This is a genomic window from Micromonospora sp. NPDC049836 (genome assembly GCF_044465125.1).
Taxonomy (GTDB): domain Bacteria; phylum Actinomycetota; class Actinomycetes; order Mycobacteriales; family Micromonosporaceae; genus Micromonospora.
This window is the reverse complement of sequence record NZ_JBITLH010000002.1, coordinates 859,080-913,872: the sequence shown is the minus strand read 5'-3', so window position 1 is coordinate 913,872 and position 54,793 is coordinate 859,080. Positions and strand designations below refer to the sequence as shown.

General features: G+C 69.0%; 52 protein-coding genes, 4 pseudogenes and 1 riboswitch (1 of these 57 running past the window's edge). Of the genes and pseudogenes, 28 read left to right on the top strand and 28 right to left on the bottom strand.

All coding sequences use genetic code 11. The features are described 5' to 3' along the window. Window positions 1–129 precede the first annotated feature (129 nt). Window positions 130–1,173 carry a LysR family transcriptional regulator gene (locus ACIBPB_RS07940; RefSeq protein ID WP_396838815.1) on the top strand — a complete coding sequence of 348 codons (1,044 nt, stop codon included), beginning with the start codon at window positions 130–132 and terminating at the stop codon, window positions 1,171–1,173. Here ACIBPB_RS07940 and ACIBPB_RS07935 read toward each other — a convergent pair. Together ACIBPB_RS07935 and ACIBPB_RS07930 are read right to left on the bottom strand one after the other, a co-directional pair. Further along, on the bottom strand, window positions 1,145–2,128 hold the full coding sequence (locus tag ACIBPB_RS07935; RefSeq protein WP_396838813.1) for an acetamidase/formamidase family protein: 984 nt from the start codon (window positions 2,126–2,128) through the stop codon (window positions 1,145–1,147). The genes ACIBPB_RS07940 and ACIBPB_RS07935 overlap by 29 nt on opposite strands. 101 nt (window positions 2,129–2,229) lie before the next feature. Further along, a complete protein-coding gene (locus ACIBPB_RS07930; RefSeq protein WP_396838812.1) occupies window positions 2,230–2,967 on the bottom strand; it encodes a response regulator transcription factor in 738 nt (245 codons plus the stop codon). Window positions 2,968–3,242: 275 nt separating this feature from the next. On the opposite strand from ACIBPB_RS07930, the gene ACIBPB_RS07925 reads away from it, so the two are divergent. The 7 genes and pseudogenes from ACIBPB_RS07925 to ACIBPB_RS07895 form a co-directional block, all read left to right on the top strand. Further along, a complete protein-coding gene (locus ACIBPB_RS07925; protein ID WP_396838811.1) occupies window positions 3,243–5,822 on the top strand; it encodes a collagenase in 2,580 nt (859 codons plus the stop codon). A gap of 108 nt (window positions 5,823–5,930) precedes the next feature. Further along, window positions 5,931–6,893 carry a LysR substrate-binding domain-containing protein gene (locus ACIBPB_RS07920; protein ID WP_135240905.1) on the top strand — a complete coding sequence of 321 codons (963 nt, stop codon included), beginning with the start codon at window positions 5,931–5,933 and terminating at the stop codon, window positions 6,891–6,893. A gap of 105 nt (window positions 6,894–6,998) precedes the next feature. Beyond that, a riboswitch (glycine riboswitch) is annotated at window positions 6,999–7,088 on the top strand. Between the two features lie 138 nt (window positions 7,089–7,226). Beyond that, on the top strand, window positions 7,227–8,354 hold the full coding sequence (gcvT, locus tag ACIBPB_RS07915) for a glycine cleavage system aminomethyltransferase GcvT (RefSeq protein WP_318332092.1): 1,128 nt from the start codon (window positions 7,227–7,229) through the stop codon (window positions 8,352–8,354). A 31-nt stretch (window positions 8,355–8,385) separates the two neighbouring features. After that, window positions 8,386–8,763, top strand: a complete 378-nt coding sequence (gene gcvH, locus ACIBPB_RS07910) for a glycine cleavage system protein GcvH (protein ID WP_128138908.1) — start codon at window positions 8,386–8,388, stop codon at window positions 8,761–8,763. A gap of 6 nt (window positions 8,764–8,769) precedes the next feature. Next, entirely contained in the window at window positions 8,770–10,038 is a 1,269-nt protein-coding gene (glyA, locus tag ACIBPB_RS07905; protein ID WP_318332093.1) for a serine hydroxymethyltransferase, read from the top strand. 92 nt (window positions 10,039–10,130) lie between these two features. Beyond that, window positions 10,131–11,057: a proline dehydrogenase family protein gene (locus ACIBPB_RS07900; RefSeq protein WP_151012858.1), complete on the top strand. Its 927-nt coding sequence runs from the start codon at window positions 10,131–10,133 to the stop codon at window positions 11,055–11,057. Window positions 11,058–11,162: 105 nt separating this feature from the next. Beyond that, window positions 11,163–11,432, top strand: a pseudogene (locus ACIBPB_RS07895) (serine dehydratase beta chain); the annotation flags it as partial. A gap of 62 nt (window positions 11,433–11,494) precedes the next feature. Here ACIBPB_RS07895 and ACIBPB_RS07890 read toward each other — a convergent pair. Both ACIBPB_RS07890 and ACIBPB_RS07885 read right to left on the bottom strand, forming a co-directional pair. Continuing rightward, complete coding sequence (locus ACIBPB_RS07890; RefSeq protein WP_396838809.1) at window positions 11,495–11,932, bottom strand: STAS domain-containing protein; 438 nt, start codon at window positions 11,930–11,932, stop codon at window positions 11,495–11,497. A gap of 383 nt (window positions 11,933–12,315) precedes the next feature. Beyond that, the gene (locus tag ACIBPB_RS07885; RefSeq protein WP_396838808.1) at window positions 12,316–12,759 is read right to left on the bottom strand and encodes an OsmC family peroxiredoxin; all 444 of its coding nucleotides are present in this window, start codon (window positions 12,757–12,759) and stop codon (window positions 12,316–12,318) included. Between the two features lie 722 nt (window positions 12,760–13,481). On the opposite strand from ACIBPB_RS07885, the gene ACIBPB_RS07880 reads away from it, so the two are divergent. Then, window positions 13,482–13,898, top strand: a complete 417-nt coding sequence (locus tag ACIBPB_RS07880) for a DUF488 domain-containing protein (protein ID WP_396838807.1) — start codon at window positions 13,482–13,484, stop codon at window positions 13,896–13,898. A gap of 453 nt (window positions 13,899–14,351) precedes the next feature. Here the strand turns inward: ACIBPB_RS07880 and ACIBPB_RS07875 are convergent. Continuing rightward, window positions 14,352–14,606, bottom strand: a pseudogene (locus ACIBPB_RS07875) (hypothetical protein); the annotation flags it as partial. Window positions 14,607–14,924: 318 nt separating this feature from the next. Here ACIBPB_RS07875 and ACIBPB_RS07870 point away from each other — a divergent pair. The 4 genes and pseudogenes from ACIBPB_RS07870 (at window position 14,925) to ACIBPB_RS07855 (ending at window position 17,577) form a co-directional block, all read left to right on the top strand. Next, on the top strand, window positions 14,925–15,218 hold the full coding sequence (locus ACIBPB_RS07870; RefSeq protein WP_396838806.1) for a DUF3040 domain-containing protein: 294 nt from the start codon (window positions 14,925–14,927) through the stop codon (window positions 15,216–15,218). A gap of 339 nt (window positions 15,219–15,557) precedes the next feature. Next, window positions 15,558–16,015, top strand: a pseudogene (gene folE / locus ACIBPB_RS07865) (GTP cyclohydrolase I). A 247-nt stretch (window positions 16,016–16,262) separates the two neighbouring features. Continuing rightward, a complete protein-coding gene (locus ACIBPB_RS07860) occupies window positions 16,263–16,676 on the top strand; it encodes a TraR/DksA family transcriptional regulator (protein ID WP_396838805.1) in 414 nt (137 codons plus the stop codon). A 94-nt stretch (window positions 16,677–16,770) separates the two neighbouring features. Then, window positions 16,771–17,577: a rod shape-determining protein gene (locus ACIBPB_RS07855; RefSeq protein ID WP_396838804.1), complete on the top strand. Its 807-nt coding sequence runs from the start codon at window positions 16,771–16,773 to the stop codon at window positions 17,575–17,577. Window positions 17,578–17,780: 203 nt separating this feature from the next. Here ACIBPB_RS07855 and ACIBPB_RS07850 read toward each other — a convergent pair whose 3' ends face one another. After that, window positions 17,781–18,167 carry a hypothetical protein gene (locus tag ACIBPB_RS07850; protein WP_396838803.1) on the bottom strand — a complete coding sequence of 129 codons (387 nt, stop codon included), beginning with the start codon at window positions 18,165–18,167 and terminating at the stop codon, window positions 17,781–17,783. Window positions 18,168–18,298: 131 nt separating this feature from the next. Here ACIBPB_RS07850 and tal point away from each other — a divergent pair, with 131 nt between their 5' ends. From tal to ACIBPB_RS07830, 4 genes are read left to right on the top strand one after another with little or no spacing between them, the layout of a single operon-like run. Continuing rightward, window positions 18,299–19,405, top strand: a complete 1,107-nt coding sequence (gene tal / locus ACIBPB_RS07845) for a transaldolase (protein ID WP_396838802.1) — start codon at window positions 18,299–18,301, stop codon at window positions 19,403–19,405. Between the two features lies 1 nt (window position 19,406). Further along, entirely contained in the window at window positions 19,407–19,901 is a 495-nt protein-coding gene (locus ACIBPB_RS07840) for a hypothetical protein (RefSeq protein WP_396838801.1), read from the top strand. After that, window positions 19,898–20,479 carry a trehalase-like domain-containing protein gene (locus tag ACIBPB_RS07835; RefSeq protein ID WP_396838799.1) on the top strand — a complete coding sequence of 194 codons (582 nt, stop codon included), beginning with the start codon at window positions 19,898–19,900 and terminating at the stop codon, window positions 20,477–20,479. The genes ACIBPB_RS07840 and ACIBPB_RS07835 overlap by 4 nt, the downstream gene beginning before the upstream one ends. After that, the gene (locus ACIBPB_RS07830; RefSeq protein ID WP_396838798.1) at window positions 20,467–21,714 is read left to right on the top strand and encodes a glycoside hydrolase family 15 protein; all 1,248 of its coding nucleotides are present in this window, start codon (window positions 20,467–20,469) and stop codon (window positions 21,712–21,714) included. The genes ACIBPB_RS07835 and ACIBPB_RS07830 overlap by 13 nt, the downstream gene beginning before the upstream one ends. A 29-nt stretch (window positions 21,715–21,743) precedes the next feature. Here ACIBPB_RS07830 and ACIBPB_RS07825 read toward each other — a convergent pair whose 3' ends face one another. From ACIBPB_RS07825 to ACIBPB_RS07780, 10 genes are all read right to left on the bottom strand, one after another. Beyond that, on the bottom strand, window positions 21,744–23,132 hold the full coding sequence (locus ACIBPB_RS07825; protein WP_396838797.1) for a V-type ATP synthase subunit B: 1,389 nt from the start codon (window positions 23,130–23,132) through the stop codon (window positions 21,744–21,746). Next, window positions 23,129–24,925 carry a V-type ATP synthase subunit A gene (locus ACIBPB_RS07820; protein WP_396838796.1) on the bottom strand — a complete coding sequence of 599 codons (1,797 nt, stop codon included), beginning with the start codon at window positions 24,923–24,925 and terminating at the stop codon, window positions 23,129–23,131. The genes ACIBPB_RS07825 and ACIBPB_RS07820 overlap by 4 nt, the downstream gene beginning before the upstream one ends. Next, on the bottom strand, window positions 24,922–25,263 hold the full coding sequence (locus tag ACIBPB_RS07815) for a V-type ATP synthase subunit F (protein WP_396838795.1): 342 nt from the start codon (window positions 25,261–25,263) through the stop codon (window positions 24,922–24,924). Before ACIBPB_RS07815 ends, ACIBPB_RS07820 begins: the two co-directional genes overlap by 4 nt. Continuing rightward, window positions 25,260–26,351 carry a V-type ATPase subunit gene (locus tag ACIBPB_RS07810; RefSeq protein ID WP_396838794.1) on the bottom strand — a complete coding sequence of 364 codons (1,092 nt, stop codon included), beginning with the start codon at window positions 26,349–26,351 and terminating at the stop codon, window positions 25,260–25,262. Before ACIBPB_RS07810 ends, ACIBPB_RS07815 begins: the two co-directional genes overlap by 4 nt. Further along, the gene (locus ACIBPB_RS07805) at window positions 26,351–26,941 is read right to left on the bottom strand and encodes a hypothetical protein (RefSeq protein ID WP_396838793.1); all 591 of its coding nucleotides are present in this window, start codon (window positions 26,939–26,941) and stop codon (window positions 26,351–26,353) included. The genes ACIBPB_RS07810 and ACIBPB_RS07805 overlap by 1 nt, the downstream gene beginning before the upstream one ends. Before the next feature lie 7 nt (window positions 26,942–26,948). Further along, on the bottom strand, window positions 26,949–27,164 hold the full coding sequence (locus tag ACIBPB_RS07800; RefSeq protein WP_396838792.1) for a hypothetical protein: 216 nt from the start codon (window positions 27,162–27,164) through the stop codon (window positions 26,949–26,951). Window positions 27,165–27,187: 23 nt separating this feature from the next. Beyond that, window positions 27,188–29,122 carry a V-type ATP synthase subunit I gene (locus ACIBPB_RS07795; RefSeq protein ID WP_396838791.1) on the bottom strand — a complete coding sequence of 645 codons (1,935 nt, stop codon included), beginning with the start codon at window positions 29,120–29,122 and terminating at the stop codon, window positions 27,188–27,190. Between the two features lie 16 nt (window positions 29,123–29,138). Further along, a complete protein-coding gene (locus ACIBPB_RS07790) occupies window positions 29,139–29,477 on the bottom strand; it encodes a hypothetical protein (RefSeq protein WP_396838790.1) in 339 nt (112 codons plus the stop codon). Beyond that, window positions 29,474–30,112, bottom strand: coding sequence for a V-type ATP synthase subunit D (locus ACIBPB_RS07785; protein WP_396838789.1), 639 nt, complete (start codon window positions 30,110–30,112; stop codon window positions 29,474–29,476). The genes ACIBPB_RS07790 and ACIBPB_RS07785 overlap by 4 nt, the downstream gene beginning before the upstream one ends. 341 nt (window positions 30,113–30,453) lie before the next feature. Beyond that, complete coding sequence (locus tag ACIBPB_RS07780) at window positions 30,454–31,086, bottom strand: DUF2249 domain-containing protein (protein ID WP_396838788.1); 633 nt, start codon at window positions 31,084–31,086, stop codon at window positions 30,454–30,456. 309 nt (window positions 31,087–31,395) lie between these two features. On the opposite strand from ACIBPB_RS07780, the gene ACIBPB_RS07775 reads away from it, so the two are divergent. Genes ACIBPB_RS07775 through ACIBPB_RS07765 form a run of 3 tightly spaced genes read left to right on the top strand, consistent with a single transcriptional unit; the run spans window position 31,396 to window position 32,980 of the window. Continuing rightward, on the top strand, window positions 31,396–32,076 hold the full coding sequence (locus ACIBPB_RS07775) for a helix-turn-helix transcriptional regulator (protein ID WP_396838787.1): 681 nt from the start codon (window positions 31,396–31,398) through the stop codon (window positions 32,074–32,076). After that, the gene (locus tag ACIBPB_RS07770) at window positions 32,076–32,414 is read left to right on the top strand and encodes a cupin domain-containing protein (RefSeq protein WP_396838786.1); all 339 of its coding nucleotides are present in this window, start codon (window positions 32,076–32,078) and stop codon (window positions 32,412–32,414) included. Before ACIBPB_RS07775 ends, ACIBPB_RS07770 begins: the two co-directional genes overlap by 1 nt. Next, window positions 32,411–32,980, top strand: a complete 570-nt coding sequence (locus tag ACIBPB_RS07765; RefSeq protein WP_396838842.1) for a hypothetical protein — start codon at window positions 32,411–32,413, stop codon at window positions 32,978–32,980. The genes ACIBPB_RS07770 and ACIBPB_RS07765 overlap by 4 nt, the downstream gene beginning before the upstream one ends. 171 nt (window positions 32,981–33,151) lie before the next feature. Here ACIBPB_RS07765 and ACIBPB_RS07760 read toward each other — a convergent pair. The 7 genes and pseudogenes from ACIBPB_RS07760 to ACIBPB_RS07730 form a co-directional block, all read right to left on the bottom strand. Further along, window positions 33,152–33,769 (bottom strand): annotated as a pseudogene (locus ACIBPB_RS07760) (pyruvate dehydrogenase (acetyl-transferring), homodimeric type); the annotation flags it as partial. 142 nt (window positions 33,770–33,911) lie between these two features. Next, a complete protein-coding gene (locus ACIBPB_RS07755) occupies window positions 33,912–34,367 on the bottom strand; it encodes a hypothetical protein (protein ID WP_396838785.1) in 456 nt (151 codons plus the stop codon). Window positions 34,368–34,993: 626 nt separating this feature from the next. Further along, window positions 34,994–35,329 (bottom strand): carboxymuconolactone decarboxylase family protein, encoded by a 336-nt coding sequence (locus tag ACIBPB_RS07750; protein WP_396838784.1) that lies wholly within the window; start codon window positions 35,327–35,329, stop codon window positions 34,994–34,996. A 56-nt stretch (window positions 35,330–35,385) separates the two neighbouring features. Further along, window positions 35,386–36,516 (bottom strand): hypothetical protein, encoded by a 1,131-nt coding sequence (locus tag ACIBPB_RS07745; protein WP_396838783.1) that lies wholly within the window; start codon window positions 36,514–36,516, stop codon window positions 35,386–35,388. Between the two features lie 174 nt (window positions 36,517–36,690). Then, a complete protein-coding gene (locus ACIBPB_RS07740) occupies window positions 36,691–36,906 on the bottom strand; it encodes a hypothetical protein (RefSeq protein ID WP_396838782.1) in 216 nt (71 codons plus the stop codon). Further along, window positions 36,903–37,709, bottom strand: a complete 807-nt coding sequence (locus tag ACIBPB_RS07735) for a CBS domain-containing protein (RefSeq protein WP_396838781.1) — start codon at window positions 37,707–37,709, stop codon at window positions 36,903–36,905. The genes ACIBPB_RS07740 and ACIBPB_RS07735 overlap by 4 nt, the downstream gene beginning before the upstream one ends. A 191-nt stretch (window positions 37,710–37,900) precedes the next feature. Beyond that, window positions 37,901–38,269, bottom strand: coding sequence for a hypothetical protein (locus ACIBPB_RS07730; protein ID WP_396838780.1), 369 nt, complete (start codon window positions 38,267–38,269; stop codon window positions 37,901–37,903). Between the two features lie 414 nt (window positions 38,270–38,683). On the opposite strand from ACIBPB_RS07730, the gene ACIBPB_RS07725 reads away from it, so the two are divergent. After that, window positions 38,684–39,814, top strand: a complete 1,131-nt coding sequence (locus ACIBPB_RS07725; protein WP_396838779.1) for a PucR family transcriptional regulator — start codon at window positions 38,684–38,686, stop codon at window positions 39,812–39,814. A gap of 268 nt (window positions 39,815–40,082) precedes the next feature. Further along, a complete protein-coding gene (locus ACIBPB_RS07720; protein ID WP_396838778.1) occupies window positions 40,083–40,283 on the top strand; it encodes a glutaminase in 201 nt (66 codons plus the stop codon). 297 nt (window positions 40,284–40,580) lie between these two features. On the opposite strand, the gene ACIBPB_RS07715 is transcribed toward ACIBPB_RS07720, so the two are convergent. From ACIBPB_RS07715 to ACIBPB_RS07695, 5 genes are all read right to left on the bottom strand, one after another. Further along, complete coding sequence (locus ACIBPB_RS07715) at window positions 40,581–42,641, bottom strand: hypothetical protein (protein ID WP_396838777.1); 2,061 nt, start codon at window positions 42,639–42,641, stop codon at window positions 40,581–40,583. Window positions 42,642–42,983: 342 nt separating this feature from the next. Next, a complete protein-coding gene (locus ACIBPB_RS07710) occupies window positions 42,984–45,074 on the bottom strand; it encodes a glycoside hydrolase family 36 protein (RefSeq protein WP_396838776.1) in 2,091 nt (696 codons plus the stop codon). 103 nt (window positions 45,075–45,177) lie between these two features. Beyond that, the gene (locus ACIBPB_RS07705; protein WP_357324710.1) at window positions 45,178–46,107 is read right to left on the bottom strand and encodes a carbohydrate ABC transporter permease; all 930 of its coding nucleotides are present in this window, start codon (window positions 46,105–46,107) and stop codon (window positions 45,178–45,180) included. Between the two features lie 2 nt (window positions 46,108–46,109). Then, the gene (locus tag ACIBPB_RS07700) at window positions 46,110–46,997 is read right to left on the bottom strand and encodes an ABC transporter permease (protein WP_396838775.1); all 888 of its coding nucleotides are present in this window, start codon (window positions 46,995–46,997) and stop codon (window positions 46,110–46,112) included. A gap of 218 nt (window positions 46,998–47,215) precedes the next feature. Then, window positions 47,216–48,886 carry an extracellular solute-binding protein gene (locus tag ACIBPB_RS07695; RefSeq protein WP_396838774.1) on the bottom strand — a complete coding sequence of 557 codons (1,671 nt, stop codon included), beginning with the start codon at window positions 48,884–48,886 and terminating at the stop codon, window positions 47,216–47,218. Window positions 48,887–49,067: 181 nt separating this feature from the next. Between ACIBPB_RS07695 and ACIBPB_RS07690 the strand changes: the two genes are divergently transcribed. The 6 genes from ACIBPB_RS07690 to ACIBPB_RS07665 form a co-directional block, all read left to right on the top strand. Continuing rightward, a complete protein-coding gene (locus ACIBPB_RS07690) occupies window positions 49,068–49,274 on the top strand; it encodes a glycoside hydrolase N-terminal domain-containing protein (RefSeq protein WP_396838773.1) in 207 nt (68 codons plus the stop codon). A gap of 97 nt (window positions 49,275–49,371) precedes the next feature. Then, window positions 49,372–49,533, top strand: a complete 162-nt coding sequence (locus tag ACIBPB_RS07685; RefSeq protein WP_396838772.1) for a hypothetical protein — start codon at window positions 49,372–49,374, stop codon at window positions 49,531–49,533. A 202-nt stretch (window positions 49,534–49,735) separates the two neighbouring features. Continuing rightward, window positions 49,736–50,731, top strand: coding sequence for a LacI family DNA-binding transcriptional regulator (locus ACIBPB_RS07680; RefSeq protein WP_357324725.1), 996 nt, complete (start codon window positions 49,736–49,738; stop codon window positions 50,729–50,731). 67 nt (window positions 50,732–50,798) lie between these two features. Then, complete coding sequence (locus tag ACIBPB_RS07675) at window positions 50,799–52,694, top strand: glycoside hydrolase family 127 protein (protein WP_396838771.1); 1,896 nt, start codon at window positions 50,799–50,801, stop codon at window positions 52,692–52,694. 38 nt (window positions 52,695–52,732) lie between these two features. Beyond that, window positions 52,733–54,259, top strand: coding sequence for an alpha-N-arabinofuranosidase (locus tag ACIBPB_RS07670; protein ID WP_396838770.1), 1,527 nt, complete (start codon window positions 52,733–52,735; stop codon window positions 54,257–54,259). Then, window positions 54,259–54,793 carry the beginning of a glycoside hydrolase 43 family protein gene (locus ACIBPB_RS07665; RefSeq protein ID WP_396838769.1) on the top strand. The gene runs 1,154 nt beyond the window's last position, so only the first 535 of its 1,689 coding nucleotides appear in the window; it begins with the start codon at window positions 54,259–54,261; its stop codon lies beyond the right edge, outside the window. The genes ACIBPB_RS07670 and ACIBPB_RS07665 overlap by 1 nt, the downstream gene beginning before the upstream one ends.

Here is a 54,793-nt window from a genome sequence, read left to right as displayed (position 1 = left end):
CGCAGCCACCAAGACCAACGACTGAACATCTACAACCAGCGAGGGGGTCAAAGTTCGGCCGGAACAGAGGGGTCAGGGTTCAACCGGTGTTGACAACCCGGCCTGAACCCGGATGGATAGGGTGCACGCATGGATCTGGAAATCCGGCATCTGAGAGTCGTTTGCGCGATCGCCGATACCGGAAGCATCTCGAAAGCAGCATCCAGACTGGGGATCTCGCAGCCCTCCGTCACGACCCTGCTTCAGCGTGTCGAACGGATGGTCGGTCATCAGATATTCCAGCGCGGGCGCGGTGGCGCTCGATCCACCACCTTCGGAGAGCAGTTCCTCCAACGAGCCCGCCTATTGGTCGCCGAAATGGCCGCGTTGAGGGGAAATATCGCCGGCCCGGCGGGCACGATCCGATTTGGATCGGTGCACATGGAGTGCGTCTCGTCTCTGTTCCATTGTCTGGAGACGAGCTTCCCGGATATCTCCTTCTCCATGTGCGTCGAGCCGTCCAGCCTGAGGCTCGCCCAGCGACTGGTGCACGGCGACCTCGATGTGGCGGTGCTGGCGATTGCGGAGTCCCATCAGATTCCACTCCCGCAGGAACTAGGTGAGCGGGTGCTCGCGTCGGCAATCCCGGTGTACGTCGCTGTCTCCAGCGCCCACCGGGCGGCGGGTCTTCGGGAGATCCCCCTGGAAGGGCTCAAAGAAGAGGCATGGATCAGGCCGCCCGGCGGAGAGGACGGTTCCCTGTCCGCCTTCTGGCAGGCGGCCCGCAAGGCAGGCTTCACCCCGCGAATCCAGTTCGACGTGCCCAGCGGCGGCGGGCGGCAGCTCGTCGGCTCCGGACGCGCCGTTCAGCTGGTGGAGCCGACCTCCCATGGCGGTCCGGGAGTCGCAGTCGTTCCCCTCGCCGGGGAACCGCTGCGCATGCACCTCACGCTCTGGTGGCATCGCCGTCGCATGAGTGCCGAACAGGCCGACCGCCTCTTCGAGGTTATCCTCGGCACCTACTCGACGTTCGCGATGGAGAGCCCCGTTTTCCAGCCGCGCTGGTCGAGGCACCCATCAGCTTGTCTGACGACGCCTCGCGACGACGAACAGCACTCTCATCGACCAGCAAGCACGCCCCGGTGCGTGGAGGGATCGACGACCGCTATCCCGCCGAGGCGGCGGTCCGCTTGAGCCGATCGTGTGCGTCGTCGTAGGCGGTAGCAGGATGGGGGAGCACGTTGCCGAGGGCCGACCGCCCTGCCTGCGAGACGAGCTGATGAGCGTCCAGCATCTCCAGCCCCGCCAAGGATCCGACCCAGCTCACCAGATCCTGGTGAGCTATTCGATAGGCGTCATCGAGAGGACGGGCGCAGCCGATCGACATGAGATCGAGGTCGGTCTCCAACCGTGGCCAACTAATTTGCCATCCCTTGATCACCTCAATGGCGACAGTGGTGACGGTAGCGATCGCCACACCGGCCGGACAGGCCTGGCCGTGCCCCTGGCGAGCGTAGCCGTCACCGAGCGCAAGCATCGCCCCGTGAACGTTGACACCCAGGTACAGGGTCGCGCCCGCACGCGCCTCGGGGATGTCGAGCTTCCCGCCGTAGAAATCAGGCACCATGGTGGACCGAGCCTCGAGTCTCCCGGGAGACACGCCTATGGTGCCGATAGTCGGCTCCAGCGGCAGGTCCACCGCATGGTCCGTTCTCGTCGGCTGGAACCGGACCGTTCCAGCCCGACGATCTATCTCATAGAACCAGACCCGCGCCTCGACCGGTGCGCCAAGCGCGAGCGCTCGCACACCGGATCCGAGCGCGCCGATGTGTGGAGGCGTGGACGACACCCCCCAGTCTCGCGCGGGAACGATCGAGACGATGTGGATGGCGAGTGTGTCACCGGGCTCGGCCTCCTCGATCAGGAAGGGTCCGGAGACCGGATTCAGATGCGGCGTCTCCAACATCCAGGACGACAGGTCGGACACACTGCGAAGCCGGCCACCGAAGCAGTCCTCGGTGTACACCTCCAGCACGTCACCGGAGCGCAGATGCGCGACTGGTATCCGACCCCCGAACGTGTAAGCGAGTTGTCGCTCGGCGGGCCGATGACCGATCTTCCCCATGACATCACACTCGTCCCTCGTCATGCTGCTTCGTCTGGTAACGGCCCGCCGGACCACGTCCCTTGCCGCAACGCATCGCGGTCCCCCATGAAGTGCGCCGCGGCGCGGCCCAGAACGATCGGCGATCAACGCGCCGCATCGCTCCCGGATGTCTGCATGATCTGCTCCCGCGCCGGAACCGGTCGCAACGAGACTCCCCGCCCCCGAGCGGTGTGCAGGTATTTCGTGCCTGTCGAGCGCTCGCCCAGCTTGCGCCGCAGACGGGACAGCAGGACGTCGAGGGACGCCGCCGACGGCAGGCCCTCCGCGCGGATCCTCGTCCGTAGCTGCGACCGTGGCACCACCCGGCCGGGGTGCTCCGCAAGATAGGCGAGAAGCTCGAACTCGGTACGCGTCAGCGCCACGGGTCGTCCATCCACTGAGACGCTGCGACCTGCCACATCGATGCGAAGAGCGCCGACCTCGGACGGCGCCGGAGGCGGTGCCGGCGGAACCCGGCGCAGCAGAGCGCGGACGGAGGCGTCAACCACCGCGGGTGGACACGGCTTCGGCAGGAATCCGTCTGCGCCGGCGCGCAGCATGCGGACGACGTCATCATCGATACTCCTGATGCTGTGTGCCAGAACCGGGCGGCGGGACGCGACACACAGCAGGCGCATCAGCAGCAGCCCGTCCACCGCCGGCACGACCGGGTCTACGATCACGACATCCGGCCTCCGGTGGGTGTGGCAGGTCAGGTCGGACAGCGTCCGCCCGCTCTCATGGAGGGCGATCTCGGTGACCAGATGACCGAAGCGCGTCAACTGATCGCCGAGTAGCCGCCGATAGCGATGGTCTTCGTCGATGAGCAAGATGGTCGCCATGGTTGCCGTCCGGTGTCTGAATCGTGAACACCTGGACGATCGCACGACCGGACCGCCCGCTTTCATGTCATCTGTCCATCACGTCGCCTGATCGATCCGACGACCCTCGACGCATCGCTCACAGGTTCCGGTAAGGCCCAGGCGGGCCACCCTGACCACCCGCTGTGGACTCGTTGTGGCCGCCGGAGCCGCCTGGCTAGCGTCCACCCCCCAAGCATCCATCGAAGTGCGTCAGCGCCTTTGCTGGATCACACCCTCGCCCATGAGGAGAGAGCATGTCTGGACACCCATTGCGGCGAAGACTAGGTCAGCTGTTCGGCGCGCTCACCGCGCTGACGCTCGCCTGCGGCATCATCGCGCCGCCGGCCGCCGCGAACACGGCGCGGCCCGTGCCACCCGGGCAGCAGGCCAGAAAGACCGATGCGGCACCGCCGGCAGCGGGCGATGCGACTGTTCGGGGCAAGGACCGGGTAGACCATGTGAGCGAGCAGGCGCTCCCCGTACACAAGCGCCCGCCGCAGCCGGCCGCGAAGGACGCCGCCCGCGTCGACTACGACCGCCCCGCAACCGCGAAGCGACGCGCTCGGCCGTCGGACGCCGGGTCTCGCGCCGCCGCTGCCGCCTGCAGCCCCGCAGACTTCACCGGCCGAACGGGATCGGCGCTGGTCAGCCAGATCAAGGGATCCACTGTCGACTGCATCAACAGCCTGTTCAGCCTCTCCGGCAGCGATGCCTACAACGCCTTCCGCGAGGCGCAGATGGCAAGCGTCGCGTACGCCGTGCGGGACGGCTCGCCCGGCTACCCGGGTAACCCCTCCACCGGCATGCCCCAGCTCGTTCTCTACCTGCGGGCCGGCTACTACGTGCAGTGGTACGACACGAGCGTCGGAACGTACGGGCCGGCACTGCAGACCGCGATCCGCTCAGCGCTCGACGCCTTCTTCGCGAACGCACGCGCCTGGGACGTGACCGACGCCAACGGTGAAACCCTGGCGGAGGCGGTGACGCTCATCGACAGCGCACAGGAGAACGCCCGATACCTGTTCGTGGTGAACCGGCTCCTGACCGGCTTCAACTCGTCGTACACCTCGTCCTGGTACATGCTCAACGCGGTCAACAACGTCTACACGGTGCTGTTCCGAGGCCACCAGGTGCCCGCGTTCGTCTCCGCCGTGCAGGGCGACCGCACCGTGCTCGACAACCTGTACAACTTCGCCAACACCCACGCCGGTCTCCTCGGCACCGACAACGGCTACCTCACGTCGAACGCGGGCCGGGAACTCGGACGATTCCTGCAGCACGCCCCGCTCAAGCCCATCGCGCGGCCGATGGCGTCGGCGCTTCTCTCGCGAAGCAACATGACCGGCCCGACCGCGCCGCTCTGGGTCGGCGTCGCCGAGATGACCCAGGCATACGACGTCGCCAACTGCTCCTACTACACCACCTGCAACCTCTCCGCCCAGCTGACCAGCTCTGTCCTGACGATCAACTACACATGCAGCCCATCGATCAAGATCGTCGCGCAGGACATGACCTCGGCTGAACTGAGCCAGTCCTGCACCAGCCTGAAGGGCCAGGACGCCTACTTCCACAGCCTGGTCGGGGACAGCGGGCCGGTGGCAGGCGATGTCAACACCGACATCGAGGTTGTCGTCTTCAACTCGAGCACCGACTACCAGACCTACGCGGGCGCCATCTACGGCATCGATACGAACAACGGTGGTATGTACCTGGAGGGCAACCCGTCGGACCCCAGCAACCAGGCAAGGTTCATCGCCTACGAAGCCGAGTGGGTCCGGCCGGCCTTCCAGATCTGGAACCTCAACCACGAGTACACCCACTACCTCGATGGCCGGTTCAACATGTACGGCGACTTCAGCGCCAACATCACCACACCTACCATCTGGTGGATCGAAGGCTTCGCCGAGTACGTCTCCTACTCCTACCGGAACGTCACCTACACCAGCGCCCAGAACCAGGCGGGCAACCACACCTATGCGCTGCGCACGCTGTTCGACACCACCTACAACAACGACCAGACGCGCATCTACAACTGGGGCTACCTGGCCGTGCGGTACATGATGCAGTCCCATCGGCCGGACATGACGACAGTGCTCGGATACTACCGATCGGGGGCATTCAACGCCGCCCGCACGTACCTCACCAGCACCATCGGCTCGCGCTACGACGCCGACTTCGACGCCTGGCTGACGCGCTGCGCGGCAGGGGATTGCGGCGGGGGCACCACGCCGCCCCCGACCAACCAGCCGCCGTCCGCCTCGTTCACCGTGGCGACCAGTGGGCTCACCGCCACCTTCACCGACCGGTCCACGGACGCCGACGGCAGCATCGCCTCACGGCAGTGGGCCTTCGGGGACGGGAGCACCTCGTCGACCGTCAACCCCAGCAAGACCTACGCTGCGGCCGGCACCTACACCGTCTCGCTGACGGTCACCGACAACCAGGGAGCGACCGCGAGATCGTCCCAGACCATCTCGGTCACGACGGGCGGCGGCACCACCATGCCGGAATGCGGCGGCACTGACACGCGTACCCTCGACCGCAACTGCCAGCGCAGCGGACGCTCCGCGACCGCGGGCAACTACGACTACCTGTACATCTACCTGCCCGCCGGCGTCAGCACCCTCACCATTGCCGCGGCCGGCGGCACAGGCAACTGCGATCTCTACTACAGTCCGTCGAGCTGGGCCACCACCAGCAACGCCACCCGCTCCTCCGCCGGGGCCGGCAACACCGAGTCGCTGGCCATCCCCAGCCCGGCCGCCGGGTACCACTACATCAGCCTCTACGGGAAGACCGCCTGCTCTGGCGCCACGGTGAGCACGCGCTACTGAACCCCATGTGATGGGTATGAGCGCGCCGCCCGGCGGGAGTCGCCGGGCGGCGCGCCCGCCTGGCCTGTGGCCACCGCGCCGCCTGCGGTCGCGTGCATAATCTCGGTCATGGGCATCGATGTGCGCCACCTGCGGGCGATCAGTGCCATCGCCGAGGCCGGAAGCGTGACCGGCGCCGCCGCCCGCCTGGGTCTGTCGCAGCCCGCGCTGACGGCCCAGGTGCATCGGATCGAGAAGACGGTCGGTGGGCCGCTGTTCGTCCGAAGCCGTACCGGTATGCAACCGACCGAACTCGGCAAGCAGGTGCTCCAGCGCGCCCGCGTCGTGCTGGCCGAGGTCGACGCGCTCGTCGAGGACTTCGGCGACCGGCACCCCAATCCGGGCCTGCTCCGACTCGGCACCGTCCACATCGCCTGCGCGGGCAGTATCGTACGTCATGTCGCGGAAGCGTTCCCGGATCCGGAGATCGCGCTGCAGATCGAGCCGTCCTCGCGCCTGTTGGTGGAGGCACTCACCCGGGGCCAGTTGGATGCCGCGTTGCTGGGCATCCTTGAGGGCTTCGAGATGCCGATCGGTCCCACGCTCACCAGCCGGCCACTGATCCCCCGTTACCCGATCTTCGTCGCCATGTCCGCCTCCCACCCGCAGTCCCACCACGAGCAGGTGCGGCTGGCCGACCTGAGAAACGAATCGTGGGTGTGCCCGCCGGGGCCGGACGACGGCTCACTTGCCTCGCTGCGACGGGCCTGCCGCGCTGCAGGTTTCGAGCCGAAGATCCGGTACGAAGCGCCGAGTGGCGCCGCGCACCCACTGGTGGCCGCCGGAGACGGTGTCCGGCTGGTCGACCCGACCTGGGCCCCGGCCGCCGGGACTCGGGTGCTGCCGCTGCGCGGGGAGCCGCAGTTGCTGGCCAGGCTGATGGTCGTCTGGCGGCGCGATGCGCTGACCTCTGCACAGAGCAGCACCCTGTTCCAGGCCATCACCCGGGCCTACCTGGATCACGTCAACGACAACGCTGCCTTCGCCCGATGGTGGCGGGCCAATCCCCACGCCCATCCCGCAGCGTCGTAGCGATCCGACGGCGATATATAGGCATCAGCTATGGGCAGGATGATGTTGACGCGGTATGGGCCGTCATCTAACCTGCGAATGGCCCACAACTACATAGACACCATTCGAACCTGCACGGGAGAGACTCCGTTCATTCGGAGCGCCGAAGGAGCAAACTCCCAAGAAACTCTCAGGCCCCATTACCGTGCAGGCGAGGTGACTCTGGAAAGCAGACGACCGTCGTCTCACCCACGGTGCAAGCCGCTGACGCAGCGGTGAAGCTCTCAGGTCAATGACAGAGCGGGAGGCAACCGACCGTTCGACGCCGCGTGCGTCGGGACGAGGAGCGCCCCCGTGCACCAGGATCCTGCGGCTCTGCTCCGCTCACCTCTGCATGCATCGCACATAGGACACGGAGCTCGATTCACCGACTTCAGCGGCTGGCGGATGCCCCTTCGCTACGGAAGTGAGCTCGCTGAGCACCGCGCCGTACGCGAACAGGCCGGCCTCTTCGATCTCAGCCACATGGGTCAGCTCGAGGTGTCGGGGCCGGAGGCCCCGGCAGCACTGGACTACGCTCTGGTCGGGCACCTGTCCGCCGTACCGATCGGCGGCGCGCGCTACACCATGCTCTGCGACGCCGCCGGCGGGGTGCTGGACGACCTCGTTGCCTATCGCCTCGCATCGCACCGGTACCTGCTGGTCGTCAACGCCATCAACACACGCGTCGTACATGAGGCCATCAGGACCCGTTGTGCGGACTACGCGGCCTGGGCCGCCGACCGCACGAACGAGCGGGCGATCATCGCGGTGCAGGGGCCGCGCGCCGCCCCCATCGTGGAAGCCCTGACCGGTACGGGACTCACCCGGCTCCGCTACTACACCGTAGCGCTACTGAACATCGACGGTCGGCCAGCCGTCGTGGCTCGTACCGGCTACACCGGCGAAGACGGCTTCGAACTGCTCGTACACGCCGAAGACGCGGTCCGCACGTGGGAAGCAGCGCTTGTGGCCGGTCGGCGTCACGGCTTGACGCCCACGGGGCTGGCGTGCCGCGACACCCTCCGCATCGAGGCTGGGATGCCGTTGTACGGCGCAGAGATCGGCCGTGACGTCACCCCGTTCGATGCCGGGCTGGGGCGGGTGGTGTCCTTCGTCAAACCAGGCGACTTCGTCGGACGAGCCGCGCTGGCCGAGGCCCACAAGAGCGGCGTCACCCGTCGGCTCGTCGGCCTCGTCGCGTCCGGGCAGAGAATTCCCCGAGCGGGCCAGCAGGTGGTGACGCTGACCGACGACGGCCATGGTGCTGATCCGGTCGGCCTCATCACAAGCGGCGCCCCGTCACCCACATTCAAACGACCGATCGCGATGGCCGGCATCCGTGCCGGCACCGGCGACAGCATCCGGCTGGCCGTGCAGATCCGGGGGACCACCGAGCCCGTCGAGATCGTCCCTCTTCCGTTCTACCGTCGTCCGCGGTGATCGCGGCCATTCCTTGCGAGGGTTCAGCGTCATGAACGTACCGGAACACCTGAAGTACAGCCTCAACCACGAGTGGGTCAACGACTCGGTTCAGCCGGCCGAAGTAGGCATCACCGCTTTCGCCGCCGAAGCGCTCGGTGATGTCATCTATGTGCAACTGCCCGAGCCGGGGAGCCACCTGACTGCCGGTGACGTGTGTGGAGAGGTCGAGTCCACGAAGTCGGTCGCGGAGCTGTACCTCCCGGTCAGCGGAGAGGTCGTCGCCGTCAACGAGGCGGTCATCGCCGATCCGGGCCTGATCGGCGTCGATCCGTACGGCAAAGGCTGGCTTCTGCGGGTCCGGTTGGCGCAGGTGCCTTCCCTGATGTCGCCGGACGAGTACCGCGCCTTCTCCAACGAGTCGCGGTAGGCCCCGATGGCAGCCTTCGACGATGATCTGGCCGACCTCGACCCCGTCGTCGCCGAGGCGATCGGCCGGGAGCTACGCCGCCAACACGAGACCTTGGGCATGATCGCCTCCGAGAATCTCGCGCCCCGAGCCGTGCTTCAGGCGCAGGGATCGGCCCTCACCAACAAGTACGCGGAGGGCTACCCGGGGCGGCGCTACTACAGCGGATGCGAGCATGTCGACGACATCGAGTGCCTGGCGATCGACCGGGCCAAGCGGCTGTTCGGTGCCACGTACGCGAACGTGCAGCCGCATTCCGGATCGCAGGCGAACGCCGCCGTGATGGCTGCTCTGCTCCAGCCGGGTGACACCATCCTCGGGCTCGACCTCGCTCACGGCGGTCATCTGACCCATGGCATGCGCATCAACTACTCGGGGCGGCTGTACCGGGCCGTGAGCTATCGCGTAGGCGCCGAAAACCACCTGATCGACATGGACGAGGTCGAAGAGCTGGCGCGCGAGCATCGGCCGAAGCTGCTCATCGCCGGCTGGTCGGCCTACCCTCGGACGCTCGATTTCGCCCGGTTCCGGCGGATCGCCGATCAGGTGGATGCATACCTGCTCGTGGACATGGCACATTTCGCCGGGTTGGTCGCGGCCGGTCTGCATCCCAACCCGGTGCCTCACGCCCATGTCGTCACCCTGACCACGCACAAGACCCTCGGCGGCCCCCGGGGCGGCACCATCCTCAGCGCGTACACCGATCTCGCGCGGAGGCTGGACTCTGCGGTCTTCCCGGGCCAGCAAGGTGGTCCGCTGGCGCATGTCGTGGCCGCGAAGGCGGTGGCCTTTCGGATCGCCGGAGAACCGCGGTTCCAGGATCAGCAGCGGCGTGCCCTGACCGGCGCGAAGATCGTTGCCGATCGTCTCGGCGCCGCCGAGGTCGCGAAGGCCGGCATCCGGGTGGTCAGCGGAGGCACCGACGTGCACCTGGTGCTGGTCGACCTGAGTCACGCGGATCTCGATGGCGCGCAGGCGGAGCGGCTGCTGCAAGGCGTCGGCATCACCGTCAACCGTAATGCCGTGCCGTTCGACCCCCGCCCGCCGATGGTGACCTCCGGGCTACGGATCGGCACCTCCGGTCTCGCCACCCGAGGATTCTCCGAAGCGGAGTTCATGGAGGTGGCCGACATCATCGCCGGTGCTCTGACTGGCAAGGAGGCTGACACGTCGCTACGCACGCGGGTGGCTCGCCTCGTCGATCGGTACCCCCTCCATCCCGGCCACACCTCCTGACCGTACGGGGAACCCGAGCTTCCGCGGGTGGTAGATCACTTCGTCACGCTCTGCTTCCTGAGGGCGACAACAGCCCCGAGAAAGGACCCCAATTGCCGAACAAGCTGTTGCTGATGGCGGCCGGCAGTCACCGACTCCGGAGAATCGTGGCCGGATCCCCCCTGACCCGGGGCGTGGTGCAACGATTCGTTGCCGGCGAGGTGAATGACGAGGCGATCGCAGTGGCGCGGCGCATCGTCGATTCCGGGATGCGGGTGACGATCGACCATCTCGGCGAAGGAACGACGACAGTCGAGCAGGCTGCCGCTGTACGCGACGCGTATCTCAGCCTGCTCTCCGCGATGCGGATGCCCGGTATGGCCGAGGTGTCGGTGAAACTGTCGGCGCTCGGTAGCGCGCTGCCCCACAACGGTCGCCGACACGCCTATCGGCTGACACGCGACATCTGTGCCGCTGCGGCTGCCGCCGACGCCACGGTGACCCTCGACATGGAGGATCACACCACGGTTGACCTGACGCTGGCCGTACTGGACGAACTGCGTACCGAATTTCCCTGGGTGGGCGTGGCGCTGCAGGCGTGCCTGCACCGTACCCCGGCGGACTGCCAGCGCCTCGCGTACGCAGGGAGCCGGGTGCGCCTGGTCAAGGGAGCCTACGCGGAGCCGGCGTCGGTGGCCTTTACGCGACGGCGTCAGATCGACGAGGCATTCGACAGGTGCCTGCGGATCCTGATGCAGGGCCAGGGCTATCCCATGGTGGCGACCCACGACCCCCGCCTGATCGACAGCGCCATCGGACTCGCCCGCGCCGGTGGCCGGAGCACCACCGACTTCGAGGTCCAGATGCTGTACGGCATCCGCGCGAACGAGCAGACGCGGCTTGCGGGGGAGGGGTACCGCGTACGGGTTTATCTGCCGTATGGACAGGACTGGTACGCGTATTTCACCCGCAGGCTTGCCGAGAAGCCCGCGAACCTGCTCCTCCTGGCTCGATCCTTCAAGCCGGGCGCCGCCGACTGAGCGCGACGCGGAGCTTTCGGCATCGTTCGCCGCGGACCAGGCAGCCATGGGCGGTCACGCGGAACCGAAGACCGTCGTCCGTGGCGATGACAGGAGCATTGCGCCATGATCAGTGTTTTCGATCTTTTCAGCGTCGGTATCGGGCCGTCCAGCTCGCACACCGTCGGGCCGATGCGGGCCGCTCGTACGTTCGTGGCGGGCCTGAAGGCCGACGGGCAGCTCGCTGACGTGGCGCGCGTACGGGCGGAGCTGTTCGGCTCGCTCGGGGCGACCGGTCACGGGCACGGCAGTGACCGGGCGGTGCTGCTGGGGCTGGAGGGCGAGGTGGGACGTCCGCCATCACTGGTGCGCATGTCGCGGCGGCTCGACGCGCTGAGCGCGTGGCTCAGCAGTCCATCGGCGAGTGCCGTCAACGACCATTTCTCCATCACCAGCTCCTATCGGTGAGGCGAGGCGTAGGCTCCGGCGCTCGACGGTGTCGCCGCCACCCGCTGGTCGTCGCGGTGGCGCCGGGAACGGTGTGACCGCGCTGCTCGGCCGGCCACCGGTGCCGGCTCCGGGTGCCGCCCGGTGAGGGCGGTGAAGACGCCGGTGAGTTCCAGGACCCGGCGGACCTGGCGCTGCGGGTTGACCACCGTGTAGCGGTGTCCCCGGCTGACGGCGGTGTTGCGGCCGGCTACCAGTGCGCCGATGCCAGCGCAGTCCAGGAACGTCACCCGGGCCAGGTCGACGACCACGGCAATGCGATCCGGTGTGTGCAGAGCGTCCTGAATGGCTGATCCCAACGCGTCGACGGCGTCCAGGTCAACGTCGCCGGCGAGGGCCAGCGTGACCAGCCCGTCGTCGCGGCGATGTCGGGTCAACGAGAAACGCATGAAGACCTCCGGGCGGTGTGCCGATGTCCTGTCGCGTGCATCGTCGTGCGGTGGCGCTCGTCGTCGGTGTCGGTGGTGTCAGCCGATATGCCTGCGCTGGCACCCTGGCTCGTTCCAGAGCAACCACCCATCTGTCCAGCCTGTGCACCGCGGGCACTCGTCGGCGGGCAGCCTGGGAGCCCACCACGGAATGCGATGGCAGCGGGCCGCCGGAAGGCGCGCGGTTGCCGACCGTCAGCAAGTACGGGACCCTCAGCCACCCGGGCCTTGAGCGCCGCCGCCCGGGCTGCGATCCCGACACCGGGTACGGCCTGCCCAGCTCCGCCGCCCGCACGGCCATTGCGTCGAGGCGATTCGCCACCCACCTGGATGACTGGCGTGAGTCAGGTCGCCTGCAGGGTGGCTTCGACGCTGATCCGAGCACCGGCGAACAGTCGTGAGACGGGGCACAATGCGGCCGCCTCGTCCACGACCTTCTGGAAGCCTGCCGCGTCGAGCTGGGGCACCCAGCCGTTCACGCGCAGCCTGGAGGAGACGATGGTCGGTACGCCATCGACGTCGTCCAGGGTCACCGTTGCCGCGACGTTGAGGCGGTCCGGTGGCGTGTGGGCCTTGCCGAGCAGCAGCGTGAGCGCCATCGCGAAGCAGGCCGAGTGAGCGGCGCCAACCAATTCCTCGGGACTGGTCTTGCCGCCGGGCGTTTCGGTGCGCGCCGCCCAGGTCACGTCCAGCCCGTCGAGTGCGCCGCTCGCCGAGCGGATCACTCCGCGGCCGGCGGTCAACGAGCCTTCCCAGGTCGTTTCTGCGTTTCGTTGGGCGATACTCATCTGAGACTCCTCGGCTGTTGAAGTGGGGACAGGCGACCGGCTGCGTGACAACGAACTGGTGGATCGTCGGCCGCGCGGCCGGTTCTGGCCGTCGATGGACACCGACCTGCAGCGGCGACCGCCGGCCGGTCCGCTCTGTTATCGAGCCGGCGTTGCGATCACCATCAATGATTGCCCTTGGTCCGGTCCGGCACAGGCGCCGTCGCCGGTCAGGTCGAGTGCCGCAACTTGCCGATGCTCGGCACTACGGCGCTCACGACACCGCGAGGCGGGCCGGCGGATCGGACGGTCGCCTGCACCACCAATCCCGTCAGGTTTGACTGCTCAGCCCTCGTCGGATCTGCCGGCGACCCCATGGACGTGGCTGGCATACGGAAACTCGCACCCGATCATGGTTCGCGTTTCGTGCGGAGCCGCCGGAGCGATCACCTCGCCGCGGCAAATCGCGAATCGGCCTCCACCTGGTCCCTCACGGCCAGACGCCACCAGTCGAGCTGATGCCGGGGTAGGGCAACCATGTCGTCCGGCGTTGCCGGGATCCGGCAATCTGTCACCGCGGTACGTGCTGGCCACATACGTGTCCCGCGACGAGGACCCGGCGCGAGCATTGGCGATGACACCTCGCACCGCGGTCGTTGTGGTGACCGCGAGCGATCCACATCGAGGAGGACCCATGGAAAGGCAGGTAAGGCTCCGCCAGGTCTACGATGATCCCTCGTCCGATGACGGCGCCCCGGGTGCTGGTCGACCGGGTGTGGCCACGCGGTCTGACCAAGGCTGCGGTCCATCTCGACGAGTGGGTGAAGGACATCGCGCCGTCCACGCCACTGCGCCGCTGGTACGGACACCGACCGGAACGGTTCACCGAGTTCCGGGACCGCTACCTGATCGAACTCCGCGACGCCCGGCCAGCAGCCGCCTTCGACCGGCTCCGGGAACTGGCCCGCACGAGGACCGTCACGCTGCTGACGGCCACCCGAGACGTCGAGCGCAGCCAGGCAGCCATCCTCAGTGACCTTCTGCGCGACGTCGGAGCAGCCGCCCGCGACCCGGCGCCGGAGGCGCCCCGCTCGACCCGCGGCCGCTGGGTGAACCTCGACGGTCCGCCGCATACGGAGTCTCAGGGGGCCCGAGCATGAGACACGAGACGACTGCGATCGACCGGCTGCCCGCTGTCGCGTTCACCGACGCCGCTACCGCGGCCGGGAACGCGCCGTCGATCCTCAACGCCCAGCCGTACGCACGCGACGGTGTTCTTGCGGCGTCGTCGCAACGCCCAGGCCGTCAAGTCCAGCCGAAATGGATGGGGGGCAGGAAAACAATCGTGGCTTGAGCCAAATCGGGTCTCGAATACTGTAGCGACGGGCTGCGGCGTACCCGTTCTGGTGACGGCCCGGGGACGGCTGCGGTGGGCCGGAACCACCGGCCGTCGGCGACCCGCACCGCAAAGATCGTCCGGGAGCATTCCCGGAGGGAATGATCGGAACACCGACGGCATCCAGTCCTGCTGACGGCCGGTCCCGCACCCAGGGGATCAGGTCAGTGCGGCAACGTTCGGGAAGACCGCTGCGCGCTCGTCCGGTCGGCGAGCATCATGCGGCTACGTCGAGTGTGCGGCGGGCCTCGCGGATCATCTGGTGGATGAAGCCCCATTCGTTGTCGTACCAGGCCATGACCTTGACCAGCGTGCCGTCCACGACGCGGGTCAGGTCCAGGTCGATGACGGCGGCGCGTGAGTCGCCGACGATGTCGGCGGAGACCAGCGGATCCTGCGAGACACCGAGGATGTCGCGGTAGCGCTCCTCGGTGACCTCTTGCCGGAACGCGTCGTTGACTTCCTCGACGGTGGTCGGCCGGCTCGCGACTGGGCTGACGGCGCGCCGTCATGTCGTGGTGTCGGGCCCGGCCCCAGGCCCACCGCCCACCGGCCGGTATGAGCTATGACTGGCGGTTGCCGTGCTTCGGCAGGTCCGACTTTCGTAGTTTGCTGTTGTCGGCCCTGTCGATGGGATCAGGTCAAGCCGGATGCTGTCAGTGCACAAACGACGGACCGGCGGGCGGCGACTCTCGTCCGCCGCCTGCACCGGTCGCCTCAAACGGAAACGCCACGAGGCGGGCTTCACAGTAGGTCGTTGCGGACGGTCGCCAGTCGGAAAGGAGCAGGCATGCTCAGCGACGCAGAACAGCGCAGGTTGACGGAGATCGAACACGGACTGCGGTCAGAAGACCCCGACTTCGCCGATCGATTCGGCCATGTCATGCAGAGCCGCCCGCACAAGTGGTGCGGCATGACCGCACGCGCCTGGCTGATCGCAGCCGCGCTGATCATGGGCTTGGCGGTGCTGATGGCCAGCCTGGGAGTCGCGCTGATCGCGGTGAGTGTAGCCGGCGTGAGCGCGGCTGCCTGGATCACCGACCAGACCCGCTGGACCGACAATCGGCGGCCACCACAACCCTAGCCCGGCGGCCCCGCCCACAGACCGGATCGATGTCCGCGCCCGCGGACGACGTAAACAAGAGTCTGGCGTCAGGGCGGGTCTGCATGGTGAATGCCGGGCGCCGCTCGACCAGCCGCATCCGCCGGCCGCGCCGCGCACGAGCCCATGCCAGTTCGGTCAGTGACAGTCGCGATGGCGCACGGCGGCGGGTGAAGGGAGCACCATCACCACCACTACGTTGCTCGTCGGTCAACGGCGACCGGACCAGGATCTGGTCGCCGCGGAACTCGCCGCCGCCACGTTTCTCACCGCCCTCGGTGTCGACCTGGCATCCGGGGGCTTGCCGAGACACCCGCGCGGATGGCGCGCGCCTACGCCGAACTGCTCAGTCCACGCGAGTTCGCCTTCACCACGTTCGTCAACGACGAGGGATACGACGAACTCGTCGTCGCCCGCGACATCCCGATCCGGGCGGTGTGCGAACACCATCTGCTGCCGTTCGTCGGCGTCGCCCACGTCGGCTACCTGCCCGGCGACCGCATCGTCGGCCGGTTGAAACTCGCCAGGGTGGTGCAACTGTTCGCCCACGGCCCCGGCTGCAGAAGCGCCTCACCCGACAGATCGCCGTCTGGCTCAACACCCACCTGCGGCCCGGTGCCGTCGGGGTCGCCATCGAAGCCGAACACCTGTGCATGACCATGCGGGGCGTACAGGCCGCCGACGCGCGCAGCGTCACCTCCACGTTCCTCGGACGTCTGCGCGACGACGCCCGCGCCCGCGAGGAGTTCCTGGTCATGGCCGGCGTCGGCTCCCACTGATCGCACGCCGCATCGGGACACCCCAGGTGGCCGACCAGCCTAATCCTGGTTGTCGGCGTGCTGCTGTCTTAGCGGCCTCACACGGCGCCGGACGGTCGTCCGCACCGCGCCGGTCGCAGCCGGCTTCTCAGCTTGCCGGGCACCGGAAGGGTTACCGCCGGTTGTTCTGCCCGTGACGGCTCCTGCGCTTACCCGACCAGTCCCGCACGCTTGACACACAGCGGTTCCGCAGGTGAGGAGACACATCATGACGACGAGAGCGGTGACCTCCAGCCCCACCGTCGATGCCAGCTTCGCTCAGTCGGGCCGAGCGGGCACGCCGCTGCGCCGCGGACGGTCGGACCCGACGCCACGGGTGTTCGCCGACCGGCGCCGCGATGTCGTTGCCCTCACCTGGGACCTGACGATCCATCAGCTGCACCAGGCGTTCCGGCGGTGCGTGGCCGCGCCGTCGACCGAGCCACCAGATGACGCCCTGTCGCAGGAGTTGGCGCAGACTCGGCTCGCCGCGGCGCGATATGCCGTCGAGCACATCCAAGCCGCGCTCAGTTGCATGACCGACGACACCTACTTCAGGTGCCAACGGTGCGGCCGCGGCATCACCGCTGATCGTCTGCAGGCTTCACCCACCGCTCGCAGGTGTGCCACCTGCCAGGTGTAACAGACCCCTGGTCTTGCGCACCCCGCCGGGCGCGGCGAGACCGTCCTATCCGAGCGTCCGTAGGAATGAGGTCGGCATGTTCGTATCCACCGCGGTGGTCTCCGGCCAGCAACCCTCAAGCGGCCCGGCGGGCGCGGCGCCCGCCGATACCCGGGCGGGCGCCGAGACCTCGCCCACCGCGATAGCCGTCAGCCTCGGCAGCGGCCGAAACCATGTGTGGGTGGCCGGCCGCGGCGGCCTGAGCTGCCCGAGCGGCGACACCGTCGGCACCTCCCACGCACCGGTACGCCGGGGACGCGTCGCCGACAGGTCCGGCTGCATCGATATGCTGGCAGGGCTGATCCGCCAGTACCGCGACCCGATCCCGGCCGGCCCGGTCGTGGTCGTCTGCCGACCCGTGCTGGCCACCGCGACGGAGCAGGACGCGCTGCGCCAGGTCGCCGCGGCGGTGTTCGCCCCGTCGCGGGTGCTGTTCATCGACACCGTGCGCGCGGCAGCCATCGGCGCCGGCGCCGCCGCGGGCAGCCTCGTCATCGCCGACATCGGCGCCGAAATCATCGAGGTAGCGGCGCTGCGGGACGGCAGAGTCCTGGCGGCGCGTCGCACGGACATCGGCACCCGCGACCTCAAACGCGGTGCACCCACCGAAGTCCTCGCCCACGCCACCATTCGGATGATCGACGAGCTGCGCCAGGACCCGGCCGATGAGGTCCTGGTCCCCGCCGCGTTGACCCGCGGCCTCATGGTGGTGGGCGACGGCGCCATGACTCCCAGCCTGATGGTGAGGATCGCCGCGAACCTGCGGATCCCGGTGCGGTCTGCGGTCGCACCATGGACCGCCGCGCTCAGCGGCGCCGGACTCGCTGCCATGTCCGCGGCTCGTCACCCGGCGACCCGATGATCGGCCGGCGCGGCGACGCCTGCACCCAGCAGCCGGCGGCGCCCGAGAACCCGCCGGTGACCACGACCGTGATGTCAACCTCTGCGCAGCAGAGTCGGCACGTTGCCCATGAACGCGTTCAGCGGGGTCAGGGGACACGGCGGAACGGCTCCGCCCCGTGCCGCCACCGATTGGCTTGCTCCCGATTGCCGTCAGCTGCTACGTCACGGTGCTGCCGGGCGCAGCCGTACGCAGCAGCGGCCGGGGCCGGGGTCGAACTCCGCGTGACAGGAAGAGTCACCGGCACCGTCGGCGACGCCGCGCAGCAGCTGCAGGTTCACCCCACACACCAGCGCAGTGTACTGGCGGGCGAGGCGGTGGAACGGCCAGTTGCCCAGGACGACCGCGCCGCTGTCAGGATCCTGTCGCCGTGGTTCGTACCCCGCATCCTCCAGCGCCGCGAGCAGGTTACCGGTCGCCGTCCCGATGGCCTTGCCGGCGTCGTAGGCGGTGCGGTGCAGCACCTCACGCACGTCGCCGCCGGTGTCGATCGACTCGGTCACGACCGCGGCGAGCAGCCCGCCGATCAGGTCGTAGTGCCGTTCGGGCACCGACACCGCCACCTCTTCCTCGGCCCGCCTGCCAGCCGCCGGGCGGCGGACCCGTCCGTGTCCCGCCGGTAGCGCGCGGAGTCCCTCGACCGACGCCATCCACGATCCCGTCCGAGCTGAAAGGCGAACCGATGACCATCCTGGAGCGTCTCTACACCGAGTGCGGCCAGAGTCCGTGGCTCGACAACCTCACCCGCGGCTACCTGCGCGACGGCACCCTGACGCGGATGGTCGCCGACGGGATCCGCGGGGTGACCGCCAACCCTACCATCTTCACCAAGGCCATCCTCGGCTCGACCGACTACGACGAGCAGTTCGCGGCGCTGACCGCCGCCGGCCGGCCGCTCGAGGACGCGTATTGGCAGCTGGTCGTCGACGACATCACCGCCGCGCTGGCCGTGCTGCGCCCGACCTTCGACGCCAGCGGCGGCACCGACGGGTTCGTCTCCATCGAGGTCGCCGCCGCCCTGGCCCACGACACCCAGGCCACCCTGGTGGCCGCCCGCGCGCTGCACAAGCGGATCGCCGCGCCCAACCTGTTCGTGAAGATCCCAGCGACCGCGGAGGGCGTCCCCGCGATCCAGACCATGATCGCGGAAGGTCGCAGCATCAACATCACGCTGATCTTCTCCCTCGCCCGCTACGAGCAGATCATCGAGGCGTACCTGTCCGGGCTTGAAGCCGTCGCCGAGCACGGCGGCGACCTGGCGCCTGTGCACAGCGTCGCCTCGTTCTTCGTCAGCCGCGTCGACACCGAGGTCGACCGGCGCCTCGACGCGGTCGGCACCCCCGCGGCGTTGGCGTTGCGCGGGCAGGCGGCGATCGCCCAGGCCAAGCTCGCCTACCGGCTGTTCCGGGAACGCTTCACCGGCGAGCGGTGGCAGCGCCTGGCCGCACTGGGGGCGCATCCGCAACGGCCGCTGTGGGCCTCCACCTCGACCAAGAATGCGGCCTACCCCGACACCCGCTACGTCGACCACCTCATCGGCCCGGACACGGTCAACACCCTGCCCGAGGTCACCATTGCCGCGTTCGCCGACCACGGCACCCTGGCCCGCACCATCGACACCGAAACGGATGACGCCGCTGAGGTGATGCGCCGGCTCGCCACGGTCGGCGTCGACATGGGTGACGTCGGATCGGCGCTGGAGGAGCAGGGTGTCGCCGGCTTCCACGCCTCGCACCAGCAGGTGCTCGCCGCGCTCGAGGCGAAGGCCGAACAGCTCAGCCGCCGCTGACGTGGACTGGGCCGGATGGGCGCTGTTCGGGCTGGTCGCCACCACGGTGCTGACCGCGGTGCTGATCGCCGCCCAGATGGCCGGGCTGACCCGCCTCGACCTGCCCCTGGTGCTGGGCACGCTCGTCACCACCGACCCGGACCGGGCCCGGGTCGCGGGATTCTTCCTCCACCTCGCCGCCGGCCAGGTCTTCGCCCTCGGCTACGCCACCACCTTCGCCCTGCTGGAGGCCACCTGGTGGCTCGGGGGTTCGCTCGGCGCACTGCACGTCGCGGTCGCCCTCACCGTGCTGCTACCGCTGCTGCCGGGCGTCCATCCGCGGATGGCCTCGCACCGGGCCGGCCCGGCCAGCACGGCCGTGCTGGAGCCGCCTGGCCTGTTCGCCCTCAACTACGGCGTCCAAACCCCCCGCCGTCGCGGTCGTCGCCCACCTGGCCTACGGCGTCGTCCTCGGGTTCCTGCTGCAGGCGCGCTGACATGCGCCGGCCCCCGATGACTGACAGTCCGTACGACGGGCGCTCCCGGACGCCCGCGCCGATTGCCGGCTACGGGCTGCTCGGCGACACCCGCACCGCGGCGCTGGTTTCCGACGACGGCGCGATCGACTGGATGTGCGTGCCCCGCTTCGACGGCGAGTCACTGTTCGGCCGCCTCGTCGGCGGCCCACTCGCGGGAACGTTCCGGGCCGGCCCGGCCGGACCCGCCACGCTCGTCGAACGGCGCTACCGGCAGCACACGACCACCCTGCAGACCACCTGGCACACCGACGGTGGCCGGCTCACCCTCACCGAGGCGATGGTGGCCGAGGTCGCCGGCCGGCTGCTGCCCGCGATCCTGCTGGTGCGACGCTTGTCGGCCGCGACCGGACCGGTCGACGCGGTCATCGAGTTCGACCCGCGCCTCGGCGCGAAACATCGCCCACCCGAGGTCCGCCACGACCGTACGGCCGTCGTCTGCACCTGGGGACCGCTCGCGGTGTCCCTGACCTGTGCACCCGAGCTCACCGTCGCACCCGGCCAGACCACGACCGTCACCGTCGAACCGGGCCACCCACTCACCTCGTGCTGTCCGTAGCCCACCGCGAACCGCTGATCCACGTGGACCCGGCCGTAGCCTGGGACCTGCTCGCCGGCGACGAGTCCCGCTGGCGGGCCTGGACCGCCGCAATCGACCCGACGCTGCCGTTCCGCGAGCCTGTCGTGCGCAGCCTGCTGACCCTGCAGCTGCTGACCTACTCGCCGTCCGGGGCACCGGTCGCCGCGCCGACCACGTCGCTGCCCGAGGAGCCCGGCGGCGTGCGGAACTGGGACTACCGCTACGTCTGGCCCCGCGACGCCAGCATCGGCGTCGCCGCGTTCCTCGGCGCCGGCACACTCGACGAAGCCCGCGGCTTCCTCGCCTGGCTGCTGCCCGCCAGCCGGCTGCAGCGGCCCCGGCTGCCCGCCCTGTTCACCCTGCACGGCCGGCACGTACCCGGCGAGCGGGAACTTCCCGGCTGGTCCGGCTACGCCGGCAGCATGCCGGTGCGCACCGGCAACGGCGCCGCCGACCAGCACCAACTCGACGGCTACGGTTGGCTGGTCGACGCCGCCTGGGTGCTGGTGCAGGCCGGGCACCGTCTGTACGGCGAGACGTGGCGGGCGGTGCGCGGGTTCGCGGACCTGGTGGCCCGTCGCTGGCCGGAAACCGACGCCGGCATCTGGGAGATCCGCGGCGACGCCGTGCACCACGTGCACTCGAAGCTGATGGGCTGGCTCGCCCTGGACCGCGCCCTGCGCATCGCCGACACCCACCCGCTCGCCGCCGGGCAACGCCGGCGGTGGCAACAAGCCCGAGACGCCATCGCCGCCGAGGTCCGGACCCGCGGCTTCGACCCGGCCAGGGACACCTACGTACGCGCCTACGACTCCACCGACCTCGACGCGGCGCTGCTCGTCCTGCCACTACTGGGCATCGACGACCCGCAGTCTGCCCGGGTACGCGGCACGATCGACGCCATCCGCGACGAGTTGTCCGCCGGCGGACCGCTGCTGTACCGCTATCCACCGGGACGCGACGGACTGCCCGGCACCGAAGGCGCGTTCCTGCCCTGCTCGTTCTGGCTCGTCCAGGCCCTGGCCCGCACCGGGCGCCGGCCCGAAGCGTTCCAGCTGTTCCAGACGCTGCTCGAACACGCAAGCCCGCTCGGCCTCTACGCCGAAGAGATGGACCCCGCGACCGGCGCCCACCTCGGCAACTACCCGCAGACGCTGACCCACGCCGCACTGAGCCCCGTCGCCCTTGCCATCCGAGACGCCGGTCGTCGTTGAATCGCGGCGCCGTCCGACCAGGGCATCGGTCATCGCGACGACTGGTGGTGTTGTTCGACCAGTTCGGGTTTGATCCGCCGCAGTTCGGTGGCGGGGAACGGTGCGAGCAGGTCCCAGGCGAGGTTGAGGGTTTCTTCGATCGAGCGTCGCCGGTCACGCTGTCCGACGAAGCGGCGTTCGAAGTCGTCGACGAAGGTCAGGATGCGCCGGTCGTCGTCGGTGAGTGCTTGTTCTCCGACGATCGCGATGAGGCGGCGAAGTTCCTGGCCTCGGCCCAGGAAGGTGGAGAGCTGGTCGGCGACGCCGCGGTGGTCTTCGCGGGTGCGTCCGGCGCCGATTCCGGCGTTCATGAGGCGGCTCAGAGAGGGCAGGACGTCGATGGGCGGTGAGATCCCGCGTCGGTCGAGTTCTCGGGACAACACGATCTGACCTTCGGTGATGTAGCCGGTGATGTCGGGGATCGGATGGGTGACGTCGTCGTCGGGCATCGAGAGAACCGGGAGTTGGGTCACCGTGCCACGGCAGCCGTGGATCCGGCCGGCGCGTTCGAACAGCGACGCGAGGTCGGAGTACATGTAGCCCGGGTAGCCGCGTCTGCCGGGGACCTCGTCGCGGGCGGCGGCGGCTTCGCGAAGTGCCTCGCAGTAGTTGGTCATGTCCACGAGGACGACGAGCACGTGCAGATCGAGTTCGAAGGCGAGGTACTCGGCGGCGGTCAATGCAGCCCGGGGACAGATGAGCCGTTCCGCCGCGGGCTCGTCCGCCCGGTTCACGAAGACCACGGACCGTTCGAGGGCTGCGCCTTCGGTGAAGCGTGTCCGGACGAAGGCTGCCTCCCGATCGGTCACGCCGATGGCGGCGAAGACCACGACGAACCCGTCCTCGGAGCCGGGTACGCGGGCGGTGTGTGCGATCCGGGTCGCCAGGTCGAGGCCGGGCAGGCCGTAGCCGGAGAAGACCGGTAGTTTCTGCCCGCGTACCAGGGTGTGCAGCCCGTCGATCGCGGAGATGCCGGTCTCGATGAACTCGGCTGGGTATGCGCGGGCGACCGGGTTGACGGGGTGCCCGTTGAGGTCGCGCAAGGCGGTGGGCACGACCGGTGGTCCGCCGTCGATGGGTCGTCCCATGCCGTCGAGGACCCGGCCGATGAGGTCACGCCCCACGGGCAGCTGCGCGGACCGGGCCCGGACGAGCACGGTCGTCGAGGTGACGTCGAGGCCTCGGGTGCCGCCGAGGACTTGGACGACCATCCGGTCGCCTTCGATCTCGAGGACCTGACCGCGTCGCTGTTCGCCGGTGGGAGTCACGATGTCGACGAGTTCGTCGTAGGCGACCTGCTGGGCGCGTTCGGCCACCAGCAGCGGCCCGGAGACGTAGGTCACGGTGCGGTGCTCGGTGGTGTACAGCTGCTGGGTCATCCCAGGTTCTCCAGTTCGCTGTGCAGGAGGTCGATCAGGGCTCTGGCGTGCTGTCCAGCCTCGTCGGCCGGCCAGAACCGCATCTGGGCGAGCGCTGTCACCGACGGTGCGGCAGCGGCCGTTTCGGCGGGCAGGCTGCGATCCACCGCGGCCCTCATCGCCGTGTCCGCGGCCCGGATCGCGCGGAGCATCGCGATCTGCTTGGGCGGGTCGCAGTAGGCGTCCTGTTCGTCGAACGCCGACTGTTGCAGGAAGTCCTCGCGAAGCAGCCGTCCGGTTCGCAGCAGGACCCGTTCGGGCGCCGCGAGGGTGTCGGCTCCGACGAGTTGCACCACTTCGAGGAGTTGGGCTTCGCGTTGCAGCAGCTGCCGTGCCCAGGCGCGGTGTTCTTCCCAGTCGGCGCCCACCTCGCGGTCGAACCAGCCGGTGAGGTCGTACAGCGTGTAACTGCGGTTCCAGTCGATGGCCGGGAAGTGCCGGGTTCGGGCCAGGGACGTCTCGAGCGCCCAGAACGTGCCGGCCAGGCGCAGCGAGTGCTGGGTGATCGGTTCGGAGAAGTCGCCACCGGCGGGAGACACCGCGCCGATGATCGTCACCGAGCCCTCCCGCCGATCGGAGCCGGCGCACCGGACGGCGGCGCCTCGTTCGTAGAACTCCGCCAGCCGCGATGACAGGTACGCCGGATAGCCCTCCTCGGCGGGCATCTCTTCCAGCCGGCTGGAGACCTCGCGCAACGCTTCGCCCCAGCGGCTCGTCGAATCGGCCATCAGGGCGACGTGGTAGCCCTGATCGCGGAAGTACTCGGCGATCGTGACGCCGGTGTAGATCGAGGCCTCCCGCGCGGCGACCGGCATGTTTGACGTGTTCGCGATCAGGATAGTTCGTTCCATCAGCGACGCCCCCGTGCGCGGATCGATCAGCTGGGGGAACTCCTGCAGCACCTCGGCGAGTTCGTTGCCGCGCTCGCCGCAACCGACGTACACGACGACGTCGGCGTGCGACCATTTCGCCAGTGACTGCTGCAGCACGGTCTTTCCGGTGCCGAACCCGCCGGGAATGGTTGCGGCGCCTCCGCGGGCGATGGGGAAGAGAACGTCGATCGACCGCTGACCGGTGATCAGCGGCGTCGAGGCGGCCAGCCGTGCGGCGACCGGCCGTGGGTCACGGACCGGCCACCGGCTCAGCATGGTCACTGGGACATCGTCGATCCAGGCGACCGGCTCCTGGAGTTTCCGCGAACCGGAGCTGACCTTCGTCACCACGCCGTGCATGCCCGGCGGGACGAGAATGCGATGCTGCAGGGCCCTTGTCTCGGCGACGACGCCGAGGATGTCCCCGGCGATCACCCGGTCACCTGGGGCGACCCGCGGCTCGAACGTCCAAGTCCGTTCACGGTCGAGCGATGGCACGGACGCTCCGCGCGGCAGCAGCGGACGGCCGAAGGGGTCGTCGCCCAACCGGGCGAGCGCCTCCAACGGACGTTGGGTGCCGTCGAAGATACGACCGAGCAGGCCGGGTCCGAGTTCGGCCTCCAACGGTCGGCCGGTGTCGAGTACGGGCTCACCGACACGCAGTCCGCTGGTGTTCTCATAGACCTGGATCGTGGCCAGGTCGCCGCTGAGCCGGATGACCTCGCCGACCAGAGCGGCCCGGCCGACCCGCACCACGTTGTAAAGCCGGACCCGGTCAAGACCGCGCGCGACCACGACCGGCCCGGCGATGCGCCAGATCTCGCCGGTCGGGGCGGCACGGTCAACGCCGCGTTGCCTGTCGAGTGACGGTGTGGCCGTCATCGTGCGGTCCCTTCGTCGCCGAACGTGATCTCGTAGCCGATTGCCTGCCTCAGCAGCTCCAGCAGCCGCTGACTTCGGTCTGTCACGGGTTCGCTCGCCGTGCCCGTCGGTAGCGACACGACCAGCGGGATGCGCAGCGAGTCGACGCGCCGCCGCAGTCGGGTGGGCAGCGCGTGGAAGTACGGAGCGTGTACCGCGATGACACCGTCCTCGACGGCCAGCAGTCCCTCGAGGACGGCCGCGGTCTGCGCCGCCGACGCGACCTCGACGGTGTTCGCCCCGGCCAGGCGGTAGCCGACCGCGAGGTCTCGTGTTGTCAGAACGAGCAGGCGGCTCATCTCGGCTCCTGCGGCCAGATCAGCTCGGCGCGCACGAGTTCGGGCGCGATGCCGCGCACGGCCGCCTCCCCGAGCAGGCGCAGGTTGCGGGCTTCGACCTCGATGGCAGTGGTGAAGGCGAGCGGAATGTCGATCCCGAGTGGATCTCCGGTGACGAACAGCGCGGTCGCGTCGGCTATGGCGGCGCGCTCGAACGTGCGTTGCAGCGCGTGCAGGTCGCCGGCTGCCGCCCATCGTTCGAGCGTGGCACGCCATGTCCCGCGGGCGAGCCGGGCAACGGTCGCGACGATCTCTGCAGGCGTAGCGGCGGCCACGACCGATGCCAGGGCTGCGGGCGGGATCGTGCCGCCGGCGAGCGCGATGTCCGCCGCGGGTACGGTGCCCTGAGCGCCGGACGCGATCGCGTCGCGCAGCCGCAGGGCGTCGACCAGGTTGTGCTCGTCGATCTCACGCTGCGCGAACCGGAGCAGGGTCGCGGCGTCCCTTCCCGCCGAGGCGAGCCGGCCGGCCAGACGTGCCGCGTGGTCGACGGCGACGTGCCGCTCCAGCGCGGCCAGATCCCCGGTGCGTTCGTACTCGCCCAACCCGGTACGCAGCACATCGGCCTGTTCACGATCGGGCGTCCGCCGAGCGAGCAGGTCGACGACGCCGGCGAGTTCCCGCGGGCGCAGAATCTCGCTGACCAGCGGTTCGACGAGCCAGCCGACCGGCACGAACGCGTCCGGTGCGTCGTCGACCGGTATCTGCGGGCGTGCCCCCGCGCGCAGCACCGAGATGACGTTCTGGATGTCGAAGCGGGAGAGCAGGGCATCGACCAGATTCCGGGCGGGCCCGGAGTAGAAGCAGCGCATCTCCTCCAGCGAGGCGGCCAGCCGCGACCGGATCGCCAGGTGCAGGCGCTGGAGTCCGCCGGCTGGCCCGGCCGCCTCGCCGCGCGGCGCGTACGGCGTGTCCGCGAGCGCGTTGAACAGACCGTCGATGTCCGTTCCAAGTAGGTTCTGGTAGGCGGCGTTGTCGAGCAACTCACCCTTGCGGGCGTGCAGCCGGGTGTTGCCGTAGTCGAAATCGGCGCGGCGGGTCCCTAACATCAGACGTCCGCCGGTTCTGTCGGTAAGCTCGCGTCCAGCCGCCGGCCGAACCGTCCACGCAGTTCGAGGTCCGCGTTGGCAAGGCGCTCCTCGAGGGTGTTCCGGATGGTCCGGCCGTCGTCACCGGCCAGTTCCAATCCTCCCCAGGCGTCGAGGACGGCGACCACGCGCAGCTCACCGGCCATGGACGTCGCGAGGTCGGCGTCGTGCGGGTCCACGCGCAGCTCGCGTGCGTCCGGCAGCGCCGCGCGGCTTTCGTCGAGAAGTGCTCTGAACACCGCCGGATAGGCGGCGGATCCGCGCAGTCCGGAAAGTTTCTCGCGGATCCGGTCGAGTAGCGATCTGTACGCCTGTTCGCGGGCGGCGCGGACGGCGGCGGCGGCCTGCAGCCGGGCCGCGGCCCGTACTGTTTCCGCCGCGGCCAGCGACTCCGCCTCCGGCGCCGCGGCGAGCTGCGCCTGCAGGGCCGCCGCCTGCAGGCCGGCCGCCTCGACGATGGCGGCGGCCGACGCGGCCGTCGCCCGGTCGGCGAGAAGGCGTTGTTCGTCGGCTTCCGCTTCGATGGCGCGAAGCAGGTCGTCGAGTGCCATGCCGGGCCTAGAGCAGCACGATGATCATTGCGGCGACGGCGAACCCGAGGATGACCAGCGTCTCCGGGATCGCCACGAGCAGAATCGCCCGGCCGGCCAGTTCCGGCTTCTCCGCGATTAGTCCCATCGCGGCCGCGCCGATGCGCGCTTGGGCGTAGCCCGTGGCAAGCGCGGACAGTCCGATGGCGAGTCCTGCTCCGATGGCGATCAGGCCGGTTTCCATTGCTACTCCTTCAGACGGTGGATTTAGGTGGTGGATGGAAGGCCCCGTGTCCGGTGCTGCCCGAACGGAGTGAAGGGGCGGCCGCCGCCGACGAAGAACGCACCGAAGAACTCCACGTACTGCAGACGCAGCGACTGGATCATCGGGCTGAACGCGGCCAGAGCCAGGTTGAGAGCGTGGAAGAACAGGGCGACGAAAATACCGATCCAGATCGGTCCGATCGAGCCCAGTTCGTTGGCGACGTTCGCCAGGTGGGCCGAGGCCAGGCCGACCGCCGCGATCCGCAGGTACGACAGAATGTTGCCGATCCGGCCCAGCAGGTCCAGCGCCCCGGTGGTGATACCGAGCGCTCCATGCAGCGACATGACCAGGACCAGCCCGACCGCGGTCAAGACGACCGCTGGGGTGACCGCACCCGCCGGCAGGCTGCCCGCCATCCATGCGGCCAGCACGGACAAGCCCGCCAGGGCGGCAATGGCTCCCAGTCGGTCGAGCATCACGCGGTATTCGCGGAAACGCATCGCCTGCCACGCGCCGATCGCGAGCCCGAGCGTGACGTGAGCCGTCCCGATCGCCACGGCGAACAGCAGCAGCGGCTGCAGCGCGACGGCAGACGGTCGCTCCTTCCACAACGCCCAGTCGCCGAAGATCCGCGTGCCCAGGTCGCCGAACACCTCGCCGTAAAGGACACCGAAGACGATCGACCACGCCGCGCCGAGAAGCAGCACCCGGACCAGGCTGGCGATCTCGGGCGTGGCCGCGGTGCGCGGGGCCAGCCTTCGGCCGGCGTAGACCGCGAGGACGAGCAGCAGTGCGCCGTACCCGACGTCACCGACCATCGCGCCGAACATCAACGGCAGGACGATCGCCATGAGCAGAGTCGGATCGACCGAGCCCGCGCGTGGCAACTCCAGGAACCGCACCAGTGATTCGAAGGGGCGAGACAGTCTCCTGTTGCGCATGAGCACCGGAGCCTGCGGGTCGTACGCTGAGGTCCGGATGTCCTCCACGAGCACCGCCGGGCCAAGCCGGCGCTCGAGCTCAGCCCGCAACTGATCCACCTGTGCGCGGGGCACCCAGCATTCGGCGAGGAACGTACGCTGGGTCGCGCCCAGCTCCTCGGCCGCGCTCAGCAGTTCGGACTCGGCGACGATGGCCGCGTGGGCGGCCACCAGCCACTCGGCGTGGCCAAGCATCAGCGCCTGTCGCTCGGCCTGCGCGTCGTCCAGCTCACCTGGGACCTCGTCGAGGCGGCGTTGCATCGCCTCGACCGTCGCGTTCAGGGCCAGACCTTCGAATCGTTGCGGCAAGGAGACGTTGCGAATCGCCGAGCCGCCGAGGATCGACTGCACCACGTCGGCCGAGTCCACCGGGAACACGACGAGGCACCCCATCGCCCCTTGCTCGACCCGCGTCGAGGCGAGTTCGAAACGAGTGCCGAGCTCGTCCTCCAACGCGGCGCGGAGGGCGTCGACGAGCCGTTCGTCGTCGGTGTTGAGGACGACAACCACCGTGGCCAGTCCGAGCTGACGCAGTCTCCGGACGTCTAGCTTGGCAAGGACGGGTACCAGGGCGAGCAACAGTCGCAGCGGCTGGAGATACGTCGGGAGCACGAGGTGTTCGTCTCGTAGCGCATCCAGCCGGCGGCGGACCTGCCCGACGTGACCGGTGAGGCTGTCGAGCCTTGCCCGCAGCTCGGACAGGTCCAGCGGTCGCTGCAGCGGCTCGACCGTACCCCCCGGGCGCGCCACGTCCGGCAGCTCGGCGAGCAGCTTTTCGGCCTGAGCTCGGGCAGCGGCGAGTTCCTCGCTGCGGGCCGAACGGATCTCCGCGCCGGCCAGCCCGCTCAGCGAATGCGCGGTACGCGCATTCGTGAGCTCCACGAGCCCGAGCTGGTGCAGTTCGCCGAGCACGGCGTCGGCTGACGATCGGGGGCCGAGGATTCGCACCTTCGTCATCGGAACGAGCATGCGATCAGGGCTCCTCGACGAGCAGGATCGCCGTGAACTCAGCTGCCAACGCGTCGCCTTCCGTGGACGCTCGCCGGCCGATCTCCTGTGCCTCGGCCGCACCGGTCGCCCGGATCGCGTCGGCGTCGGCGTCGGCCTCGGCCAGCAGCGCGGCGCGTCGTTGCTCCCCGGCTCGCGTGCCGGCAGTACGCGCGGCGGACAGCAGGCGTTCGGCCTCCGTGTGAGCGGCGTCCAGTTCGGAGTTCGACGCCTTCCGCGCGGCATCACGTTCCGTGAGAGCGTTCTCGATCCGCTTGACGGCATCCAACGCGCCGAGATACGGCAGTCCGTTAGTGCTGCTCATGATGGCGTCCCCTCCGTGCCGCGGCGAGTACGCACCCGCCGCAACCGAACGCGGTCCTCGAGTTCTCGTTCCTCCAGCACCAGGGAGATACGTGCCCGTTCCGCCTTGAGCCTGGGCACCACGACATGCTCCAAGGCGTTCATTCGCCGCGTCGTACGGGCGATCTCGTCGGCCAGGCGCCGCACCGACAGTTCGAGCGCCGCGACATCCAGCAGCCTCGTGAGGACCAACTCGAATCTCTCGGCCACCGCGTCGATCCGCGCGCTCGTCGCCACCAGGCTGTAACCCCTGCCAGTGCGGGCCCGCTCGACCTGGCCCTTCTCGATCTCGACGATGGGTACCCCGGCAACACTTCGCGTGTGCAGAGTCACTCCGATGCCGCCCTCGGCCGCCAGCGTCGCCGAATCCAAGGGTTCGCGGCCATCGGCGGCGACCGCGATTCCCAGCAGCTGTCCGGCGCCCGCGATCTCGCGGTCTAGAAGCTCGATCGATTCCAGCACCGAAACGCCGAGACGATCGAACTCCTTGATCAGTGCACCGCGCCGTTCCTTCAGCAACTCGCCGCCCTGAACCGCAAGCCTGATCCGCGCACGGTGGGCGAGCAACTCACTACGAGTCGCGTTGACCTGCTCCATCAGGGATCAACACCGCAGGAGACATCCCGATCCCCGGGCGCCGGGAAGACCATCGACACGTGCATGTGAATCGGCTCCCTCGCCGCGCATCGGCCGATCGAGACGGTGTCGGCGTCGGAATCGACGTCGTAACAACGATGCTGCCCGCCGAACACCCACGCGGATAGGTCTGCGGCCGGGCAGACGGCACGGTCACCTTTGCCGACGGTCGGCAACCTGAGCGTTCCGGGGCGTCGTTTGCCGCGGCAATGCTCGGCTGGGTCGCCTCGACGAGACTGCGCTGTGGACGATGTCAGCGCACCGACCGTCGTCGCGAGCGGCGACGGGATCCTCGGTGGTGTCTATCGGGGCGTTCGGGCCCTGCTGGTGTCCAGTAGCAGGGCCTGCCGGCGCTGGTGCACCGTCAGATAGCGCAGGCCTTCAACGCCGGCGGTGAATTGCCGGCGCGAGCGGCGCGGCAGCCACAGCAGGATACCGGGCGTGAGCTCGACGGTGCCGAGTTCGGTGGCCAGCCGGCCGCTGCCGGCCAGGACGTGGATGAGGACGTCGAGGTCCGGTCCGGTGTGGGCGTCGATGCTCTGCCCGGGCGGCAGGGCGATGACGTTGGCGTCGAGGTCCCGCTCACGGGCCTGCAGCTTCCACACCGCTCCAGTGACGTCGGCGGCAGTCGTGTCACCGGTGATCGTGGTGGTGTCGATCAGCACGCGTGGCTGTGGGGTGCCCGCGAGCTTGGTGATCTGGATACGCCAGTCGCGCATCTCGCGGTTGAGGTACTCCCAGCGGTAGCTGCCAGCGTGATCGGTCTCGAACTCTTCGTGCAGATGCTGCGGATCGTGGTCATTGACCAGCACGAACGATCCGCCGACGGGCAAGGCCGCGTAGGTTGCGAAGATTGTGGGGTGCTTGTCCGGCTTGCGCATCCCGCGCACATCCAGTTCCTGCACACCAGGGTCACTTGCGGTCTGCGACGACATCGCGGCTCTCCTGCTCCATAGTTTCTACAACCAGGTGTTGTGTAAACTCTAGGTCATGATGTGCGCGATCCTCCAGCCGTGGTCGACACGCACCGCGCGCCCTGCGGGCCGGTTCCTCGGCGGAGGTGATCGCGTTCCAGAACGACTCGCGAGCCACCTGCTGCCCTGGATGCCTGGGAAGGTGTCCTGGCTCGCAGCTCCCGGTCGTGCCGGTGCATCGCGATCCGACGGGGTCGCGGGCACGGCTCGCCCGGCAATCACGATGATGGCGGCTGGTCCGCCGCGCCGGACCGAGGTGGAGGGAATGCCATGACGCTGCCGGAGCCGGGCCAGCACGCGGTAGGCCGCCGCGCAGAGGTGTTGCGGCTGTTGCGGGACGCGGGCAGCCCGATGGCTATCGCCGAGATCGCCGAACGGCTCGGGATCCACGTCAACACCGCACGGTTTCATCTCCAGAGCCTGGTCAGTGACGGTCGGGTCGAGCGCACAACCACTGACTCCCGCAGCCCGGGACGTCCACCGCAACTGTTCCAAGCGATACGGCGCATGGATCCGACGGGTCCCCGGCATTTCCGGGTGCTCGCCGAAGTACTCGCCGAGGTGATCGCCACCGATCCCGATCCGAGCAGACGGGTCTTGGCGGCCGGACGCCTCTGGGGACGTCACCAGGCGGCTACCGTCATCCACCCCACCGCAACGAAGGAAGCGCCCGAGCCCGCCGACTCCGTCGAACGGCTGATGCGGTTACTCGACGAGCTGGGCTTCGCACCCGAGCGACCCGCCGCTGGCGACCGGCCACAGATCAACCTGCGGCACTGCCCGTTCTTCGAGCTCGCCGTCAGTCGGACCGACGTGGTGTGCCCGGTACACCTGGGCCTGATGCAGGGCGCGATGCAGTCGTGGGCCTCGCCCATCACGGTCGATCGCCTCGACCCCTTTGTTCAACCAGACCGGTGCGTGGCGCACCTGAGCGCTGTCGGAGGATCCTGATGGATGCCCTGTCGTTGACCGCCCTGGCCGAGGAGCAGGTCGCCGCAGCTCATGCCTCGTCGGCCGGGCGTAGCGCCCGCACGATCCACGGCGGGCAAACACATGCGCTGCGCCAGACGGTGCTCGCCCTGGCGGCGGGCCAGGCGCTCGGCGAGCACGAAAGCCCCGATGAGGCGACGCTGCAGGTCCTGGCCGGGCGGGTGCGACTGAGCGCCGGCGACGACTCCTGGGAAGCCGTCACAGGTGACTATCTGATCATCCCGCCGGCCCGTCATGACCTGGCCGCGATCGACGACTCCGCGGTCTTGCTGAGCGTCGTCACCGACCGCCGGCAATGACCGCCCCGGCCGACCACCCGGCAGGGCCAAGCAAACGGTCGGCGCAGGGGTCGAGCGCGACGTCGCCGTCCACCCCGTCGCGCGGTTCACCGCCGAACCCGGCAACCGTACTGACCGCGATCGGCGTCTGTTCGGTGGTGCTCGGTGGCCTGGTCGCCGCGGTCACCGGACCACTCGGCCTGGCGCACGGCAGTTGGCTCGCGGCCTATCTGGTGCTGGTCGGTGGCGTGACCCAGTGCGCCATGGGCCAGGCGCGGGTGCGGCGGCCCGAGGTGATGCAGTTGCGCGGCAGCTGGGCACAGATCGGCTGCTGGAACGTGGGCAACGCCCTGGTGATCGGTGGGACCCTGGCCGGTGCACCCTTGGCGGTCGATTTCGGCTCGGCGCTGCTGGTCATCGCGTTGGCGATCGCCTTCCGCGCCGCACGATCTGGTGCGCGTTCGGCTACCAGCTCGGCCGCCGGTGGGATGTCGGCGTTGGTCGGCCATGTCTATCAGGCGCTGCTGCTCGTGCTGGCTGTCAGCATCCCGGTCGGCATGGCGCTGGCACACCTGCGGAACCCCTGACCGCCGTCGCCGACGGCCGCTGCTGGCTGAGCGGCGTCGCGCCGCAGCGGATGATTCCGCTCCATCGCAGCGACGCTGCATGCACACGTTGGGCGTACGCCCCCATCGAGCTGCTTGTCGACGCGGTGAGACATCGGGCGAGTCACCGCTGGGCCGGGCTCTTCCCCACTCGGCGGACCCTTCGGTGCTGCCGGGCGTGGCCGCGTCGATCTCGTTCAGCCGGTACAGCTCGATCGCCTTACTCAGCGCGTACTCGTCGATTTCCCCGCAGTCGGCGAGTTGGGTGAGTACCCGCAGCACGATCGAGGGCGCGTCGACGTGGAAGTGGCGGCGCAGCGCCCCGCGGGTGTCAGACTGTCCGAAGCTGTCGGTGCCCAGGGAGGACCATCCGCCGGGGACGAACGGTGCAACCTGGTCGGGGACGGCTCGCATCCAGTCGGACACGGCGGTGACCGGTCCCGGGCGCCGCGGCGAGCCGACGGGTGACGTAGGGGATTCTGCGTGGCCGGCCGGCCGGGGTGGGTGAGGTGGTAGTAGAAGACGTTGGGGTCCTCCCCGTCGCGGGTCTCGCCGTACATGCGGCGCAGTCCGTCGCGGGTGATGTGGCCGAGTTCGAACGCGAAGGCGGCGTCGTAGGCGACGCAGGCCGAGTTGGTGGCGGCCAGCAGCAGCGAATGCCCCGTCTTCGTGTTGCAGGCCCTCGCCGTCGAAGGTGGTCCGGCCGGCGGTGGCGCCGAGCAGGAAGCCGCGGGCCATCTGGTCGGCGGCCGCCCACAGGCCGTCGCCGGTAGCGCATCGCACATGCCGAACAGGAGCGGTGGTGTCGGTTGTGCCGAGGTGACGGGCTCGTCGGTCGGTCTGAGCAGGACGTGGCTGCTGGTCGCCGGAGCGCGCGGGCTCCGGTCGGTGTGCTCGGCGTCGGCTGGCGAACTCATGGCATGAGTCGTAGCGCGAGCAGGATCCCAAGCATGGGCAGGAGCAGGACTTTGGCGCACTCGGCGGCGATGTAGGCGAGGTGCAGATGCGATCGTGGTGGGTCATTGCCTTGGATGAGTTGCTGGGCCCGACGGTTCAGGCGGGGACGCACCACCGCTACCTGGACCACCAACAGCGCCCAGAGGGCGATCAGCACTGCCGTCGGGACGCCTTCGATGGTAGATCTGCCGGCCGTGCTCGTAAGCACCGCCAGCGTGAGTGTGGCGGCGAGAGCGAGTTCCGCGGCGTTGAGCGCACGGAAGACCAGCCGGCCGATCCCGAGTCCGAGCGGCACGGTGATACCGGGCGCCCGGAACTTCAACGGCGTCTCCAGCAACGAGATCGCCAGGACCATGCCCAGCCAGACGAACGGGACAGCGATCAGCACCACGGCAGTGAGGCGGGCAGTCATGACTGCTCCCCGACGACTGGTGACGGCAGGACCTGCCGCACCTGGACTGGCGCTGCCGCGGGGATAATCTGGGCGTGGCGCAGGTGCGGCTGGACGAACGGCTGCCGGTGGGCCGCCGCAGGTGGGGCACCGACGTCGGCCAGAGCCCGCCACAGCAGGCCCAGATCCGCTGAGCACACCACGTCCGGGTGTCTGGCGGCGACGGCGCGACACGGGCAGGCACACAGGCTTATCTGCAGGCTGTCACCGTCGCGGGCGAGATCAGGGTCGAAGCCCAACTCCGCGAACACCGCGTTCACATACACCGCCGCCTCGGTTCCTCATAGCGCCGTCTGATCGGTCGCTTCTTCAGTGTGCGTCCGGTTTCCCACCAACGGACGGTCGTGCGTCGGCTGACAGCATGGCTGTTACTTGCCGACGTTCGGCAATGCTGTGGCGGGTCGCCGCTTTCTCTACGACGCGTCGTACCCCAAGACGCCGGGTGAGCGGAGCCGTGCACCGGCGGCCACCCGATGGCCGGTGAGCCGGCCGCGATGATCGAGGTGGCACACCTCGCATCCGCGGAGGACGGTCAGATGGTCCCGGCAGGTCCGCACGTCGGCGGGGCTACAGTCGAGCTCGCGGAATCACGAGTGTTGATGAGCGAGTGCGTGCAGTGCCAGGGTGGAGTGCGCATACGCGCCGCCTGCGCGTATCTCGGCCGCCACCCAGATCGCCTCCATGATCTCCTGCGGACTGGCGCCCTTGCGTGAAGCCAGACGGGTATGTCCTTGGATGCAGTAGGGGCATTGGGTGGTGTGGGCGACAGCTACGGCGATGAGTTGCTTGGTTTTCTCGGGCAGCGCACGATCTGCGAACACAGCATGGCTGAACGCCTCGAACGCGTCGTAAATCTCTGGTGCAAGTTCCTTTCGCTGTGCGGCGATCCCGGGCGTGGTCGGGTGATACATCGCCTCGTTCACGGGTTCGCTCCTGTCAAGTAGGGACGTAGGCCTCGCCTCGTGGTTCGGCCGCGGGTTCAGTAGCGCAGCGTCGCGGCTAGCGGTTTGGCGTCGGGCATGCGTGCGGTGGGCACGGCGTAGACGGTGCCGGCGTGGCGCAGGGTCGCCACGGCGGCGAGGTCGAGTTGATCGCTCGGGGTGGGTGTGTCGGTGAGCAGCACCAGCGGCTCGCGGTCGGCGCGGGTGCGCCATTCGGGGGTGTCGGTGCGCAGGAACAATGTCTCGACCCGTCCCTGTCGCGCGGCCGCGAAGATCTCGTCCGGTGCGTTGCTGGTGCGTCCGGTGCCCTGCAACGTGCGGTATCCGGTGGCGGCGGCGGTCTCGTGGCCGCGCAGCAGGGGTTCGACGAGCGCCCACGCCCGGCGGTGGAGTTGATCGAGGCTTGTGTCCCGTGGGCTGCCGTCGATGCCGGCGGGCACCAGCTGAGGATGAGTGTTGGCCTGGTGGTAGATGGCCTGCAGGTAGCGGACACCGGCGAGGACCACGGGGACTTGACCGCCGGCGAGCAGGTCGCGCAGGGCATGGTCGACCCGCCGGAAGTGTTGCAAGATCAGGGGCTTGGCGTCGTAGCCGTCACCGCCGTGGAACACTGCTCGGCCACCGGTGCCGCCGCGGTCGGCGAGGAAGGCGTGCACCTGCGGGCGCCGGCGCGGCATGGTCAGCCACACTGCCAGCGGGAGCCCGTCGAGCTCGACCTGCTCAAGGCCGGCCTGGGTGCCGTGGAACAGCCGGATCTCGTCCTGGCTCAGTGCCAGAACGTAGAAATGGCCGCCGGTGCTCAACAGCGGCAGCAGCGGCCGCACCACGAACCTGTCCCCGACGGTCACCAGCTCGGGCAACCGCAACGGAACTCGCAGGTGGCAGGGACCGTCCGGCCCGAGGAACACCGCCAGACCGTCGCTGGGCTGATCCCACAGGCCCACCCGGTCGAGGAGTCGATGTCCCGGCTCAAGCATCGCGTCGATCTGCCCGACGGGCATGCCGTCGGCGCGTAACGCATGCTGCGCGTGCCGGAGCTGATTCTTCAGCCGGATACGGTCGCGTTCGGTTTGCGGCCCGCCGTGGTGGGTCGGTAGGAAGACGGAGATCCGTGTGCCGCCGCGCTGGTCGGCCAGCCGGATCAGGTCATGCGCGTTGAGGATGTCCATCCTGACCTCTCATCCGAAATCGTGAGGCACGCCGCTGGGCCGATCGTGTTCCCGATGCGATGCCGGCATCCGTTGCTGTCGGCCGTTATCGACCGGCGCCTCGGGGCTGGACCCGTGTGCACCGTCCCGCCGGCTGCGCGATCCTCACAGTCGGCGTCTGTGCCGGTGTCGGTGTCACCAGTTGGCCGGCGGGTCGCTGGCCGGGAACGATTGCCGGCCCCATTCGTCGACGATGTCGCCGGCGAAGCCACTGAGGTCGTCGTCGACGTCCGGCGGATGCCCGCGCCCGTCCGGCGCCGGGTCGCGCAGGTCGACGATCGTGTGATGGCGTCCGCCCTCCGGACGCGATGGCGTCGGCGCAGGGGCCGAGCCCGCCGGCGGTCTGATCATTGCAGCGCCGCCGATCGGGTCATTGCCTGCTCGTCGTTGCCGATCCGGTCCCTGGGTGCCTCGTCGGCCGGCCAGGCGGGAGAGCGCCCGATCCACCAGCCGAGCAGCGGGTCACCTTCGGCCGCTTGGCGGGCGGGAGCGGCCGCGACGGTGTCGTCGATGTCAAAGGTGAGCTGGTCGACGACGCCGGTGACGCCCGGGACCGCCTCGGTTAGCTGTACGGCGGCGACGGCGGTCGTCTTGCGTGCGGCACGCCCGGTGAGGGTGACGACACCGTCGTCGACGGTGGCCTGGACATCTCCGGGCTGGATCGCCAGCGTGCGGTGCAGAACCCGGTGGATCACCTCGTCACGGATGACGGCGTCGAGCCGGGCATGGACCTTCAACAGGTCCGACCGGGTGACGATGCCTCGTAGCCGGTTGTCGCCGTCGACGATCAGCAGCCGGCCGACCTCGCGGCGGTACATCATCCGGGCGGCCGCCGCCAGCGACGCGTCGGCTCCGATGGTCAGCGGCGGGCCGCTCATCACCTCCACGGCGGTGCCCTCCGGCCACTGCACCTGCGCCGGCGCCCATCGGCGCCACCATCCGGCATGCGACCGGTCCTCCTGCGCCACAATGTCGATCTTGTCGCGCAGGTCAGTCCAGGAGACCACGCCGAGGACCACATCGAAGCTGTCGACGATCGGCACGGCGGTGATCTGCCGGTCGGTGAGCACGGCGACGATCTCCGCGACCGACGCGTCGTCGGGGACGGTGATCACGTCCGTGGTCATCACGTTGCGTACCCGCCATTGCGGCATGCTGTTCCTCTCCTGTCGCCGACGATCTCGCGGCTGTGCGGCGGCGCACCCGGATCAGTGGTGACGATTGGTGTCGGTACGGGGATGGTGCCGGCACGGGGGATGGTGTCGTCGCCGTGGTGGGGTCGACGGGTCTGAGCGTGGACGCTCATGCGCGGTGGTCAGCGGCACGGCCCGACGCGCAGCGCCGGTCACGTCCGGTCCGGAGCATGAGGTTCAGGTGTTCCTCCGGGGTCGCCGGCGCTGGCACCGCCTGCTGCGGGCGCACTGCTGACCAGTCCGCTGTCAGCGTGTCTTCGGGGAAGAGCGGAGCGGCGGGGGTAGAGCCGTACGGCGCGGGCGTAGCGACGCAACGGGCCGGCCAACACGGCGACGATGACGACCATCAACACCGCATCCATGACGCCGCGGCTCAGGAACAATGTCACGGCAAGCGCAAGGACAGCCACGATGGCGACGACCGCCGACGCTCGTTGGGGCTTGCGGAACCGCACGATGTCCTTCTCCTTCCGGTCGAATTCCCGCCGGTGCCACGACATGGCGTGGCGTGGCCTGCCCACGGACCTGCGCCTCGCCGGGGGCCCGTCGACACCTACGTCCCGGGCGTCCAAGCTGGCTCGCCGACGCAGCGACCGGGGGCTGCTTTCCATCCTCGCCGCGCCCGGCGCGGTCCCGGCAGGGCTACGGTGCACAGACACGGCAGGTCTAGGCTGCCGACTGTCGGCAACAATCGAGGTCCTGGCGCCGGCCGGCACAGCCGACACGCCCAGAGACGTGGATACGAGCCGGCGGTCGCGGTCTTCTGCCGGCACCACCGCGGCGGTGCCGCGGCACTGACGGTTCGGGGAGGCGAGGCAGAGATGACCGACAGTATGCGACGCCGTGGTGGGCGCAGGCCGGCGACACCAGGACCGGAGGATGCGTGGCTGGTCGAGGTCGCCGAAGGGGCCAGCCGCGACGCCGGCGGCGTTCCGGTGGAGTTACTCGGTGACTACCTGCCGCTGCTCGCCGACGCGGCCACCCACGGCCGCCAGGCCAAGCGTGGAGAGCTGGACGCGGTCGGCCTGCTCGGTCGACGCGCCGCCGAGCAGGGCATCTCCGCGGGACGAGTGGTGCAGCTGTACCTGTCCGCGGCGCGGCGGCTGTGGCAGGACCTGCCGATGGTGGTGCGCTCCCGCGACCGGGAGGCGGTCCGCGCCGCCGCGAGCGCCGTCTTGCAGGTCGTCGACGACGCCGTCGCGACGCTTGCCGAAGGCTACGCGGTGGCACGCCGCGACCTAATCCGCCGAGAGGAGAACCTGCGCCGGGAACTGATCGACGACCTGCTACGCGGCGATTCCGACCTCGGCACCCTGGTGGAACGCGCCGAACCGTTCGGTCTCGACCTCGCTCGGGTGCACCAGGTGGCGCTGGCCGCACCGAGCCGGCGGCTGCCGGACGCCGACGCGGCGATCAGCGCCCTGGAGGTGGCCATGTTCAACCGGCTCAGCGACCGTGACGTCCTCGTGGCGACCAAGGACGGCCTGCTCGTCGTGCTGGCACCGGCCGACGCCGCAGCGGCGGGCCGGCTGCCGTCCGCGCTGGACGCGAGCAACGAGCTCGGCCGGCTCATGCACCGCGAGCTGAGCCGGCTGCGCCGCGGACGGCCCTGGCGGGTCGCCGTCGGCCGCGCTCATCCCGGCGTGTACGGCATCGCCCGCTCGTACGAAGAGGCCCGCGAGGCCCTCACCATGGCCGGCCGGCTACACACGGAATCTCCCGTCATCAACGCCCACGACCTGCTCATCTACCGAGTCCTGCTGCGCGACCAACCCGCCATCGTCGATCTCGTCCAGGCGGTGCTGACCCCGCTCACCCGGGCCCGCGGGGGTGCCGGGCCGCTGCTTGACACCCTGGAGGCATACTTCGCCACCGGCGCGGTGGCCACCGAGTCAGCGAAACGGCTGCACGTGTCGGTACGCACCGTCACCTACCGCCTGGACCGGGTCAAGACATTGACCGGGTACGACCCGACCGACCCAGCCCACCGCTTCACACTGCACGCCGCGGTACTCGGCGCCAAGGTCCTCAACTGGCCGCAGGAGCCCCTGCCCAATCCCGCCTGACCGTCAATGTCGGGCACAGCCCGTGCTTGACACGGCACCTGACCGGTAGGGCACCCATGGCGCGTGCCCACGTGGGTGCTATACCAACCCGCACGATCCCACCCTGATGACGTTCATTGCCGAGGATCGGCAAGCCCACACGCCGGGGTTAGCCGGGCGAGCAATGCCGCTCGCCGTGCCGACGCGACAACATGAGCGGCAACACTGCTCCGCCGGATGGCGCCACCAGGGCCACGCGACAGTCTCGCCGCTCATCGGGTGCGGCCGGGTGGCCGACTACATACCCGAGCTGGCCGCTGTGGATCCACGCCGGTTCGGGTTGGCCCTCGCCACCAGCGACGGCGTTGTGTACGGGGTCGGCGACTGGCAGACACCGCTGCCCATCCAGAGCCTCTCCAAGGTCTTCTCCCTCGCCGTGGCTCTCAGCCGGGACAACGAGGCCCACCCCGCTCTTGGCGTGTCTCGCTAACGGCACCTCTCTGTGTCAAGGTGTCGGCAGCAGAGAGGTCTCCGTGTCTTTGATCATGGTGCGGTAGACGACGTCGGACAGGCGCCGCTTCAGGCAGCGTATGGCCTCCTCGACCCCCGCCAACTCCGAAGAGCCCTGGTCAAAGGGCGGCATCTGGAGCCGGGCCGTCGGTGAGCAGCAGCCGGCGTAGTACCTCGCGATGCGGTCGCCGACGCCGAACAGGACGGCGAGGCGGCGTCCGCTCCGTCTTCCGGTGGTTCCGCTGAGGGCGGTCTTGGATCAGGACGCCCGGGATCGTCAGCGAGCCCGGGCCGGGGCTGCTGCCAGGGCTCGCCGGCCCGCCGGTTCCGGCGCGGTGAGTATCCGGGTGACGGGCGCCGATGCGGCGAACGGCCCGGGCACAACCTCACCTCGGAGGATCCCACAGAGGTCGGCGCCCAGGTCCAGGTCAGACCCGTCGGGGTTGGTGTAGCCCATCTCGGCTTGGTAGCTGGTCCCGAGGCGCTCGGTGGTCACCGGGGCGACCACGTGGGTGCCGCCCGGGTAGGTCACCTCGACGCGAAGGGTGCCGGCTGCGGTGTCGAGCACCTCGACTCGCACGGGTGCTGCGCCTGTGATGATGGCCGTGGGTTCCGCGCGGAACGGCTCGGCGCCCTCCGCGTAGAGGTTGCCCTCGATCCAGACCGGGAGGCGCGGCCCGGCCAGCGCGCTGCCGTGCTCGTTCGGGTACTCCTGCGCCGCCGGGTAGGCGTCGTACTGCGAGGTGCCCACCGGGGTGGGCACGAAGGTGGCCTGCCCCGGCACGCCGTCCATGTCGATCGCGCCGGACCAGAAGCTCGCGAGCGTCGGCTCCGACTGCGGTTCGGTGTGCTCGGCGTGCGCGCGGTCGCCGACGAAGACGTTGTTGTAGAACCGGTTGTCTCCACCGAGGATGTTCGAGACTCCGTAGACGGCCGTGGAGTGCGGGAAATGGTACGGGGTGTACCGCTGGTGCTCGGTGCAGTTCGCGATGCGACCGGCGATGTAGTTGTGCACGTAGGCGCCGCCGGTGGACATGTCCTTGACCGCCCACGGGGACAGGAAGAGGTTCGAGTCCACGAGGTACGGGCCGTGGCAGACCTCGACCATGAAGTCCTCGGCGGTGGAGGCGTAGCAGACGTTGCGCCGCACCAGGGTGCCCTGGGCCTGCCAGTCGAGCCACAGGGCTCGGTGCGTGTGATGGATGGTGTTTCCGCTGATCACGGTGTCGATCGCCGCATGCAGCTTGATGCCGGCCACCTCGGCGCCGTGCCACTGTCGCTTCACGTGGATGCGGGAGATGTGGTTGTCGCTGATGGTCGAGAACGCCGCCCCCAGGTGCCCGACGATGCCGGCCTGCTCGCAGTCCCGGATCGTGTTGCGGCGCACCGTGTGGGAGCCGACGTGGTCCCGGTCCCACGGGCGCGGCTCGCCCGCGGCGGGCCCGCGCAGGGTGAGCGCCCGCTGGATCACCTCGCGCTCGCGTTGGGTGCCGCCCTTGGCGCCCTTCGGCCCTGCGGCCGCCTCGTTCTGCCCGGTGCTGCCCTCTTTGCCCAGCGAGACGCCGACGTTCTTCGAGTCGGTGATGGTGTTGTCCTCGATCACCCAGCCCTTCGACCAGTGTGGGCCGATCAGGCCCTCTTGCAGCGCCGTGGGCGGGGCCCACTGCGTGGCGGCCTTCGTCAGGGTGAATCCGCGCACCGTAATGTGGTCGATGCCCGTGGCGGCGGGCCAGAAGACGAACGTGCGCGCGTTGATCTCGATTTCGTGCTCCGCCGGGTCGGCGCCCCCGAAGTTCGCCCAGATCGTGGTGACGTCGTCGTCCACCTCGCAGTACCAGGTCAGCAGCGAGCCCGCCTGGTCGAACGAGTCCACGGTGACCTCGGGGTGCTCGACGCCGGCCATGGTCAGCGACTCGTAGAGCGACTTGCCGTCGAGATACACCTCGCCCGTGTGCCAGGTGTTGACCTGGTCGAAGAACCAGTCCCCACCGATGCGCTCGAGGTACGGGTTGCGCGACCCGAACAGGGAGTTCGGCACCGTCGCCACCCAGACCCGGCCCGCCGAGCCCGCGTGCGGATGCCAGTCGGCGATCACCTCAGCACCCGAGATCGTCACCGTCTCGAACAGGCCGTCCGCGCCCAGCGCAGCCTGGTAGGTGATCGGCGCAGCAGCCGTACCGCCGCGCGGCGGGTTCACCCACTCGCGGTACACGCCTTCGTGCACGACGACGGTGTCCCCCGGCTGAGCCAGCGCCGCGGCGGCACCGATCGTGAGCAGGGGGGCCTCCGCGGTTCCGGCGGCGGTGTCGGAACCAGACTTCGCGACGTGCAGCTCCACGCCGGGAACCTCGGCCTCAGGGACAGGGAAAGTAAGAGCGCTGCTGGCCATTGATGATCTCAATTTCTAGAGTTTCTACCGATACCTGGATGTCTGCGTCTGAGTGCGGTTACCTTGCGAGACGATGGCGAGTCCGATGACGCCAACGACTTTCTGGGATCCGTGAGAGACGTACGGCTCACTCTGAAGTGCTCGCAGAGCGCCTGACGATCAGAAACTGCCGTCGCCACCCCACCTGGTGCGTTCTGCATTTGGAGCCCACCTGGGGGCCGCGGCACCCGACTGGGAGGTTGCGCGGCCAACCGCACGGCGGCCGGCGCGGACCCGGATTTCCGGCATATCTCACTCGATCTGCGTGAGCACCAGTGCCGCGGCAGAGAACGGCTCATCCAGCGCCACGGTTACTAGTTGCTCGGTCAGCTTGACCACGATCTCGCGGTGGGAGTAGAGGTCGCTGACCTCGTACCTCCCCGGTGGCAGAGGAACCTCGATCGGAGTTCGCTCAGCGGCTCCGAACCGGTGGGCTGCGACCAGGATCTGGGCGCCGTCGTTGGACAGTCGCCGGACTGCCTGCCACCCTTCGGGGTGCCGATAGCTCCTCACCTTCGGTCCGAACCGGTGACTGACACCGTTCTTGATCACCGGGGCCGCCGACCTGTAGAAGGAGATTGCCCGGGAGACCACAGCCCACTGCTCGTCACTCAGTTCGTGGACCTCGCCCGACAGGCACATCCGGCCGAGCATGGTCGCGGTGAGCGAGTACGCAAGCCGCTGTGGGGAGTCCTGCGTGCGCAGCACTGCCCAGATCTGGCTCTGCCGCGGGAGCAGTGCGCGTTGCACGTTGGCGGCGATGATGGGGATCTCCGCGCACTCGTGGGCGTCCGAGAAGGACGACATGCTGGTGAGGGCCAGCATCGAGGGCTCCAGCCGGTGGCCGCCGGATGCGCAGTTCTCAATCACGAGCTCCGGCATCTCCTCGCGGATCGTCCGGAAGAAGCCCTGGACTGCGGCCATCTGCTGTCGCAACCCCTCACCGAGGGATTCTGCTCCGTCGCACCCGATTCCGATGCTGTTGTTGTAGTCGACTTTGAGATAGCCGAAGCCGTTGGCCTTGAGGAAGTCGATCATCCGCTCTTTGAGGTACCCGATCACGAACGGGTCGCGGAAGTCCCAGAAACGCCGGTCGCCTACGGTGACGGGGACGCCGTCGCGCTTGAGCAGGTGGTCGGTCAGCGTGAATGACGTGGCCCGGGAGCCGACCGTCTCGAACTCGAACCAGATGCCGGGGATCATCCCGGCGGACCGCACGTGATCAAGCGCCTCGGTCAGCCCGTCGGGGAACGTCCGGCGGTCCAGTTCCCAGTCGCCGTGACCGTTGAACCATTCACTGCCCTCGGCCTTGTACCAGCCGCTGTCGATGACGAGATATCGGATCCCTTTGCCCGCAAGCCGGTCGACGATCGCCCCGAGGTTCTGCGGCGACGGCGAACCCCAGGTGGTGCAGTATTCGTTGAAGATGACGGGGAGAGCCTCTTCGACCGCGGGCACATCCAGGAAGAGCTGGTGGCGAGCCGTCAACCGGTGGGCGGCGTCGTCCACTCCACCCTGCGTGACGGTCAGGTACGCGACGGGGGTACGGAACTCCTCCCCGGGAGCCACGCTCTTCGTCCAGTGGCCCAGCTCACGGTCCGCCAGCCCGCCCGACAGGTTGAGGGCGGCGTCCGTGCGGCCCAGCTCGATCTGCCACGAGGCCGGGTGGGCAATCTGCACGCCCCAGCAGACGCCAGCGCGGCTGTCCTCGACGAACGCCGTCGGGAAGAACCCCTGCACCGGCCAAGATCCGACCTGACCGAAGCGCAGACACCGACCCCAGCTGGCCCAGGCCGGCTCCAGGCCCAGGTCCTCGACGTGGTCAGACACCAGACGCCCCTCGCCCGACCAGGCGCTGCGCAGCCTGTGCAGGATCAGATCGCCGGGGGCGTCGCCCCCGGCGAAGGGCGTCAGACCAGTGAGCGAGAACGACGAGAGCAGCTCCAGCGTCACCGTGTCCGGCCCCTCGTTGCGAAGGACAGCAAATGAGTCCAGCGCGGCCTCGCCCGACTGCCACCGCAGATGGTGTTCGACGAGGCACCCTTGGTGCGTGCGCAGGAGGGTCACGACCGTGACACCGGCGTCGGTCGTGACCTCGCGCTGCGACACGAGGGTGAGCGTGGCGACAGTGCCGCCGTTGCGCAACGAACGACCGGCCGAACCGCCCGGGTACGTGTCACCGACGGTCTTGATCTGGACGAGCGAGTCGATGGCAGACGACTTCTCGGCGATCTGGCCTGCCATTGCGGCCGGGAAGAGCATCATTCCCACCGGCCCGCCCGGACCAGGCTGCAGGTAGCGGGCGATCGTGTCGCCGAGGACGTAGTCCTTCAGGACCCCCACAGCCACTCCTTCCAACGACCGTGTCAATGCCGCCATCGCCGAGCCGACCTTGCGGCGTACAAAGGCCAACGACGGTCTGCCGCACGGCTGTCCGCGCCTACGGTCACCCCTTGACGGAGCCGAGCATCACGCCCGACACGAAGTGCCGCTGCACGAACGGGTAGATGAACAGAATCGGGATGATCGCCAGGATCATCGACACGGCCTGGATGTTGGGGGAGATGGCGGCAGAGGTCGTGCCGGCGGCAGCGGCGCTTTCGGTGGCGGTGGTCGACGCGCCCGCGATGAGGTTGCGAAGGAAGAGCGACAGCGGGAAGAGGTCGCTCTTGTCGAGGTAGAGGAAGGCAGTGAACCAGTCATTCCAGTAGGCGACCGCGTAGAACAGGATCATCGTCGCCAAGATGGCCTTCGACAGCGGCAGCACGATCCGGATGAAGGTGCCGAACGTACCGAGCCCGTCGATCTGGGCGGCTTCCTCAAGCTCCTGAGGGAGATTCTCGAAGAACGACTTCATGACCAGAAGGTTGAAGACGGAGAGCGCTGGGGGCAGCACGACCGCCCAGAGCGTGTTCTTCATCCCGAGCGAGGAGATCAGGACGTAGTTCGGGATGATGCCGCCGTTGAAGAACATGGTGAACACGGCGAGGCCGATGAGGGCGTTTCGTCCGCGCAGATGCCGCTTGGAGATGACGTAGGCGAAGGTGGTGGTGAGCACCATCGCGATAGTGGTCCCCACGACGGTGTAGAGCACGGTGTTGCCGTAACTGGTCCAGAAGCGACCGTCCTGCAACACCGCCTCGTATGTGCGGACATTGAAGCCGACGGGGACTGCGTTGACCAGGCCTGCCTTGATGGCACCGGCGCTGGAGAACGACTGCGCGAGCAGCGTGATGAACGGATAGAGCGTCACCGCGCAGATCACCACCAGAGCCGCCATGTTCAGGACGGTGAACACCTTGTACCCACGCGAGTCGTGCGGGCCTGCCGGCTTCCCGGCATCCGCCGGCTTTGTCGTCGGCAGGGTGTCCGTCATTATCACCACAGGCTTGCTCCCACCACTCGGCGCGAGATGAAGTTCGCGGACAGCACCATGACCAGGCCGATGCAGGCCTGGAAGAGGCCGATCGCCGCCGCATAGCTGAGGTTGTTGGACAGCAGGCCGACCCGGTACAGGTAGGTCGAGATGACGTCGCCCGTGGCGTAGGTCAGCGGCGTGTACAGCAGCAGGACCTTCTCGAAGCCGACGTTGAGGAACGTCCCGATGTTGAGGATCAGCAGCGTGATCATGGTGGGGCGGATGCCGGGGAGGGTGACGTGCCACGTTTGCCGCCACAGGCCGGCGCCGTCGATGCGCGCAGCCTCGTACAGCGAGGAGTCCACGGTGGTGAGGGCGGCGAGATAGAGGATCGTGCCCCAGCCCACCGTCTGCCAGACCTCGGACCCGACATAGATGGTGCGGAACCACTCGGCGCGGGCCAGGAACGAGATCGGGTCGCCGCCCAGCGCCTCGATGATCTGGTTGACGGTGCCCTGCAGCGACAACAACTGCATGAGTATGCCCGCCACGATCACGACCGACAGGAAGTGCGGTAGGTACGTGATCGACTGGACGACCTTTTTGAACTGTCTGATTCGCACCTCGTTGAGCATGAGCGCCAGCACGATCGGCAGCGGGAACGTGAAAAGCAGTGTCAGGCCGCCGAGAATGGCTGTGTTCGAGAAGACGTGCCAGAACGACGGGTCGTTGATGAACAACTTCACATAGCGCAGCCCGACCCAGTACTCGCCGAACATGCTCCCGCCGGGACGGAAGCGCCGGAACGCGATGACGTTGCCTAGCATCGGCGCGTACCGGAACACCAGCAGGAACACGACCGGCAGTACGGCCATCAGGTAGAGCACGCCGTCGCGTCGCAGTGCCACGCTCCATGGCACCTTCTTCGCGGGCGCGCCCCGACGGCGTCGCAAGCGTGAGCTGATGGATCGGGCCGGTGCCGTCCAAGCTCGTGGCGGGCTCGCCGCCTTACCGGCTACCAGAACGTCGTCGGCGCGCTCGTCTGTGATTTCCATGTCCAACCCCTCAAGCGGAGGGTCCGGCGGGGCGCCGGGTGGCGCCCCGCCGGACCGACGAGGTCGAGGCCTCAGCCGTTCTTCTTCTTGAACCGCTCGTAGGCGCCGTTGATCAGATCCAGGTAGCCCTGGAGGTTCTTGCCCTTGAGTTCGTTGACGTAGGCGTCCCACTGGCTCATGGGACGCTCGCCGAGGATGAACTTCAGCGTGTTGGTGTCTACGGTGTCCTTGAGGGGCGTCGCGAGCAGCGCGGCCTGCTCGAGCTCGTCAGCGTTGAGCGGAGCGGGCGGGAAGGGGGCACGCGGCTTGCGCGTCGACAGGACGGAGTTGATGTACTCGACGTATGCGGGCGGGTTGTAGCTCACCTTGAGCGCGCGGGACTCGGTCGAGTCGGACAGGACGTTGTTGGAGTAGCCGAGGTCCGTCCCGATGTCCGTCTTGCCGTTGGGGTTGATGTTGAAGGACTTCAGCGAGTATTCGGGCTTGAGCGTGTACTTGTCACCCGACTTCGTGTAAGTCTGGCCCTCCACGCCCCAGCGCAGCAGGTCACGGGACTCGGCGCTGTAGTACAGCCAGTCCAGGAACTGCAGCATCGAGAGGAAGTGCGGGTCGTTCTTGGCCTTGGCCGTGAGCATGAAGCCGTTCCAGAAGTTGCGCGGCTCGACGATCTGGCCAGCAGGACCGCCCGGCGGGGCGATCTCGACGACCTGGTACTTGCCCTTCTGCCCGGCCGCATCGAGCGCGGTGGAGAAGTCGTTGACCGTGCCGTTGGAGCCGGACGCGGCGAAGACCTTGCCCTGCGCGAACTTCTCGGTGACGGTGCCTTCACCCTCGTTCTTCTTCGTGAACGACTCGGTGTCGAGCAGACCGTCAGCGGCCAGGCTGTGGAAGTATTCGACCATGGTCTTGTAGCCGGGCGAGGTGGCGGCGTAGATGAACTTGCCGCTCGCCTCGTCGAACTGGGTGCCGTTGCCGAAGCCCCAACCGGCGACGGTGCCGAACGCGTGGGCCGCGTAGTTGAGCATCGACGCACCCTCGAAGCCGTCTGCGAGCGGCTTGGAGTCGGGGTACTTCGCCTTGATCTTCACCAGGGCGTTGCGCAGCTCGTCCCAGGTCTGCGGCACGCCCGCGCCGACCTGCTCGAAGATGTCCTTGCGGATGACGAGCGTGAAGGTCGGGACTGAGACCTCCTGCAGGCCGGGGACCATGTAGTACTTCCCGTCGTCCTGGCGGAGGTTGTTGATCATCTGCTGCAGGTCCCACTGCTGCACGTACTTCTGGAAGTTGGGCATGTACTTCACGTAGTCGCTCATCGGCAGGATGGAGTCGGCGGCCGCGAACTGCTGCTCGTCCCCGGTGTAGACCAGCGGGATGATCTGCGGTGCGTCGCCCGAGCTGATGAGCAGGCTCTGCTTTTGCTTCGCGTCGCTGAACGGGATGTTCGTCAGGTCCAGCGAGACGTTGGTGCGCGTCTTGATCTCGTTGAAGATCTGCCACGAGGGCTTGACCGGGTTCTCCGGCCAGTCGGTCCAGAGCATCGAGAACTTCACCGGCTCGGACGCCTTGAACGTCGTGTCTGCCGCGTAGTTCTTCATGGCTGCGGAGTCAGTGAGGGCCGAGTCGCCCTTGTCCGCGCTGTCCGGCGAGCAGGCAGCCAGGGCGATGAGCACCGCGGCCGCGACGGCCGCGGTGAGCGGCCGCCCGGTCCGGCGCAGGACGCCGGCTCTGAGGTCACGCTTCATGTCTCTCCTTCGAGAAAACTGTCCGGGCGATGTTGGCCGGAAGCTGTGCGGGCCTCAGGTCCGTCACCCCGTCGCGATTCCGTCGCGATTTTAGCGATAAAGTAGAGATGGGATCGCGTGCCGTCAAGACCTGCGCAGGCACCGAGACGTCGATGTCTCGGTCCACATCGCAACGAGCCTCATGCGCCGCACCTTCCAGAACGACGCCCCCGCCGACGGGTTCGCCGACTGCTACCTGCTCGGTAACGGTGCCCTGGGCGCCGCCGTTCACGGTCGCCCGAACACCGAGCGTCTCGACCTCAACCTCGACACGCTCTGGTCCGCGGGGCCGCCGCCCCCGGGGTTTGCTGCGACCCGCGAGGCGTGGCGCCGCTGCGTGCGGCCGTGACGTGCTCGTCGCCCGCGCCGACGGCGCGCCGCTACTGTGCGGCCCGCATCCCGTGCGCACGACGTCGTCTACACAGTCGGAGGCCACGTGGGTGACCATGTCGGGACGTGCACCCGCGAACGTCCCGCCGCACCACGTGCCGGACGCCACGGCAGGCGTCTACGCCGACGACGCTGCCGACGAGGACGGCCTCGTCGACGCCGGCATGAGGTTCGCCCTCGTCGTGGCGTGGGTCCCGGACGACGAGCGGGGACGGTGACCGTGGTGGCGCCCTAGGCGTGGGATGATGCCGACCCCGTCACGGGGTCACCGACCCTCGTCAGCTCGGTGAACGTACTTGCCAGGAAACATTTTATCGATAATATGACGGCGCCCCCGCGGTGTGGCCGGGCGGCCAGCGTATCGCCAGAGGTCGTTGCCGAGCTGGCAGAACGTCGCGAAAGGGAGGATGCATGGTGAGGATGGCGGACGTCGCCCGCGAGGCGGGCGTCTCGGTCATGACCGTGTCGAACGTTCTCAACGAGCGCCTCCCGGTCGGCGAGCCGACCCGTGCCCGTGTCATGGCCGCCGTCGAGGCTCTGGGGTACGAGGTCAACCTGACCGCGCGACACTTACGCGCGGGACGGACCGACACCGTCGCCTTCATCGTGCCCAGCTTCCACGACTACTTCGGGGAGGTCGCCGACAAGATCGCGCCGCTGATCGAGGCCGAGGGCCGGCACCTCGTCCTCGAGCGGACGAGCGGCAGCCCGGAGCATGAGATGGCGGCGCTGAGCGTCGCGCGACTCCAGCTCTACGACGGCGTCCTGCTGTCCGTCGCCGGCCTCGACCGCGACCAGCTGGACCGCGTGCGCACCTCCAAGCCCATCGTGCTGCTCGGCGAGCGTGACGTGCCCGACCGGTTCAACCACGTGCGGCTGGCGAACGAAGAGGGCGCCCGCCTCGCGACGGCGCACATGATCGAGCACGGCTCGCGGCGCATCCTTGCGCTGGGCTGCACGTTCGACACCGCGCACATGATGACGTCGGACCGCCGCATCGGCTGGGAGCGCGCACTTCGCGATGCCGGCCTCGACGTTGACGCACGCTATGTCGTGCCCATCTCCACCTACACGCCGGCGGCCGCACGTGATGCCCTGCTCGACGTCATCGCGTCCGGTCTGCCCTTCGACGGCGTCTTCGCCGTCACCGACGTCATCGCGCTCGGCGCCGTCGCGGCCCTGGCAGAGAGCGGGCTTCGGGTGCCCGTCGACGTCCAGCTCGCCGGGTTCGACAACCTCGACATGGCGAGCTTCGTCCCGCCCGGCCTCACCTCCGTCGATGCGAACCATGAAGGTGTCGCCGAGACCGCGGTGGGTCTGCTGCACCGGCAAATGGCGGGCTGGTCCGGCCCGGCCGAGCACGTCGTCGCGCCCGTCCGTCTCGTGGTGCGTGGCTCCACCCGCGGTGGCGCGTAGGGCCGTGCACTCATGCGCGGAACGCCGCGCGCCCCGCCAGCCCGTTTCGGTCGAAGGAGACCTTGCTGTGAGCGCCCCTGCGCGCACTTCCGCCGTGCGCGCCGTCCCCGCATCCCCGATCGCCGGGACGCGGCACCGGCCGCTGCCGATCCCGTCCGTGCGCCTTGTCGGTGGTCCGCTGGCAGCCTGGCAGCAGCGGAACGCCGAGGCCACCATCCCGCACTGCATCGAGCAGCTGGATGTCTCCGGTGTCCTCGACAACTTCCGCCGGCTCCTCGGGGAGTCGGACGCGGAGTTCCGCGGCCTCGTGTTCGCCGACTCCGACCTCTACAAGGTGATCGAGGCCGTCGCGTGGGAGATCGCCCGCACCCGCACGCGCGCGTTCGACTCATGGCTCGACGACGTCATCGCCCTGGTGGCGCGCGTGCAAGAGCCCTCCGGGTACCTGGACACGTGGATTCAGGGCGTCGCACCGGAGAAGAAGTTCGCGGCGCTCGAGTGGACGCACGAGATGTACGTCGCCGGGCACCTCATCCAGGCGGCCGTCGCACTGGTGCGCGCCGCCGGACGCACCGACCTGCTCGACGTCGCCCGCCGTCTCGCCGACCTGCTCGTCGAGCGGTTCGGTCCCGGGGGCGAGGACGGGATCTGCGGACACCCCGAAATCGAGACGGCGCTGGTGGAGCTGTACCGGCTGACGGGGGAGCGCACGTACCTTGACCTCGCATCCAGAATGATCGACCTGCGCGGCCACGGACTGCTGCCCGCCGGGTCGCTCGGAGCCCACTACTTCCAGGACCACCGCCCGGTGCGCGAGTCGACGGCCGCCGTCGGACACGCCGTCCGGCAGCTCTACCTGAACGCCGGCGTGACCGACGTGTTCGTCGAGACCGGCGACGACTCCCTGCTGCGGGCCATGGACGCTCAGTGGAGCAGCGCGCACGACCGCAAGATGTACCTCTCGGGCGCGTTCGGGTCCCGCCACCGAGACGAGGCGTTCGGCGACGACTACGAGCTGCCGTCCGAGCGCGCCTACGCCGAGACGTGCGCCACCGTCGCCGACCTGCTGTGGACCTGGCGGATGCTCCTGGCCAACGGCGGCGCCGGCACCGCCCGGTACGCGGAGACCATCGAGCGAGAAGTTCACAACGCGCTCGCGGCCGCCGTGGACGCGACCGGCACCCGGTTCTTCTACGCCAACCCGCTGCAGCAGCGGCGCGACCACCACTCGGAGGAGAACGCGCCCCGCGAGCGGGCCCCCTGGTACGTGTGCGCCTGCTGCCCACCGAACATCGCCCGCACCGTCGCTCAGCTGAGCGCCTACGTCGCCACCGTCACCGACGGCGCGCTCTGGCTTCACCAGCTCGCGGACGCGGAGATCGACCTGCCCGCCGAACTCGGGACGGGCACGGTCCGGATGGTCACGGGCTACCCCGCCGACGGGCGGGTCGAGATCCGCGTCGAGGGCGACGTCGTCCCCGGCGCCGAGCTGTCCGTGCGCATCCCCGGATGGTCGCCGCGCTCCACCCTGGTGGGCCCCGACGGCCCTCGCGGGTGCGATGGCGACGGGTACGCCCGGGCGCCGCTGGAGCCGGGCGCCCGCTACGTGCTCGACCTCGACCTGACGCCGCGGCTGACCACCGCCCATCACCGCGTCGACGCGCTGCGCGGAGCGGTGGCCGTCGAACGGGGACCAGTTGTCTACTGCGTGGAGCAGGCGGACCTGGATGTACCGCTCGACGTCGACGACCTCGCGGTCCTGCCCTCCGCGCCGATCACCGTCGGCGAGCGCGACACGCTCGTCCTGAGGTGTCGCGTGATCAACGCCGCGGACGGCCTCTACGGCCCGGACACCGCCACGGAGTTCGGCGACGAGCACACGGTGACAGCGATCCCGTTCTCGACCTGGGGCAACCGCGCCCCCGGCCCGATGCGCGTCTGGCTTCCGCGAGTTCCTCGCTGAGGCCTGCAATGACGGAACACGCAACTGATGGGAAGACAATGACGACGACCACGACCGCAGTGATCGACCTCGACCTGCCCGGCGCCACGATCAGCCGGCACGTGTACGGGCACTTCGCCGAGCACCTGGGGCGGTGCATCTACGGCGGGTTCTGGGTGGGTGAGGACTCGCCGGTCGCGAACGTGCGGGGCATCCGCTCGGACGTGGTCGAGGCGTTGCGGGCGATCTCGATTCCGAACCTGCGCTGGCCGGGCGGCTGCTTCGCCGACGACTACCACTGGCGTGACGGCATCGGCCCGCGCGAGAGCCGCCCGCGGATGGTCAACTCGCACTGGGGCGACGTGGTGGAGGACAACGCGTTCGGCACGCACGAGTTCATGGACCTGTGCGAGCTGCTCGGTGCGGACCCGTACGTGTCGGGGAACGTGGGGTCCGGGTCGGTGGCGGAGATGTCGGACTGGGTGGAGTACCTGACCCGGGCGGACGACTCACCGATGGCGGCGCTGCGGCGGGCGAACGGGCGCGAGCAGCCGTGGCGGGTGCCGTTCTGGGGCCTGGGCAACGAGGCGTGGGGCTGCGGCGGCAACCTGCGCGCCGAGCAGTTCGCCTCGCTGGCCCGGCAGTACGCGACCTACACCCGCAACCACGGCGGCAACCTGCTGTACCGGATCGCGGCGGGCGCGAACGAGGCCGACCTGCACTGGACCGAGACGCTCCTGCGCTCGTTCGACGACCTGGCGGCGGACCCGGCCGCGCCGGCGGGCCCGTTCCAGGCCGTGTCGCTGCACTACTACACGATGGCCGGGTCGTGGTCGGACAAGGGCGACGCCACCGGGTTCAGCACCGACCAGTGGTACGTGACCATGGCCCGCGCCCGGCGCATGGAGGAGCTGCTCACCCGGCACTCCACGGTCATGGACCGCTACGACCCGCACCGCAAGGTCGGCCTGGTCGTGGACGAGTGGGGCACGTGGTGGAACGTGGAGAAGGGCACCAACCCCGGCTTCCTGTACCAGCAGAACACGCTGCGCGACGCCCTGGTCGCCTCCGTGCACTTCGACGCGTTCCACCGTCACGCCGAGCGCGTGGTCATGGCGAACATCGCCCAGACCGTCAACGTGCTACAGGCCATGATCCTCACCGACCCCGACACCGGGGCGCTCGTGCTCACCCCGACGTACCACGTCTTCGCCATGAACACCGGCCACCACGACGCCGCCGCCCTCGCGGTGCACCTGCGCGACGTCGAGACTCGCGCTGTCGACGCGACCGAGCTGCCGCTGGTCTCGGCGTCCGCGTCGGTCAAGGGCGACACCGCCCTGGTCTCGCTGTCCAACCTCGACGCCGAGACGGACCGCATCCTCGTCCTGGACCTGCGCGGCCGCGACGTCGTCGGGCACACCGCGCGGGTGCTGACCGCCACCGCGCTCGACGCGCACAACACCCCCGAGCAGCTCGACGCCGTCGCCCCCACCGACCACGCCGGCGTGCGCGCCCACCCCCGAGGTCTCGAGGTCGACCTGCCCGCCCACTCCTACGTCACCGTGGCGCTCGAGCTGCGTTGATGGACCGACTGAACCTGAACATCCGCGACGGCGGGGCGGGGGCAGACTTCACCAACCCTGTCATCTTCGCGGACGTGCCCGACCCGGACGTCGTCTTCGACGGCCGGTACTACTACATGGTCAGCACGACGATGTACTTCGCGCCGAGCGTCCCGATCATGCGCTCGAGCGACCTGGTGCACTGGTCCATCGCCGGGTATACAGCGGCGATCCTCGACGACACGGACGCGCTGGCGCTGCGCAACGGCCAGGACGCCTACGGCCAGGGCAGCTGGGCAGCGAGCATCAGGTTCCATGACGGGACCTACTACGTGTCGGTCGGCAGCCTCACCACGCAGCAGACGTACATCTACTCGACTCCCAACATCGAGCGCGGGCCGTGGAGCAGGTCGGTGCTCGACGGGTACGCCCACGATCAGTCGCTGCTGTTCGACGGCGACGACGTCTGGCTTGTCTACGGTGGCGGGTCGATCGACCTGCGCAGGCTGCGGCGACACGAGGACGGGACCCTTGCGTGGGACGGCCCGGCGACGC

What these genes read in the sequence shown, in the direction of transcription:
- ACIBPB_RS07940 (WP_396838815.1), top strand. Translation starts at nt 130, where the DNA reads ATGGATCTGGAAATCCGGCATCTGAGAGTCGTTTGCGCGATCGCCGAT.
- ACIBPB_RS07935 (WP_396838813.1), bottom strand. Translation starts at nt 2,128, where the DNA reads ATGACGAGGGACGAGTGTGATGTCATGGGGAAGATCGGTCATCGGCCC.
- ACIBPB_RS07930 (WP_396838812.1), bottom strand. Translation starts at nt 2,967, where the DNA reads ATGGCGACCATCTTGCTCATCGACGAAGACCATCGCTATCGGCGGCTA.
- ACIBPB_RS07925 (WP_396838811.1), top strand. Translation starts at nt 3,243, where the DNA reads ATGTCTGGACACCCATTGCGGCGAAGACTAGGTCAGCTGTTCGGCGCG.
- ACIBPB_RS07920 (WP_135240905.1), top strand. Translation starts at nt 5,931, where the DNA reads ATGGGCATCGATGTGCGCCACCTGCGGGCGATCAGTGCCATCGCCGAG.
- gcvH (WP_128138908.1), top strand. Translation starts at nt 8,386, where the DNA reads ATGAACGTACCGGAACACCTGAAGTACAGCCTCAACCACGAGTGGGTC.
- glyA (WP_318332093.1), top strand. Translation starts at nt 8,770, where the DNA reads ATGGCAGCCTTCGACGATGATCTGGCCGACCTCGACCCCGTCGTCGCC.
- ACIBPB_RS07890 (WP_396838809.1), bottom strand. Translation starts at nt 11,932, where the DNA reads ATGCGTTTCTCGTTGACCCGACATCGCCGCGACGACGGGCTGGTCACG.
- ACIBPB_RS07885 (WP_396838808.1), bottom strand. Translation starts at nt 12,759, where the DNA reads ATGAGTATCGCCCAACGAAACGCAGAAACGACCTGGGAAGGCTCGTTG.
- ACIBPB_RS07880 (WP_396838807.1), top strand. Translation starts at nt 13,482, where the DNA reads ATGACGGCGCCCCGGGTGCTGGTCGACCGGGTGTGGCCACGCGGTCTG.
- ACIBPB_RS07870 (WP_396838806.1), top strand. Translation starts at nt 14,925, where the DNA reads ATGCTCAGCGACGCAGAACAGCGCAGGTTGACGGAGATCGAACACGGA.
- ACIBPB_RS07860 (WP_396838805.1), top strand. Translation starts at nt 16,263, where the DNA reads ATGACGACGAGAGCGGTGACCTCCAGCCCCACCGTCGATGCCAGCTTC.
- tal (WP_396838802.1), top strand. Translation starts at nt 18,299, where the DNA reads ATGACCATCCTGGAGCGTCTCTACACCGAGTGCGGCCAGAGTCCGTGG.
- ACIBPB_RS07835 (WP_396838799.1), top strand. Translation starts at nt 19,898, where the DNA reads ATGACTGACAGTCCGTACGACGGGCGCTCCCGGACGCCCGCGCCGATT.
- ACIBPB_RS07825 (WP_396838797.1), bottom strand. Translation starts at nt 23,132, where the DNA reads ATGACCCAGCAGCTGTACACCACCGAGCACCGCACCGTGACCTACGTC.
- ACIBPB_RS07820 (WP_396838796.1), bottom strand. Translation starts at nt 24,925, where the DNA reads ATGACGGCCACACCGTCACTCGACAGGCAACGCGGCGTTGACCGTGCC.
- ACIBPB_RS07815 (WP_396838795.1), bottom strand. Translation starts at nt 25,263, where the DNA reads ATGAGCCGCCTGCTCGTTCTGACAACACGAGACCTCGCGGTCGGCTAC.
- ACIBPB_RS07810 (WP_396838794.1), bottom strand. Translation starts at nt 26,351, where the DNA reads ATGTTAGGGACCCGCCGCGCCGATTTCGACTACGGCAACACCCGGCTG.
- ACIBPB_RS07805 (WP_396838793.1), bottom strand. Translation starts at nt 26,941, where the DNA reads ATGGCACTCGACGACCTGCTTCGCGCCATCGAAGCGGAAGCCGACGAA.
- ACIBPB_RS07800 (WP_396838792.1), bottom strand. Translation starts at nt 27,164, where the DNA reads ATGGAAACCGGCCTGATCGCCATCGGAGCAGGACTCGCCATCGGACTG.
- ACIBPB_RS07795 (WP_396838791.1), bottom strand. Translation starts at nt 29,122, where the DNA reads ATGACGAAGGTGCGAATCCTCGGCCCCCGATCGTCAGCCGACGCCGTG.
- ACIBPB_RS07790 (WP_396838790.1), bottom strand. Translation starts at nt 29,477, where the DNA reads ATGAGCAGCACTAACGGACTGCCGTATCTCGGCGCGTTGGATGCCGTC.
- ACIBPB_RS07785 (WP_396838789.1), bottom strand. Translation starts at nt 30,112, where the DNA reads ATGGAGCAGGTCAACGCGACTCGTAGTGAGTTGCTCGCCCACCGTGCG.
- ACIBPB_RS07780 (WP_396838788.1), bottom strand. Translation starts at nt 31,086, where the DNA reads ATGTCGTCGCAGACCGCAAGTGACCCTGGTGTGCAGGAACTGGATGTG.
- ACIBPB_RS07775 (WP_396838787.1), top strand. Translation starts at nt 31,396, where the DNA reads ATGACGCTGCCGGAGCCGGGCCAGCACGCGGTAGGCCGCCGCGCAGAG.
- ACIBPB_RS07770 (WP_396838786.1), top strand. Translation starts at nt 32,076, where the DNA reads ATGGATGCCCTGTCGTTGACCGCCCTGGCCGAGGAGCAGGTCGCCGCA.
- ACIBPB_RS07765 (WP_396838842.1), top strand. Translation starts at nt 32,411, where the DNA reads ATGACCGCCCCGGCCGACCACCCGGCAGGGCCAAGCAAACGGTCGGCG.
- ACIBPB_RS07755 (WP_396838785.1), bottom strand. Translation starts at nt 34,367, where the DNA reads ATGACTGCCCGCCTCACTGCCGTGGTGCTGATCGCTGTCCCGTTCGTC.
- ACIBPB_RS07745 (WP_396838783.1), bottom strand. Translation starts at nt 36,516, where the DNA reads ATGGACATCCTCAACGCGCATGACCTGATCCGGCTGGCCGACCAGCGC.
- ACIBPB_RS07740 (WP_396838782.1), bottom strand. Translation starts at nt 36,906, where the DNA reads ATGATCAGACCGCCGGCGGGCTCGGCCCCTGCGCCGACGCCATCGCGT.
- ACIBPB_RS07735 (WP_396838781.1), bottom strand. Translation starts at nt 37,709, where the DNA reads ATGCCGCAATGGCGGGTACGCAACGTGATGACCACGGACGTGATCACC.
- ACIBPB_RS07705 (WP_357324710.1), bottom strand. Translation starts at nt 46,107, where the DNA reads ATGACGGACACCCTGCCGACGACAAAGCCGGCGGATGCCGGGAAGCCG.
- ACIBPB_RS07695 (WP_396838774.1), bottom strand. Translation starts at nt 48,886, where the DNA reads ATGAAGCGTGACCTCAGAGCCGGCGTCCTGCGCCGGACCGGGCGGCCG.
- ACIBPB_RS07690 (WP_396838773.1), top strand. Translation starts at nt 49,068, where the DNA reads ATGCGCCGCACCTTCCAGAACGACGCCCCCGCCGACGGGTTCGCCGAC.
- ACIBPB_RS07685 (WP_396838772.1), top strand. Translation starts at nt 49,372, where the DNA reads ATGTCGGGACGTGCACCCGCGAACGTCCCGCCGCACCACGTGCCGGAC.
- ACIBPB_RS07680 (WP_357324725.1), top strand. Translation starts at nt 49,736, where the DNA reads ATGGCGGACGTCGCCCGCGAGGCGGGCGTCTCGGTCATGACCGTGTCG.
- ACIBPB_RS07670 (WP_396838770.1), top strand. Translation starts at nt 52,733, where the DNA reads ATGACGACGACCACGACCGCAGTGATCGACCTCGACCTGCCCGGCGCC.